Below are 56,446 nucleotides of genomic sequence, written 5' to 3'. Positions count from 1 at the left end.
CTCCAGCACCCAGGCGTCGCCGCCGAACAGCGCGGTGATCTGGACCGCGACGAACGCCGCGAACAGCAGGTTCACCGAGATGAGCGGCACCAGCCAGACGGTCCTGCTCACGCTGACCTTGACCTCGGGGCCGACCGGGTCGGCGACGGGCCGCAGCGCGACCAGCACCACGGCGGCCAGCAGCGCCGCGAACAAGACGAACAGGAAGATCCGCAGGGGCGCGGAGTCGGCCCAGTCGGGCGTGGCGGTCAGGCGCTCCACGTAGGTGGCGAACACCGCGTCCGCCGAGGCGAACAGCAGCCCGAACACCAGCAGTAGCACCGCCGTGATGCCCAGCGCCGCCAGCGTGGGAAGGATGTTCTTCCTGGCCCGCAGACCCCTGAGCGGCTTGGCCAGCAGCCAGGGCACAGGCCCGAGCGCGAGCAGCACCGAGGCGCCGCCCCTGATCACACCCAGCCATCCGAGCCCGGCCCCCGACACGGCCAGCGCGCCGAGCCCCGCCCCCGCGAGGAGCAGGATCGCCACCAGCCAGTCGGCGTCCCTGATGGCGGCCATCGAGATCAGCCAGTACGCCACCAGCCCGAACGTCACCGTCCACGGCGTCATCCGGCGGATCACCGCGGGCAGCGCCGCCGCTCCCAGCACCATCGCCACCAGTCCGATCCCCAGCCCGGCCTGCGCGTCGGGCAGCGCGACCGCCGCGAACACGCCGGCGCCCACCGCCGCCGGCAGCAGCCACCGCGGCGTCTCGGGCAGCTCCGGCCGGGGGAACAGCGGCGGCGGCACGTACGCGGGAGGCGGGGGTTGCGCCCCGCGCGCCTGCCCCTGCACTGCCCCCACCTGCTGGTCGGGCTGGTAGGGCTGGTACGGCGCACTCGCCTGATGGATCTCGCCGGTGCCGCGGCGGCCGGCCTGGAGGACCGCCCCGATGGCGCCGCAGATCACGGTGCAGAGCCCGAGCGTGACGAGTCCGAACCCGTCCCCCGCCAGGAAGACGGTCAATACGGCGCCGAACATCCCGATCACGAAGCCGGCCAGCGATCCGATGATCACCCCCGCGGCCATCCTGGCCAGCCGCTCACCGGGCGTCATGCCCGGCCCTGCTACCCGAGCCGCGACGCCCACCGGCGCCACCCGGGGGTCGACGGCCGTGCTGCGGCGCGGCGGGTCAGCGCGTGCGGCCAACTCCTTGAGCGCTCCGGCCGCGTCGTCCGCGTCGGATGCGGTCAGCTCGGTGGCAGGGCCCGGCCCCACGCCGGCGGGCGCCGTCGCGGCGACCCCGCCTGTTGCCCCGGACCGGTCTGCCACGACCTCGGCCGAGCCCTCCGCGCCTCCGGCGCGACCGCCTGCGGCGGGCATCATCGCCTGTGGGAGCCAGGCGGGGAACGCCTCCCGTTTGCGTGACTCCGTCCCCACCGGCTCCGCCTTCCGCGGCGTATCCGCCATGGTGGTCCTCCCTGGTAAGTCGATGATCATTCGGCACCCCGCGCAGTCGTCGATGCGGACCGAACCGCCGTGGAGTTCGACGATCTCCTTCACGATGGCCAGCCCGAGCCCGGCGCCCCCGGCGTCCGCCGCCCGGCCGGCGTCGAGCCTGGAGAAGCGCTCGAAGACCCGGCCTCTGGCCGACTCCGGGATGCCCGGCCCCTGGTCGGCGACCACGAGACGGATCCCGGCGCCGTCGCGGGCGGCGGTCACGGTGACCGCGCCTTCGGCCGGGCTGTGCCGTACGGCGTTGTCGAGCAGGTTGGCCAGGACCTGCGCCAGCAGGTCGGGGTCGGCGCGCACGGCGAGCCCGCCGGCGACCTCGGGCACGAGCCGGACGTCCTCACGCGACAGGGACGCCTCGCGCACCGCCTGTTCCACCAGCGGCCCGAGCTCGACCGCCTCCGGCTCGATCAGCCGCGTGCCCGAGTCCAGCCGCGACAGGTCGAGGAGCTGGGCCACCAGCCGGCCGAGCCGTTCGGTCTGGGCGAGCGCGGTGCGCATGGTGACGGGATCGGGCGCGGAGACGCCGTCGACGACGTTCTCCAGCACGGCGCGCAGGCCGGTTATCGGCGTGCGGAGCTCGTGGCTGACGTTGGCGACGAGCTCGCGCCGCTGCCTGTCGACCGCGCCCAGGTCGTCGGCCATCGCGTTGAACGCCCTGGCCAGCTCGCCGACCTCGTCGCGCGAGGTGGCCCGCACGCGCAGCGTGTAGCGGCCCTTGGCGATGGTCTGCGCGGCTCTGGCCATCTCGCGCAGCGGTTTTGTCATGCCGGTGGCGAGCAGCTGCACCATGATCAGGGCGAGCGCCACGGCCACGGCGATGCGGATCTCGCGCGAGAGCCCGGCGTTGATGCCGACCTCGTTGACGACGAACGCGGTCGCCACGGCCAGCACGATGACGATGCCGAGCTTGACCTTGATCCGGCCCAGGAAGTCCAGGGGCCTCATCGGCGCACCAGCGCGTAGCCGACGCCGTGCACGGTCCGCACCACGTCGGAGCCCAGTTTGCGGCGCAGCGCCCGCACGTGGCTGTCGACGGTCCTGGTGGCGGCGGCCTCGGAGAAGCCCCACACGTCCGACAGCAGCCGCTCGCGCTCGAACACCTGGCCGGGCCGCTCGGCCAGGCGGCGCAGCAGGTCGAACTCGGTCCTGGTGAGCTGCGCCTCGACGCCGCGCACGAACACCCTCCGGGCGGCGGTGTCGATCTCCACCTCGCCCACCCTGATCACGGTGACCTCGGCGGCGAGCTGGACGGCCCGCTCGACCCGGCGCAGCAGCGCGTGGATCCTGGCCACCAGCTCCCGCATGCTGAACGGCTTGGCGAGGTAGTCGTCGGCGCCCACACCGAGCCCGACCAGCACGTCGGTCTCCTCGCCCAGCGCGGTCAGCATCAGCACGGGCACCGGCCGGGCCGCCTGCATCCTGCGGCACACCTCCAGCCCGTCGAGCCCGGGCAGCAACCGGTCCAGGATGACCAGGTCGGGCTCCGCCTTGCCGTACTCGACCAGGGCGGAGTGCCCGTCGGCGGCCACCTGGACGCCGAACCCCTCCGCGGCCAGCCTGTCGCGGACGGCCAGCGCGATGGTGGCGTCGTCCTCGACCACGAGGATGCGTCGCTGCTCTGTCACGCTCGAAGCCTAGAAGCGGCCTGTGCAGACGGCACTCCCCAATTCGTGCACATCCGGTGCAGACTTGGGCGGTGAACACCGCCGGCTACCTCCGCCGTCTCGGCGTCGAGCAGGCTCCCCCCACCGCGGCCAACCTGCGGGCGCTGCACGTCGCGCACGTAGAGCGCGTTCCCTACGAGGCACTGGAGATCTGGCTGGACCGGCCCACGACCGTCGACCCGATGGAGTCGGCGGCCCGCATCATCGGCGGCCGAGGCGGCTACTGCTACCACCTGAACGGCGCGTTCTCCCAGCTCGCCCTGGCCCTCGGTTACCAGGTGACCAGGCACGTGGGCGGCGTGCACAAGCGGGGCGGCGAGTCCGGCATCAGCGGCGACCACCTGGTGCTCACCGTGCGCGGCCTGCCCGACGAGACCAATCCAGGCGGCGAGTGGCTGGTCGACCCCGGACTCGGCGACGCCCTGCACGAGCCGCTCCCGCTGGTGGCGGGCACCTACAGGCAGGGCCCTTTCGAGTACGGCCTGCGCCCGTCACAGGTCGCGCCCGGCGGCTGGCGGTTCGACCACGATCCAAGCGGATCGTTCGTCGGCATGGACTTCGGGCTCGCCGCCACGGACATGTCCGCCTTCGCCGCCATGCACCGGCATCTGACCACCTCGCCGGAGTCCGGTTTCGTGCGGTGGGCGACCGTGCACAGGAGGGACGCCAGGGGCGTGGACAGTCTGCGCGGGCCGGTGCTGTCGCGGATCGGCGCCGGTGCCGGCTCCATCACGCTGCCCACCTCCCGCGACTACTTCGCGGCGCTCGACGACGTCTTCCGGCTGCCGCTCGACGACGTCGGCCCCGAGGACAGGGACCGGCTGTGGCGCCGGGTCCAGGCGGCGCACGAGGCGTGGCTGACGAGTGCCTGAGACGGGTACATGGTCAGTGGTAACCGCTGGCCTTGAGCAAGCTGGCCATGTCCGGAGGCGTGAAGCTATCGTGCACCTCGCTATGGGAGAGACCGGGAAGCTGGCCGGACGCTACCGGCTGCTCAACCCCCTGGGTGGGGGCGAGCTCCTGCTGGCCTTCGACGAGCAGGATCACCGTGACGTCGTGGTCAGGCGGCTGCGCGTCCCCGCCGAACTGCGTGACCTCGCGGTGCTGGAGGCGCGCCGCGCCACAGGGCTGGCGCACGGCTGCGTCGTGCCGCTGCTCGACGTGCCGGTCGAGGGCGGCGAGCCGTGGCTGGTCATGGAGTTCGTCTCGGGCGCCTCGCTGGAGCAGAGCGTGCGCGCGCGCCGCCCGCTGCCGGTGCAGCAGGCGGCCCGCGTGGGCGTCCACGTGCTGTCCGCGCTGGAGGCCGCGCACGCCGCCGGGATCGTGCACGGCCGGGTCAACCCGGCCAACGTGCTGCTCACCAGCACCGGCCGGGCGCTGCTGACCGGGTTCGGGCTGCCGGCGCTGGGCATGCGGCCGTCGGCGGACCTGTGGTCGCTGGCCGCCACGCTGCACTTCGCCGTCGAGGGCCGTCCTCCGGGTCAGGCCCCGGTGGAGGGCACCGACCCGCTCCGATCGCTGATCAGGGCCATGCTGCGCCCTTCGGACATCCCGCCGGTGGCGACGGTGGCGTGGACGCTGCGCCGGCTGGCCGTGGACCGATCCCTCGACCAGGTCGTCGCGGCGGGCGGGCCGCTGTCGCCGGCCGAGGTGGCCGCGATCGGGGTGTCGGTCCTGGATCAGCTCGCGGAGCTGCACGGGCGCGGCGAGCACCACGGCGGCGTGCAGCCCGGCAGCGTCCTGGTCGACGAGTGGGGCCACGCGACGCTCGCTCCTCGCCTGGCGCCCTCCCAGCTCGCCGCGTTCACGGCGCCCGAGGGCACGGGGAGCCCGGAGGCGGATCTGTGGTCGCTCGGCGCCACGCTGTTCGCCGCCGTCCAGGGGCGGCCGCCCGCTCCGGGCGCGCCGCTGGGCAGGGCGGGGGCGCTGGCTCCGGTGCTGTTCGATCTGCTGTCGGGTGACCCCGGCCGGCGCCCCGCTCCCGACGTGCTGCGCCGCCGGCTCGTGGGGGTGCTGGAGCACAACGGTTGAGATACATCGCGACACGGAACCCAGACGGGGGCTCCACTCGTTGGACGGACGACGCACAATGTGGGAGAGGCGGGGCGCGCGCTCCGCGTTCGGAGGAAGTTGAGGATGTCGCCAGTCCAGAAGTACGCCATCGGCGCAGGCGCCGCAGTGTTGCTCTCGCTGATGATTTTTGGGGCCGGGTTCGTGACTCTGCTCGTCATCCTCGGTGTGGTCGCCGCTCCGGTGATCGGCTACCTGATGCTGGACCCGTCGCAGCGCGAGCGGCTCAAGCGATCCCGCAAGCGCGGCATCGGCCGTTGATCCGGCACGGCGGGGGCCCTCAGGCCTCCGCCGTGGTCTGGCTCCCCACACGCCCGGTCACCCGCACGGTCACCCGGCGCTCGACGTAGAACGACAGGAACGGCACGGTGCCGCCGAGCATCACGCCGAGCATGTACGGCCAGCTCCAGCGTGCCTTCATGCCCAGGTTCATCACCGCGACCAGATAGAGCATGTAGAGGCCGCCGTGTATCGGCGCGATCACCTTCGACAGGCCGGCGAGGCCGAAGCCGTAGCGCATCACCATGGCGACACAGAGCACGAGCAGCATCACGCCGACCACGTAGGCGAGCACTCGGAAGGGCTTGAGAGCCGATTCCACCGTTAACCTTCCAGAACCATCTCGGGGGACCTGCCACGGTCCCGATCCGTTCGCACGGCGTCGCGTACGAAGTGGAACCACATGAACACGGCGAATCCGGCGAAGATCCACCAGTTGGCGGCGTAAGCGAGGTTACGCCACGTCAGCTCGCCGCCCACGATCGGCGGCGCGACCCTGACCTGCGTCAGGGAGCCTGAGGGCGGCTGCGCGACGACGTAGCCGTTGCGCACCTTCTGCCCGGCCCACAGGTTGATCAGCTCTCCGGTCGACACCGTCTGCACCTGGCCGGCGGGCACTCCCTCCGGCCGGCGTTGCACGCTGTCGGTGCCCTGCGCGGGCCGCAACCGCCCCTGCACCGTGGCCCGGCCGGCGGGCACGACCGTGGCCGGGTCGTCGGCCCCGGCCACCCAGCCGCGCACGACCGGCATCAGCGTGCCGTCGTCGAGCTGGAGCGGGGTGAGCACCCAGTAGCCCTCGCCGCGCGAGACGTTGCCGCCCGGCGCGTCCACGTCGGGCGGCCGGTCGGCGACCAGGAGCTGGCGCCCGGCGTCGTAGACGCCTTCGGCCGTGACCCGGCGTCCCACTGCGGGAGCCTGCATGTGCGCGCCCACCTGGGCGAGGGTGGTGACGCTCACCGGCTCGGGGTCGGTCGTCGCCTGAGGCTTGCCGGAGTCCTGGAACACCCCGAGCTGCCAGCGCCCGAGGAAGATGAACGCGATCACGACCCCGATCGTGAGGATGTGCAGCCCCATGACACGTGGGGAGAACAGGGTCCTGAGCATGCGTCCAAGCTATCCGCCCACTGGACCGGTCCCCTAATCAGCCCACCCCATGGATCACGCAAAATAGTGCAAATGCGGCAGACGATCCCGCTAGGCTGCTGGGCATGTCTGACCAGCATATCGACCCCGCGGGCAACACCCAGCAGTTCCGCGCCTTCGCGCAGCGGTCCGAGCAGGAGTCCAAGCCCAAGAAGTCGCCGCTGCTGCCGATCATCGCGGTGGTCGTGGTGATCGCCGTCATCGGCGTGGCCGCGTTCCTCCTCCTGCGCTGACCGCCCCATAGCGACCGACCCCCACCCGCCGCGGACCCGTGGCGGGCTGTTGTCGTGGGCGGATTGCGGGGATTATGTTGGACCGTACGTCCAACAGCGTGCGGAGGGTTCCTGTGGGTGATCCGGGGATGGTGATCGTCGGCGCGGGGTTCTCCGGAATCGGGATGGCGATCAAGCTCAAGGAAGCCGGATACCACGACTTCGTCGTGCTGGAGAAGGGCGACGAGCTCGGCGGGACGTGGCGGGACAACACCTATCCGGGGTGCGCGTGCGACGTGCCCTCGCCCATGTACTCCTACTCCTACGAGCTCAACCCCGGCTGGTCGCGGATGTTCTCGCCGCAGGAGGAGATCTGGGCCTACCTGCGCCACTGCGTCGACAAGTACGGGATCGGGCCGCATCTGCGGCTGGGCACGCGGGTCGTCTCACTGGAGTACGACGACGCGGCGCACCGGTGGGAGGTGGCCGTGGAGGGCGGCCGGACCCTGCGGGCCAACGCGGTGGTCTCCGGAGTGGGGGCGCTGCACGTTCCGGCGTTCCCCGAGATCCCGGGGCGTGAGAGGTTCTCGGGCGCCTCGTTCCACTCCGCCGAGTGGGACCACTCGGTCGAGCTGGGCGGGAAGCGGGTGGCGGTGATCGGGACCGGGGCCTCGGCCGTGCAGTTCGTGCCGCGGATCGCGCCCGAGGCGGACCGGTTGACCGTGTTCCAGCGGACGCCTCCGTGGATCCATCCGAAGCCGGACTTCGCCTTCTCGCCGCGGGCCGGCCGGGTGCTGCGGCTGCCGGGGGCCGCCAGGGCGGTGCGCTACGGGATCTACTGGCTGCTGGAGAGCAGGGCGCTGGGCTTCACCGTCGACCCGCGGCTGATGAAGGTGCACGAGAGGCTGGCGATCAAGCACCTGGAGAGCCAGGTGAGCGATCCCGCCCTGCGGCGCGAACTCACGCCCGGCTACACGATCGGGTGCAAGCGGATGCTCGTCTCCAGCGACTACTATCCGGCGCTGACCAGGGACAACGTCTCCCTCGTCACCGGCGGGATCGCGGAGATCAGGGAGCGGTCGGTCGTCGACGCCGCCGGGGTCGAGCACGACACCGACGTGATCATCTACGGGACCGGGTTCAAGGTGACCGAGGCGCTGTCGGAGCAGCGGATCGTCGGCAGGGGCGGCGTGAAGATCCAGGACGCCTGGCGGGACGGGATCGAGACCTATTACGGGATCGCCACGGCCGGGTTTCCCAACCTGTTCTTCCTGCTCGGGCCGAACACGGGGCTCGGCCACAACTCGGTCGTGTTCATGATCGAGTCGCAGGTGCGTTACGTCGTGGAGTGCCTGCGACTGCTGTCCAGGACCGGGGCCAGGGCGCTCGACGTCAGGCCGGAGCGGCAGCGGGCGTTCAACAGACGGCTGCGCGAGCGGCTGGACCCGCTGGTGTGGAACGCGGGCGGCTGCACATCCTGGTATCTGGACGAGCACGGAGTGAACCGGACGATCTGGCCGGGCTTCACCTTCGAGTACTGGGCGCGTACCCGCAAGGTGAAGCCCGAGGCCTACGAGCTGATCTACTGAGTCGGATCCACGGGGCTACCTCCTGGAGGAGACCACCAGCGCGCTGCCTCCGCCGCGCCTGGTGGGCTCGGCGACCGCCTGGATCCGGCCGCGGCCGAGGAACTCCAGCGCGGTGGCCGCGCCGATCTCCGGGTTCAGCACCAGGTCGTGCCCTCTCGCCTCCAGCTCCTGCTCGTAGCGGCTGAGGAAGCCCGGCTCGGCCTGCGTCTGCGCGGTGTTGCGCTGCGTCGCCCGGGGAGCGGCCAGCGCCTCGGGCAGCGCCATGCCGAACTCGTAGCGGTTGACCAGGATCTGCAGGACCGTCGTGATGATCGTCGAGCCGCCGGGCGAGCCGAGCGCCAGCACCGGCTTGCCATGGTCGAACACCAGCGTCGGCGCCATCGAGGAGCGGGGACGCTTGCCCGGGGCGGGCAGGTTGGGGTCGCCGGGGGCGGGGCCGGGGGTGAAGTCGGTGAGCTCGTTGTTGAGCAGCACGCCGCGGCCCGGCACGACGATGCCGTTGCCGCCGGTGGACTCGATCGTCAGGTTGTAGGCGACCACGTTGCCCCAGCGGTCGGTCACGACCAGGTGTGTGGTCTCCGGCCCCTCGTCCGCCGTCGGGGTGGCGGTGCCCGTCGGCGCGGCGCAGGGCTCGTAGAAGCCGTCCGGGTTGCCGGGGGCGGCGGGGTGCTTGATCGCCCGGTCACCGACCAGGCAGGCACGCTCCTTGGCGAAGCCGTCCGACAGCAGCTCCTTCAGCGGCACGCCCGGCACGTCGCCCACGTAGGCGTTCCTGTCGGCGAAGGCCAGCCGGGACGCCTCGAGGTATTCGTGCACGCCCACCTCGGGCAGCGCGTCCAGGATGTTCAGCGCCTCGCCCACGGTCGAGCCGCCGGACGACGGCGGCGCCATGCCGTAGACCTTCAGCCCTCGGTAGTCGACGCGCGTCGGCTCGCGCATCAGCGCGCGGTAGTCGCGCAGGTCCCGCACCTCCATGAGGCCCGGCCGGACGTTGCGGGTGGCGCCGGGGGTGACCGGCGGCTGCTTGACCGTGGCCACGACCTCACTGCCGAGCTGCCCGCCGTACAGCCAGCCTGGACCGCGCCTGCCCAGCTCGCGGTAGGTGGCGGCGAGTTCGGGGTTTCTGAAGACCGAGCCGACGGCAGGCGGCGCGCCGCCCGGGAGGTAGAGCTTCGCCGTGGAGGTGAAGTCCTTGAAGCGGGCGGCGTTCTGGGCGGTCTGGTCGTAGAAGGTCTGGTCGACGACGAAGCCCTTGGCCGCCACCTCGATCGCCGGCTGCAGCGCCTGCTTCAGCGACAGCGTGCCGAACCTGCGCAGGGCGAGGTCCCACTGGGCGACGGTGCCGGGGACGCCGGCCGACAGGCCGCTGGTGACGGCCTCCTCGAACGGGATGCCCTCCAGGCTGGTCGCGGTCATGGCCCTGGGGGCGGTCTCGCGGCCGTCGATGGTGTGGACCTCGCGCCTCCTGGCGTCGTAGTAGACGATGAAGCCGCCGCCGGCCAGTCCGGCGGAGTAGGGCTCGGTCACGCCGAGCACCGCTCCGGCGGCGACCGCGGCGTCGATGGCGTTGCCGCCCTTCCTGAGCACGGCGATGGCCGCCTGGCTCGCGTCGAGGTCGACGGTGGCGACGGCGCCTCCGTAACCCTCGGCGACGGGGACTTTCTGCTCTGGCGTGGCCAGCGCCGGGACGGCGGTGGCCAGCGAGACGAGGACTGCTGCTGCAGGAACGATCACTCGGCGCATGGTGTCCACGATGGACCAGGTACGCCCGTCGCGGTAGGGCCCCCTGCCACTTCCGGTGGATGCGCTGGTCGAACAGTGGGCCTAGCGTGGGGCCGTGCGTAAGTCCGGTTTCGATCCATACCTGGCGTTGATCGTCGCGGTCGCCCAGGTGGTGCTGTCGCAGGGCGCGGCGTGGGGGCAGCGGGCGTTCAGGGAGCCGCTCGACGCGAAGGCCTACGTGCTGCTGCTCGTCGGGCCGGCGGCGATCCTGTTCCGACGGAAGTATCCGATCACGGCCGCGGTCGTCACGCTGCTGGCGACATACGTCTACACGTGGCTGGGGTATGCGTACGGGCCGGTCTACCTGGCTCCGATCATCATGCTCTTCGCCCTGGTCACGCAGGGGCTGCGGGTCGTCGCCTGGAGCATGGCGGGGATCACGCTGGCGGCCTTCCTCGCCTACGGCTACCTGCGGGCGGGCGCGGCCGCGGGGCTGTTCCACGACCTGGCGATCACCGCGTTCGTGCTGCTCGTCATGGTGGTCGCCGAGCTCACCAGGATCCTGCGCGAGCGCCGCGCCCAGCAGCAGCGGGCAGCCGAGGAGGAGACCCGGCGGCAGGCCAGCGAGGAGCGCCTGACCATGGCCCAGGAGCTGCACGACGTGCTCGCGCACAACATCTCGCTCATCCACGTCCAGGCCTCGACCGCGTTGCACCTCATGGACGACAACCCCGAGCAGGCCCGCACCGCGCTGTCCACGATCAAGACCGCCTCCAAGGAGGTGCTCGGCGAGATGCGCTCGGTGCTGAACGTGCTGCGCGAGGGCGCCCCCCGCTCCCCCACCGCCGGTCTCGACCGCCTGGACGAGCTGGCCGAGCGCTCCGGCCTCGACGTGACGCTCGAACGCGTCGGCTCGCGCCCGCTGCCGCCCCAGGTGGAGCGGGCCGCCTACCGCATCGTCCAGGAGTCGCTCACCAACGCCGCCCGCCACGCGCCGGGGGCCAAGGTCACGGTCCGGCTCGAATACGGCCCGGCCGAACTCGCCGTCCACATCGCCGACACCGGCGCGACGGCCCCCGCCGTGCTGTCCGGGGAGGGCAGCGGCAACGGCATCCCCGGCATGCGCGAGCGCGCCGCCGCCCTGGGCGGCACCCTGGCCGCCGGCCCGTCGGGCGCCGGCTTCCAGGTCTCGGCCCGGCTGCCCCTACCTGAGGAGAACGCATGATCAAGCTGCTGCTGGCCGACGACCAGGCCCTGGTGCGCGCCGGATTCAAGGCCCTGCTCGACGCCCAGCCCGACATGAGCGTGGTGGCCGAGGCCGCCGACGGCGCCGAGGCGGTGCGCCTGGCCCGCGAGCACCAGCCCGACGTGGTGCTGATGGACATCCGGATGCCCGGCACCGACGGCCTCACCGCCACCCGCCAGATGCCCGAGGGGCCGCGCATCGTCATCCTGACGACCTTCGAGCTGGACGAGTACGTCTTCGAGGCCCTGCGGGGCGGCGCGAGCGGCTTCCTGGTGAAGGACACCGAGCCGGCGGAGCTCATCCAGGCGGTCCGCGTGGTGGCGGCCGGCGAGGCCCTGCTCTCGCCGAGCGTGACCCGCCGCCTGATCGCCGAGTACGCCACCCGCGCCAAGGAGCCGCTCGCCGCCGACGGCCTGGACCAGCTCACCGACCGCGAGCGCGAGGTGCTGGCGCTGGTCGGCACCGGGATGACGAACGACGAGATCGCGGCGAAGCTGTTCATGTCACCGGCGACGGCCAAGACCCACGTGAGCAGGGCCATGATGAAGCTGCACGCCCGCGACCGGGCCCAGCTCGTGGTGATCGCCTACGAGTCGGGCCTGGTCAAGCCGGGCTGGCTCTGAAACCTGGCCGCCTTCAGGACGCCCACGCCGCGGCCGCCTCCCGCAGTCCGGCCGTCCCCGCCCAGGCCACCTGGCCGTCGGGGCGGATGAGCAGGGCGTCCGCGGGCGGGGCGTCACACCTGGCGTCGACCACGCGGATCCAGTCGCCGTCGACCGTCGCGCCGCCGCCCAGGTCCAGGAGCACCGGCCTGCCCTCGCGCATGAGCTCGGCCACCCGGGTCTCCCCCTCCGCCGTGGTCAGCCTGAGGTCGGGAGCCAGGCTGCCGACCATGTCCCCCGAGGACGCGCCGTACCCGGTGTCGGAGCCGTGCAGCAGGGTCGCCAGGTGGCGGGCGGGCTGCTCGAAGGCGAAGACCTCCGCCAGGAGGTCGCGCAGCGCCGCGCCGTCCTCGCCGGACAGCCGCTCCAGGGCTGCCTGGGCCCGGGTGTGGGCCAGCGTGCGCTCGCCGACCGGGCGGCGTTCGGCCTCGTAGGTGTCCAGCAGCCCGGCCGCGGTCCGGCCGGTCAGCACGGCGGCCAGCTTCCAGCCGAGGTTGACCGCGTCCATCAGCCCGACGTTCAGCGCCGAGCCGCCCGCCGGGAACAGGTGCGCCGCGTCCCCGGCCAGGAACACCCGGTCCGCCCGGTAGCGCTCGGCCAGCCGGGCCTGCGAGACCGTGCTGGACAGCCAGATCGGCTCGCCGAGCGGCAGGGCGGCGCCGATCACCCGGCGGAGCGCGGCCTGGAAGTCGGCCTCTGTCACCGGACCCGTGGCGCCCTTCTCGCGGACGCCCACGATGTGCACCCCGGGGCGCAGCGAGGTGAGCAGCAGGCGTCCGCGCGGCGTGTGGTTCCAGCCCGGCTCCAGGCCCATGGCCCGCGTCTCCTCGGCCAGGTCGGCGGCCTGGCCGGTCTTGAAGTGGCCCAGGCGCAGCACCTCGTCGTCGGTGGTGCCGGGGAAGGCGATCCCGGCCTGCTCCCGGATCAGGCTGTGGCCGCCGTCGCAGCCCACCGCGTAGCGGGCGCGCAGCCGCTGCCCCGCCAGTTCGAGTGTGACGCCGTCGTCGTCCTGGGTGAGCGCGAGCACCTCGGTCCCGCGCCTGATCTCCACGCCCAGCTCGGCGGCGCGCTCGGCCAGCAGCCGCTCTATGCGTGGCTGCTGGATCATCACCACCCGCAGCGGGATGCCGTCCAGCCCGGCGAGGCGTAAGGGCACCGAGCCGAACGGGAAGCCGGGCGGCTGCCCCGCGAACGTGCCGCCTTCGGTGAAGCGCTCCAGCAGCCCCCGGTAGTCGAGCATCCGCACGATCTGCCCGACGAGCCCGTTGGCCCTGGGCAGGTCGCCGGGTTCGGGTCTCTTGTCCAGCACGGTCGGGCGCACGCCGGCCAGGGCCAGCTCGCACGCCAGCATGAGCCCCACGGGGCCCGCTCCTACGATGATCACTTCGTCCATACCTGTCAGGCTAGATTGACAGAATTCGCGCTGTCAAGCTATCCTGACGACGTGGACATGGGAGAACTGTCTGAGCGCATCAAGTCCAACGACCCCGCCGTCGGGCTGCGCGCGGTGGGCGCACTGCACCGGCTGGCCGAGCAGGTCGAGGCCGTCTCGGTCTCCCTCGCCCGCGAGCAGGGCTGGACGTGGGAGCAGATCGGCGACGCGCTCGGCATGTCGCGGCAGTCGGTGCACGCCAAGTACGGGAAGTGAGGCTCGTCATGTTCGGGATGGACAAGAGCCCGTTCGCGGTCGCCATCAAGGCGGCCATGGACGAGGCGAGGCAGCGCGGCGATCGGCGCATGGGCACCGAGCACCTGCTGCTCGGGCTGCTGCGCGACCCGTCCGGGCCGCCGGCCCGCGCCCTCGGGGTCGACGCGCGCACCGCGCGGGCCGCCCTGGAGGCGCTCGACCAGGCCGCGCTGCGGGCGATCGGCCTCGACGTCGGCGACACGCCCCTGGGCGGGCCGCGCAAGCACCCGCCGATCCCCGGCACGGCGCTGACGTCGAGCGCGCGTGCGGTCATCAACCAGGCGGTCAGGGCCACCAGCCGCAAGAGCAGGGACCACACCGGGCCGGGCCAGGTGCTGCTGGAGCTGCTGGAGCAGCGGCACCCCGACCCGGTGGCCGCGCTCATCGACAGGCTCGGCGTCGACCGCGCCGCCGTCCGCGCCCGCCTGGAGACGTGAAAAACCGGGTGCGGCGGGCGCGCGCGAGATGGTCCACTGCCCGCAATACGCTCACGAGCGAGGGATGAGATGGCCAGATTCCACGACGTCGTGTTCGACTGCGCCCACCCCGCCTCCCTGGCCAGGTTCTGGGCCGCCGCCGTCGACGGCTACGCGGTGGCCCCCTACGACGAGGCCGAGCTCGCCCGGCTGCGCGCGAACGGCGTCGACGACCCGGAGGACGACCCCACGGTCCTGGTGGAGGGTGGCGGGCCCCGGCTGTGGTTCCAGCGCGTCCCCGAGCCCAAGGCGGTGAAGAACCGCGTCCACCTCGACCTGCTCGCCGACGACCTCGACGCCGAGGTGGCGCGGCTGCTCGCCCTGGGCGCCACGGTGGTGAGCAGGCACGAGGACCGGACCGTGCTGGCCGACCCGGAGGGCAACGAGTTCTGCCTGGCCTGAGGCGCTACCTCCCACGACGTACGGCGGGCGGGCGCGGGCACTCCCCGGGGCGGATCCCAGGACGCGCCCTGCGCCCGATTCGCCATGCCGCTCCCGCGACGACCCTGGAGGTACGTCAAGGAGGAGACATGAACACATTCGCACACACGGGTTTCTGGCCCGCCGTCCCGCTCGTCTGGGGCCTGTTCTGGGTCGGGCTCATCGCGCTGGCCGTCTGGATCCGGCGCAGGGCGGGCTCCGAGGCGGGGGCTCGTAAACGGCACGCAGGGTGAAACAACTGTTACTGGTCGCGTTCGGCACGGGCCGTTACGTTCCTTACAGGACCTTCATCAGAAGTGGGGACGAGGATGCGGTCAATCGCCAGGTTCTGCGGCCAGTGCAGTTGTGGCTGCCCCGAACTGTTCGTCGACCATGAGGCGCCCGAGGAGCGCCAGGTCGTCATCACCGACGACTTCGGGCAGCGGGTCGAGATGAGCCTCGACCAGTTCAGCTCGATCGTCGAGGCGGCGAAGGCAGGCTCCCTGGACGACCTGGCACTCGTCCACTGAGCATGCAGGCGACGGCCCTGCTCGCCAGCGGCCTCGCGGCCGGACTGGTGGCGGGGACCGCGTCGTGCACGGCCGTTCAGGGCGGCCTGCTCGTGGGGCTGGTCCGCCGGGCGGAGGGCCGCGAGCGTGATCCGGCCGTGCTGTCCTGGTTCCTCGCGGGCAGGCTCGCCTCCTACTCCGCCGCAGGCGCCCTGCTGGGCCTGCTGGGTTCGGCCGTCAAGCCGCCGCCCGCGCTCCGGGCGCTGCTCCTGGTGGCGGCGGGTGTCACGGTGATCGCCTTCGCGATCGGGATGCTGCGCCGCGAGGGGTGCGCCGCCCCCGGGCGCGAGCCGCCGCGCCTGGCCGCCCCGCTGCTGGGAGCGGCCACGATCCTGGTGCCGTGCGGGGTGACGATCGGCATGGAGCTGATCGCGATCTCCAGCGGTTCGCCCCTGGCGGGAGCGGCCGTGATGGCCGGGTTCGTGCTCGGCACCACCCCCGCCTTCGCGCTGCTCGGTTACCTGCTGCGGCACGTCTCGCGTACCCGATTGTCAAAGGTGGCGGCCGTGGCCGCCATCGCGGCCGGGTTGTGGACCATCGGGTCGGGGATCAGCCTGGGCGGCTGGATGCCCGCCACCGCCACGACGGAGGCGAGCGGCCCGCCGAGCCCCACCGTCACGATCTGGGCCACCGACGACGGCTACCGGCCCGCGGCCGTGGAGGCGCCCGCGGGGGTGCCGATCGAGGTGGTGTTCAAGGTCGTGGACCGGGGGTGCACGGACACGGTCGCGATCGCCGGGCGGGACGTCGCCCTGCCGGCCACCGTGCGGCTGCCCCCGCAGCCCCCCGGGTCGCTGCGTTACGCCTGCGGGATGGGCATGTTCACCGGGTTCATCAAGTTCTCCTGACCGGCTCGGCGATTACGGTTCGCGACCGGGTGATTACATGCCACCCTGTGGCCATGGCCTGGTGGAAAGGTGAGATGGCGATGCCGGCCGTTCCGGCGCCACGCGTGGGAGACGAGGCCGAGCTGCTGATGTCGGCGCAGGCCGGCGACGCGCAGGCCGCGCACCGGCTCGGCAGGCTCTACGCCCAGCGCGGCGACCGTGCGGCCGCCAGACACTGGTGGGAGCGGGCCGCGGCCGGCGGCAACATCGACAGCGCCTTCAACCTGGGCGTCTGGCACGAGAAGCACGGCAGCCTGGACGAGGCCGTCACCTGGTACGAGCTCGCCGCGGGCACCGGCGACGCCGAGGCGGCGGTCAACCTCGGCACCCTCCTGCTGGAGCAGCGCGGAGACCTGGCGCAGGCCAGGGGCTGGTACGAGATCGCCGCCCACGCGGGTTCGCGGGCCGGAGCGCGCAGGCTCGCGCTGATGTGCGAGGACGCCGGGGAGATCACGGCCGCGCGGGAGTGGCACCGCAAGTCGGCCGTCGCCGGTGACGCCGCCTCCGCGCACGACGCGGGCTTCCTGGCCTACTGCTCCGGCGACGAGGAGGAGACCGTCCGCTGGTGGGAGTGCGCCGCCCAGGCGAGCCACGCCGACTCGGCCTACTGCCTGGGCCTGTTCCTGCAGGCCAGCCGCGACCCCGAGGGCGCGGAGGCCTACTACCGGCTGGCCGCCAAGAGCGAGCATCCGGGCGCGGCGTCCCAGCTCGGCGGCATCGCGCTGTCCCGCCGCGACCTGCGCACCGCGCGCGGCTGGTACGAGCAGGCCGCCAACGCGGGGCGGCTGGACGACCAGCGGATGGCCGGGTTCGTCTGCGTGGAACTGGGCGACCCCAAGGGCGCGAGCCACTGGTTCGGCAGGGGCGCGGCCAGCGGCGACGCCGAGTCGGCGTTCAACTTCGGGCTGCTGCTCATCGCCGAGTTCGGCGATCTGGCGGGCGGCCAGCACTGGTTCCGCCAGGCGGCGCTGGCGGGGCACCACAGGGCCGCCGTGGAGCTGGGCGGACTGCTGTCGGCGGCCGGCCGGCGCGGCGAGGCGGAGGAGTGGCTGACAGATCCGCCGCCGCCCGTCTGGGACCGGCCCGCGGAGCCGGAGCTGGCCGCGCGGGCCGAGCTGGCCTCGGTCGCGACCGGCCGCCGGGGCGGCGTCCCGCTGGCCGTGCCGGAGCTGACCGAGATCCTCGGCACCTGGGACCTGGTGACCAGACCCCTGCACGACCACGCCGACGTCATCGACTGGCTGGTCGAGCGGAGCCGGCTGCACGCCAGCGCGGTCGAGCATCTCGCCTCGGTGCGCGGCACCCTGCTGCGGCCCGGCAGCGGGCCGTGGCCGAGCTCCGGCGAGGTCGAGCACGTGCTGGCCACGGCCCGCGAGCTGCGCCGCCGCCTCGGACTGTCCGGCGCGGGCCGGGGCGTCCCGTCTCCGGCGCAGGCGCGCGGCGTCAGACCGCCAGGAGGTCGGCCACCGGCGTGAACGGAAGCTGGAGCGCCTGCGCGACCGGCTCGTTGGTGAGCGCGCCGTCGTGGGTGTTGAGGCCGCCGGCGAGGCCGGCGTCACCCTTGAGCGCCTCCCGCCAGCCCAGGTTGGCCAGCTTGAGCACGTACGGCAGGGTCGCGTTCGTCAGCGCGTAGGTGGAGGTGTTGGGCACCGAGCCGGGCATGTTCGCCACGCAGTAGAAGACCGACTCGTGCACCCGGTAGGTGGGCTGGGCGTGCGTGGTGGGGCGCGAGTCCTCGAAGCAGCCGCCCTGGTCGATGGCGATGTCGACGAGCACGGAGCCCGGCTTCATCCGCGCGACCAGATCGTTGCTGACCAGCGTCGGGGCCTTGGCGCCGGGGATCAGCACCGCGCCGATCACCAGGTCCGCCTGCAGCACCTCCTGCTCGATCGCGTACGCGGTGGACACCAGCGTCTTGAGGCGGCCCTGATAGATGGCGTCGATGAAGCGCAGCCGGTCGACGTTGGTGTCGAGCACGGTGACCTGGGCGCCCATGCCGACCGCGATCTGCGCCGCGTTCAGGCCCGAGACGCCGCCGCCGATCACGACCACCCTGGCCGGGGCGACGCCGGGGACGCCGCCGGGCAGCACGCCGCGGCCGCCGTTGAAGCGCATCAGGTTGTAGGCGCCGACCTGCGGAGCCAGCCGGCCCGCCACCTCCGACATCGGAGCGAGCAGCGGCAGCGAGCCGCCCACCTGCACGGTCTCGTAGGCGATGCCGGTGGTCCGCGCGGCGAGCAGGGCGTCGGTGCACGGGCGGGAGGCGGCCAGGTGGAGGTAGGTGAAGAGCACCAGCCCCTCGCGCAGCCGGTGGTACTCCTCGGCGATCGGCTCCTTGACCTTGAGCACGAGGTCGGCCTCGGCCCAGACGGCGTCGGCGCTGTCGCGGATCTTCGCTCCGGCCGCGAGATACTCCTCGTCGGTGATGTGCGAGCCGAGGCCGGCCCCTCGCTGGACGGTGACGTCGTGGCCACGGCTGACCAGCTCGTGCACGCCCGCCGGGGTGGCCGCGACGCGGTATTCGTGGTTCTTGACCTCGGCAGGCACGCCGATCTTCATTGCGGTGGTCCTTTCGGCGAAAAAATATCCGGTACGGCGTGCCGTACCGGATAGGTGTTCAGAGGCGTGCCCAGGCTTCGGTGAGCACGTTGCGGAGGATCGACCCGATCTCGTCGAACTCCTTCGGTCCGGCGATCAGCGGGGGCGCGAGCTGGATGACGGGGTCGCCGCGGTCGTCGGCACGGCAGTAGAGGCCGGCTTCGTACAGCGCCTGCGACAGGAAGCCGCGCAGCAGCCGCTCGGACTCCTCCGCGTCGAACGTCTCCTTGGTGGCCTTGTCCTTGACCAGCTCGATGCCCCAGAAGTAGCCGGAGCCGCGGACGTCGCCGACGATCGGCAGGTCCTTCAGGCCGTCGAGGGTGGCCTGGAAGATCGGCTCGTTCTTGGTGACGTGGCCGAGCAGGTCCTCGCGGTCGAAGATGTCGAGGTTGGCCAGCGCCACGGCGGCGGAGACCGGGTGGCCGCCGAAGGTGTAGCCGTGGGCGAACATCTCGTCGCCGTTCTTGAACGGCTCGAACAGCCGCTCGTGCGCGATCATCGCCCCGATCGGGGAGTAGCCGCTGGTCATGCCCTTGGCGCAGGTGATGATGTCCGGCACGTAGTCGAACTTCTCGCCGCCGAACATGGTGCCGAGACGGCCGAAGGCGCAGATGACCTCGTCGGAGACGAGCAGCACGTCGTAGGTGTCGCAGATCTCGCGCAGCCGCTGCCAGTAGCCGGGAGGCGGCGGGAAGCAGCCGCCCGCGTTCTGCACCGGCTCGGCGAAGACGGCGGCCACCGTGTCGGGGCCCTCCATCTCGATGGCGCGGGCCACCCGGTCCGCCGCCCAGATGCCGTACTGCTCGGGCGTCATGCCGGGGACGCCGGTGATCTCGTCGGCGCGGTAGTGGTTGGTGTTGGGCACCCGGACCGAGCCGGGGACGAGCGGCTCGAACATCTGCTTGAACGCCGGGATGCCGGTGATCGACAGGGCGCCCTGCGGGGTGCCGTGGTAGGCGATCTGGCGGCTGATGACCTTGTGCTTGAGCGGCTTGCCGATCAGCTTGTAGTACTGCTTGGCCAGCTTCCAGGCGGACTCGACCGCCTCGCCGCCGCCGGTGGTGAAGAACACGCGGTTGAGGTCGCCGGGCGCCAGGTTCGCCAGCCGCTGCGCCAGCTCGGCGGCCTTGGGGTGGGCGTAGGACCACAAGGGGAAGAAGGCCAGCTCCTGCGCCTGCTTGGCGGCGGCCTCGGCCAGCTCGGCGCGCCCGTGACCGACCTGGACCACGAAGAGCCCGGCCAGGCCGTCGAGATAGCGCTTGCCGTGGATGTCGTAGATGTAGGCGCCCTCGCCCCGGACGATGGTCGGGATCTCGGACTGCTGATAGCCGCTATGCCTGGTGAAGTGCAACCACAGGTTGTCCTGAGCTGCCTTCAGGACGTCGTTTTCGGCCTGCGTCATATCTATCTTCCCTTGCGTCTGATCTGTTCACAGTCTGCATGTTCACCTGCGCTTTGCCAAGCGAAAGCGTCGTGACACTCTGCAAGAAAACCGAGATCCGCAGAACCCATATGTAACGGCTACGAAATCCGCAGGTAGATTAGCTTGCGGGTCATGCCGTTTCACGCGCTGTGAAGCCTTCTGTGATCCAATGAGACGTTAACTATCGAGAACAACCCCGGGGGACCTTCCCGTGACTCCTGACCAGATCGAGAGCGCCGTCGCGGCCGTGATGCCGCAGTCCGTGGAGGAGCTGAAGCGCCTGGCCGCCATCCCCTCCGTGGCCTTCCCCGGGCACCCCGAGGAGCCCGTTTACGCCGCCGCTGCGGCGACCGAGGAGTTGCTGCGCAGCACGGGTCTGACGCGTGTCCAGCAGATTCCCGTCGAGGGCAGCTTCCCGGCCGTCTACGGCGAGGCGCCGGCTCCGCCCGGCATGCCGACCGTCCTGTTGTACGCCCACTACGACGTGCAGCCCGCCGGCGATCCCGCCGCCTGGCGCACCCCGCCGTTCGAGCCCACGCTGATCGACGGCCGGCTCTACGGCCGCGGCGTGGCCGACGACAAGTCCGGCATCATCTCCCACGTGACCGCGCTGCGCGCCTTCCAGGGTCGGTTCCCCGTCGGCATCAAGGTCATCATCGAGGGCCAGGAGGAGTACGCGGGCGAGCGGCTCGAAGGCTTCGTCGAGCGCAACCCCGACCTGCTCCGGGCCGACGCCATCGTGGTGGCCGACACCGGCAACCCGCGCGTCGGCGATCCGGCCGTCACCACCTCCCTGCGCGGCATGGCGGGCTTCACCCTGGAGGTGCGCTCCCTGCGGGAGTCGCTGCACAGCGGCTCCTTCGGCGGTGCCGCCCCCGACGCGCTGTCCGCGCTGATGCGCATGGTGACCGCGCTGCACGACGACAACGGCGACATCCGCGTCCCCGGCCTGCCGCGCGGCAGCTTCCTCGGCCAGGGGCCGTCGGAGGAGGAGTTCCGCAAGACGGCGGGCGTCCTGGACGGCGTCTCGCTGGTCGGCTCCGGCTCGCTGGCCGACCGCCTCTGGGCCTCCTACGCGATCACCGTCACCGGGCTGGACGTGCCGTCGGTCTCCGGCGCTGTCAACGCCGTGCAGCCGGTGGCCCGCGCCCGCGTCACGGTCCGGGTGCCTCCCGCCGGCGACCCCAAGACCACGGTCAACGCGGTGGTGGAGTTCCTGCGCCAGGTCGCGCCCTGGGGCGTGCAGGTGTCGTTCGGCGATTTCACGGTCGGCTCCGGCTTCCAGGCCGACTCCGGCGGCAAGGCCCGCGCCGCGCTCAACCGCGCCATGGAGCGCGCCTTCGGCCGCCCGCCGAGGGACGTCGGCGCGGGCGGCTCGATCCCGCTGGTCAACACGCTGCTCAAGCAGTTCCCCGCGGCGGAGATTCTACTGTTCGGCGCGGAGGACGAGGACGCCTCCATCCACGCCCCCAACGAGCGGGTGGACCTGGAGGAGCTGCGCCGGGTCGCCACCACCGAGGCGCTGTTCCTGCGCGAGCTCAGCCTGCCCTCGGCACTGGGAGTCTGACCCTTCAGAGGTGGGCGGCTTTCGCAGCGGTCAGAAATGCCAGCGGGTCTGGCTGTATCGGCCCTTGCGAAAGCCGAACACCCTGTCCGGGGCCACCTCGAACACCAGCGCCTGGCCGCCCTCCCTGTTGTGGAAGGCCTCGTCGCGCACCTCGAACCGCCACTCCAAGCCGTACTTGGCCTCGTAGGCGTCGGCGAGGGCGGTGAGCCTGCCATGGTCGGTGACCTGCTGGGCGGTGCCCTCGACCACCAGGTCCAGGCCCTCGTGCAGGGAGTTGACGCCGGTCGTGAGCGTGCAGCTCCGGTTGGACTCCAGGTTTCTGGCCTTCTGCTCCTCTGGGCCGGTGCAGAAGTAGATCGCGTCGTCCCGCCAGACGGCGAGCAGTGGCGTGACGTGCGGGCGGCCGTCCGGGCGGACGGTGGACAGCCAGAACGTCTCCGCCCGGTCCAGCTGGGTGCGGGCCTCGGCCCACGTGGTCGCGGTCGCTCCCTCTGCGCTGAAGCGCGGGTCCAGCTCCGTGACGGGTTCCATGGTCGTTCCTTTCCGATGGTCTGCTATTGAGTAGACCGGGCCGCGGTCAGGAACTCATCGCGGGGCAGGGGAAGAGTGTCACGAATCGCTCCACCAGCCGCCGCCATGGTCCCGGTGCACGGGGAGCCTCCGGCGGACTGGTGGGACAACACCGGCTTCGGGATGAAGGACATCGACGACGCGGTGGCGCTGTTTATGCACGACGTGCCGGCCGCGCTGGCGGCCGAGGAGTCGCGGCGGGGACGCGAGCACACCGAGAAGGCCCTGGTGGAGCCGTGACCGCTGGACAGGTGGCCGGACGTGCCGACCAGGTTCCTGCTCTGCCGCGACGACCGCTGGTTCCCCGCCGGTTTCATGCGCGAGATGGTGCGCGAGCGGCTGGGCGTCGAGCCGGACGAGATCGACGGCAGCCACTCCGTGATGCTCTCCCGGGCTCGAGAGCTGGCCGATCGGCTGGAGAGCTATCTGCTGTGAGCGCCGCCTGCCCCTAGCGGGAGGGGCGCACGGGCAGGTCGTACACGCGGCGGACGCTGCTGCCGAGCCTGCGCAGGTCGGCGCCGTAGACGTGCACCGAGACCCCGGTCTCCGCGCTGGTGTTGCGCACCTTGTGGATGTCGCCGGGCGGCGCGAACCCGCTGACCTCGCCCGGCCGGTTGTCCGCCCGCCCGATCTCCACGAGGTGGTCGCCCCGGTCGCGGTAGAGCGTCTCGTGCTCGATGCCGCTGAGGATGCCGAACGTGCACCACGACACGTGGTCGTGGATCACGGTGTCCTGGCCGGGGCGCCAGACGACCGCGGCGATCGAGAAGTCGTCCTGCGCGTGCAGCCCGTGGGAGACGTAACCGTCGGGCGAGCCCGCGCGCTCCTCCTCCGTGAGGATGTCCCGCGAAGGGAGCCGCTCGCGCAGCAGGTCCGCAACGGCGAACGCGGCTTCCTGGAGGCCTGGGCGCCGGGCCGTGATCTCGGCGATGCCCGATACGAGCTCGTCGAGGCCGGGCCTCAAAGTAGAAGCGACCATATTCATGGTATTCCTCCAGGGAATGCAGCAAAACGTCTCTTCCCCTTCCACGGTGCTCCTTTCTCATCGATAGGTCCAACAGAAGTTGTTTTGCTCATCGATAGATATGCTTGATGAGTGCTCGATGTCGTACGGCTCCGCGTCCTGCTCGCCGTCGCCCGCAGGGGCTCGCTCACCGCCGCCGCCCGGGAGCTGCACTACTCCCAGCCGTCGGTCAGCCACCACCTCGCCCGCCTGGAGGCGGAGACCGGCGCCAAGCTGATCCAGCGCGCCGGTCGCGGCATCCGGCTGACCGAGGCGGGCAAGCTGCTAGCCGAGCGGGCGGCGGACATCGTCGGCCGGCTCGACGCCGCCGCCGACGAGCTCGCCTCTCACGTCGGCCTCCGCTCGGGACGGGTACGGCTCGCGGCCTTCCCCTCGGCGCTGGGCACGTTCATCCCCAAGGCGGTCATGCGGCTCGACCAGGCGCATCCCGGCCTGCGGCTGCACCTCACGGAGACCGAGCCGCCCGAGGCGCTCAAGCTGCTGCGGGCCGGGCGGGTGGACGTGGCCGTCATGTTCCGCTACGACGACACGGCGCCGGAGGACAGCGGGATCCAGATGATCCATCTCCTCGACGACCCCAGCTACCTGCTCTCCCCCCGGCCGGGCGGCACGGCGGGCGAGCCGGACGAGCATGCGGAGCTGGCACCGCACGCGGAGGCCGCCTGGATCGCCGGCTGCGACCGGTGCCGCAGCCACCTGCTCGACATCTGCGCCAAGGCCGGATTCCAGCCGCGGATCACCTTCACCAGCGACGACATCGTGGCCGTGCAGGCGCTGGTCGCGGCCGGGATGGGGATCACCGTGCTACCGGGGCTGGCGCTCCGCGCGCACCGCCACCCGGACGTGGCGGCGGCGCCGATCCCCGGTTCCACCAGGCACGTGCACGCCGCCGTCTACGGCGAACCGCCCCACCCGCCGGCCACCCAGGCGCTGCTGACGGCATTGCGGGAGAGCCTCAAAAGCCTTTGACACCGTTCCTACGATGGCCCCATGCCGGATCTCGCGACACTCGCCCTCTTCTGCGTGGCCACCCTCACCCTGCTCCTCGTGCCGGGGCCCGCGGTGCTCTTCATCGTCACCCGCAGCGTCGCCCAGGGCAGGTCGGCGGGGCTGATCTCGGTGCTCGGGGTGCACGCGGGATCGCTGGTCCACGTGGCCGCCGCGACGCTCGGCATCAGCGCCCTGCTCGCGGCGTCGGCGACGGCGTTCACCGTTGTCAAGTACGCGGGCGTCGCCTACCTGGTCTGGCTCGGCGTGCGCAAGCTGGTGCGGCGGGGCGGCGGTGACGAGGAGGCCGTCGAGGTGCCCGTGCACTCCCGGCGGCGCATGTTCTGGGAGGGGTTCGTGGTCAACGTGCTCAACCCCAAGACGGCGATCTTCTTCCTGGCGTTCCTGCCGCAGTTCGCCGACGCCGGGGCCGGGCCCATCGGCCCGCAGATGCTGGTGCTCGGCCTGCTCTGGCTCGTGCTCGGCATGGCCAGCGACGGCACGTACGCGATGCTCGCCTCGGCGCTGGCCGGGCGCGTCCGCCACTCCGCCCGGGCCCGGCGGCGGCTCGACGTCGGGAGCGGCCTGATCTATCTCGGCCTGGCCGCCTGGCTCACTGGGGAGAAGGCCTAACAAGCCGGGAAATTTCACGGCCGGAGTGCAATAGTGAGCGGGTGGCGGAAATCTTCCTGGCTCACGCCATTTCCACACCGCATGCCGCACTGCGACCGGTCCGCACCGAAGGCCGGTCACCCACGCGCACACCGAAGCCGCACCTCCGGTTGGGTGACTCGCCCGCCGGGGACGAAACACCGGGACGCGGCACATAGGCGGACCGCATGGACACCGCATCGCACCGCCCCGGCCTCGATCGGGTCGTCGAGGTCTACTCCGGTCATGACGAGCTCGTCGGGACGACCGGCTCCGGATACGTGATCGGCTCCGACCTGGTGCTGACCACCGGGCAGGTGATCGATCCCGAGGCCCCGCGCCGCGTCCGCTCGCCGGCGAGCTCCGGCTGGGCCGAGGCCGAGCAGGTGTGGCGCGGGCGTGGCACGGTCAACGCGGCGCTGCTGCGCGTCACCGACCCGCCGTGGCCGGACGCCCCCGACCTGGCACACGTCCGCTGGGCCCGCTTGGCGGGAGACCACCTGCGTTGCGTGGCCGGCGGCTTCCCGCAGGCGCGCTCGCGGCGCGAGCCGGACGAGCCGTCCGGCGTGGAACCACGCGCGCGGCGCGAGGTGGAGACGGTGTCCGGCGTGGTCGACGCCCCCGTGGGCGCGGCGTCCGGAACCCTGGCCGTCAACGTGCTCGGCTCCGAGCCGGACTCCATCTCCCTGCCGCTGTGGCTCGGCCTGTCGGGCGCGGCCCTGCTGGCCCGGCCCGGCGGCCAGATCCTCGGCGTGATCGACGCCGCCCGGCCCGGCTTCGCCGAGGGCCGCCTGGACGTGGTGCCGGTCGGGGCGCTGCTGTCGGACGAACGGTTCCGCGAGCTGACAGGTGTACGGCCCCGCCAGGTGGAGACGGTGACCGGCGACGACCGCGTCCTTCTGCTGCCCGACCTGCTCATGCCGGCCCGCGAGGAACCGCCGGCCGGCGGCGCCGACTGGTCGCTGCTGCTGCCGAGGCATGCCGTGGTGCCCTTCCTCGGGCGCGGCGGCGAGCTCGCGGACCTGCGCGCCTGGGCCGCCGGGCCCGAGCGGCTGTCGGTCGCGGCGGTCACCGGCCAGGGCGGGGCGGGCAAGACCAGGCTGGCCGTCGAGTTGTGCGAGGAGCTGTCCACTGCCGGCTGGGACGCCGGATTCCTCCAGCTCGGCTCCATCAGCGGGCCACTCGGCGACGGCCACACCCGCTTCGACGCGCTGCGCCCCACGCTCCTCGTCGCCGACTGCCCCGAGCCGTCGGCCGCCCTGCTGACCGAGCTGGTCAGGCGGCTGGCCGGGCACCGGCACAACCCCCGGCTGCGCATCCTGCTGCTGGCCCGCACGCACAGCGAGGCCGAGTGGTGGCGGCATCTCGGCGGCCGGCTCCAACAGCTGAACCGTGTGGCCATCCGCCTCGACGACCACCGCCTCGGCCTCACCGAGCGCGCCGAACACGCGGCTGCCGCCATGCGAGCGTTCTCCTCCCGGCGTGCCGCGCCGGCCATCGAGGCCGTCTCCGATACCGGCCCGCCCACCCTCGACGACCCCGAATACGGCCAGCCGCTGCATGTGCACGTGGCGGCCCTGACGCGGCTACGGGGTGACGGGGCCGCCGCGGAGCCGGCCGGGCGGTTTCTGGCACACGAGCAGGAGGAGTGGGCCAGGACGTGGCCCGGCGGGCAGGTGCCGGGTGAAGAGGTGACAGTGCGGCAGGCGGTGGCGGTGCTCACGTTGACGGCGCCCGACCCGGCCGAGCTGCGGGCGTTGCTGTCGGCGGTGCCCGGACTGGACGAGCCCGACCGGCGGGTGGCCGTGGCCGACTGGCTGGCGACGGCCTTCCCCGGAAGGGAGCGCCCGTCGCCGCTGGGGCCGGACCTCCTCGCGGAGCGGCTGCTGGGCGAGACGGAAGAGCTCGACACGCTGGTGCTGGCCGTACACGATCATGCGGGGCGGACGGCGGCGCACCTGTCGCGCATGCTCGACATCCTGCGGCGGTCGAGCGGACAGGATCAGGTCAGGTCCGCGCTGCGGTCCCTGGTCGTGAACCGGCTGGACCGGATGCTGTGCGAGGCGGCGACCGGGCCGGCCGAGCAGCTCGGCGACCTGCTCGACGCCGCACTCCGGCTCCTGCGCGACGAGCCCGAGCCTGCCGGGACGGTCGCGGCGCTGCCACCGTGGCAGGGCGGGCGCCTGGGGTCGCGCGCACTGAAGGTCACGCTGGACGAGATCCTGGTCGGGCACCTGCGTGGCGGAAAGGGACGGGCGGACCTGGCCACCGCGCTGACCGGGCTGTCGGCACGGCTGGCGGCTGTCGGCAGGCTGGACGAGGCCGCGGCCGCTGCCGGGGAGGCGGTCGAGATCTTCGCCGCGGCCCCGCCGTACGAGGCGGCGGAGGGACAGGCCGAGGCGCTGTTCGCCCAGGCCGCGTGCCTGCTGCTCGCCGCGTTCAGCGGCGACGCGCGGCTCCCTCTCGCGGCGAGCGCGGGCAGGCCCGCCCAGGAGTCGGCGGCCCGGTTCCGCATCCTCGCCGAGGACGACCCGCGCTACGCGGCGCACGCGGAGCGGGCGCACTACAACCTGGCGTGCGCGCTGATCGCGACCGGGCGCCCGCACGAGGCTGTGGCGGCGTTCGTGGCGGCGGGCGGCGACGCGGAGCTCGCCCGGAACGTGCGAGACGTGCTCGCCGTCCTCCCCGAGCCGGGCACTCCGGTCACCTGGGCCTCCCTCCCCAGTGACGCCCGCAGCTCGGCCGGGTCGGGCGCCGTCAACGTGAGCACTGCCGGGCCGGCCTGGGTCTTCGGTCCGTTGGCGCCGCTCGACGAGCTGGAGGAGGAGGGGCTGCTGGCGCTCGGAGCCGGGCTCGCGGTGGCCGCCACCGAGGCTGTGGGCGGTGTGGCCGGACACGATCAGGAGGTGTGCCACCACCTGCACCGGCTGGCGGTGCGACTGGATCGGCGAGGCCGGGGGGACGAGGCCGTCGTTCCGGCGGCCGAGGCGGTGGCACGGCTGCGGGGGCTGGCCCGGGAGGAGCCTTCGCTGCGTTCGGCGCTGGCCGCCGCCGCGGGGGTGCTCGCCCGGCCGCACGCTGATCGCGGCGAGGTCGGCGACGCCGTGCGATCCGCGGCCGAGGCGGCGGGCGATCTGCGTGCGCTCGTCGTGCTGGAGCCGGGCGAGCATCGCCACGAGCTCGTCCGGCAACTTCTCGACCTGGGCGAGTTCCTGCTGATCGGCGGCCGGGCGGCCGACGCACTGGATCCGCTGGAGCAGTCGGCGAGCCTCGCGGCGGAGCTCGGCGACGGTGACGAGCGCGCCCGCGCCAGGAGCCGGCACCTGCTGGGGCTCTGCTCGCTGGAGCTCGGACGACCGGCCGACAGCCTGGCGCACCTGGAGGCGGCGGCCGGGCTGTACCAGGAGCTCGGCGAGCACGACGAGCACGTCCGGCGGCTGTGCCTGGAGGTGCTGGCGAGGGTCGGCCGGCTTCGGGCAGCCGGCCCGGAGGCGTCGCGAACGCACGCGCGCGGGGCCGGGACGGCGGCTCTGATCAGCCTGGTGCCCCCCGTGCGCCCGGAGGAGGACGTGGCCACGGCCGAGCAGGCGCCGGCCCTGCGCCGGGGAGAGGCCGGAAAGCCGGCGGCCGAGGACCCGCGCGGCCACGTCTCGGCGCTGGCCCGGCTCGCCTGGGTGCTGGCCGCGGCGGGACGCGCCGCCGACGGTGTGGTACTCGCGACGCGGGCCGCCGAGCTGCTCCAGGATCATGCCGCCGACGATCCGCGCCATGGGCCGCTGGCCGGCGAGGTGGCTGCCGCGATGGGACGGTCGCTGGTGGCGGTGGGCCGATGCGAGGAGGCGGTGGCTCATCTGACGGCGAGCGTGGATGCCTCTGAGGGGCACGTCGACGCGGTGCCTGCGGTCCGGATCGACCTGGTGGAGCGGCTGGTGCTGCTCGCCGTGGCGCTGGCGAGGACCGGACGGCTCGAGGAGGCGGCCGGGGCGGCCGACCGGGTGGTCGAGCTGCACGGAGAGCTCCGGCGTCCCTCACCGCTCGCACTCGCCGGCGCGCTGCGCCTGCAGGGCGGCGTCCGCCTCGCCAGGGGGGATCGGAAGGGGGCGCTGGAATCGGCCGGTCAGGCCCTCGCCCTGCTGCCGCCCGAGCCGACGCCCTACCGCCGGCTCCTGTCCGGGACGTGCCTGCAGCTCAGCGGGCTGTGCCGGGACGGAGACGGCGAGCTCGCGGCCGTGGAGCTGGTGCGGGGCACCACGCAGCTCGCAGGGCTGCGCGACGAGCACGGCCCGCTGCCTCCCGACGCCGACGCCACCCACCTGCTCGCGCTGCTGCGCCTGGGCAGGTTGCAGATGGAGCGGGGAGAGACGGCCGGGGCCGCGACGTTCTACGCCAAGGCGCTGGAGATCGCGCCCGCCGGGCCCGTCGGGCCGCTGCTCGACGAGCTGTCCGCCTACCTGGCCGGGGCGTCCGCCGCCTTGCGGGACGGATCCGGCAGGCGCCCGCCCGCCGCCTCCCGGGACGAGCCCGGCGAACGTCCGCCCGCCCCCTCCGAAGGCAGGCTCCGCGGCCGGGCGCGGCTGGCCGAGGCGGTGGCCGAGCTGCTCCCGCCGCTGGCGGACTTCACCGACGCGCTGGCCCGCGAGGTGCCTGTGAGCGGCGGTACGGGGACGTACGAGCCGCTCGGTGAGTGTCTCGGCGCGTACGCGGCCGTCGCGGGAGCCGCCGGGGACGACGAGAGCGCGGCCGCGGGGGCGGAGCTGGCCGTGCGGGTGTTCCAGGGGCTGGCCGCGGCCGACCCCGGCCGTCACCGGACGCGCCTCGGCGTGGCGCTGAGCACCCTCGGCCAGATCCACCACGACCTGGCCCGGCCGGACCTGGCCGTCCTGGAGCGGGCCGCCGACCTGCTGGGCGAGCCCGCCGGCAAGCCGACCAGGGCCATGCTGGCCCGGACCCTGTCGGTGTACGGGGACGCACTGCTCGGCGCCGACCGCCCGGTGGAGGCGCTGATCCACCTGGAGCGGGCCGGTGACCTGTGCGACGAGCTGGACGCGCCGGACGTCGCGGCGATGGCGTACGCCGGCCTCGCCTCCGCGCTGGCCGCGCTGGACCGGCCGCAGGCGGCGCTGGAGGCGGTCAACTGGTCGCTGGCCGAGCAGGAACGGGTGCCGCCCGAGCTGGCGGCCGCGATGCTGCCGCTGCGCGCCAAGGCCTGCCACGTGCGCGGGATGGTGCTGCGTGTCTCCGGCAGGAAGCCGGAGGCGCTGGCCCACCTCGTGCAGGCGGTGAACCTCTTCGGCCGGCCGCCGCGCACCGCCGCCCAGCGGCTCGCGCAGGCCGAGATCGCGGTCGTGGTCGTGGACGACCTGCTGGCCGAGGGCCGCGCGGAGGAGGCCATCGGCTACGCGGAGACCGCCGTGGCCGGCTTCGCGGAGTCGGCACACCTCAAGCAGACGCTGGCCAAGCAGCGGCTGGTCAGGTGCCACCTGATGGCAGGCGAGCTGGGCGAGGCCAACCCGCTGGTGGAGGAGCTCATCGTGGTGGCCCGGCGGTCGGGCGTTCTGACGTACAAGGCGGTGCTCGCCGACTCGCTCGCGCAGAGCGCCGAGCTGCTGACCATGCTGCATCTGGACGACGGGCCTGAGGCGGAGGCCAGGGCCAGGGAGGCCATCGCACTGTACGACGAGCTGGTCGCCGCGGGTGTGGACGCGGCGGGCGTGCGCACCGGGCGGGCCGGCGCCCACCTGTCGCTCGCCGCCGCCCTGGCCGCCCAGGGGCGGGCCGCGGACGAGGTCGGCCCGCTGCGCGAGGCGGTGGCGGCGCTGGAGCTGCACGCGCCGGGCGATCCGCTGCTGACCGGGTACCTGGCCAGGGCGATGCTCATGCTGGGCGACGCGCTCGTGGCCGCGGGCAGGGCGCTGGAGGCGAGCGCCGTGCTGCACCGGGGCACGCAGGTGATCGAGGACGGCTATCTGAGTGCCGTGGCCCACGCGCAGCTCGGCCTCTGCCAGCGGGAGCTGGGCCGCGACGACGCGGCCGAGGCCGCGCTGCGGGTGTCGGACCGGCTGCTGCGCGACCTGCTCGCCGAGGAGGACGACGACGAGGAGCTGGTCGAGATGCTCCGTGACGTGCTGCGCAGCAGGCTGGCGCTGCTGGAGAAGGGGGGCCAGGCCGATGAGGTCGCGCTGCTGGAGCACGACCTCAACAACCTGCGCTGGTTCACCCCTCGCGAGAGATGACCGTCTCCCTGGCCCACCGGTAGTCGGCCTTGCCCGCCGGGGAGCGGACCATCTCGGTCACGAAGGCGTACGTGCGCGGCACCTTGTAGCCGGACAGCAGCTGCCTGCAGTGCGCGTCGAGCTCGGCCTCGGTGACGTCGGTGCCGGGCCGCGCCTCGACCACGGCCGCCACCCTGCTCCCCCACCGCTCGTCCGGCACGCCGGTCACCACGGCGTCGAAGACGGCGGGATGGCCCTTGAGCACCGCCTCCACCTCCTCGGGGAAGACCTTCTCGCCGCCGGTGTTGATGCACTGGGAGCCCCTGCCGAACACGGTGACGGTGCCGTCCTCCTCGACGGTCGCGAGGTCGCCGGTGAGCAGCCAGCGGGTGCCGTCGTCGGTGGTGACGAAGGTGCGGGCGGTCTTGTCCGGGTCGTTGTAGTAGCCCAACGCGATCCGCCCCGCCTTCGCCACCGTCCCCAGCTCGCCGGAGCCGGGCGTGACGGGCCGTAGCTTCTCGTCGAGCACGGCCAGGTTGGCCGTGGCGTTCGGCTGGTAGCGCAGGCCCTTCTCCGGCGTGGAGCCGGCCACGCCGGAGGCGGTGTAGCCGGACTCGGTGGAGCCGAAGCTGTCCAGGATCATCACGTTGGGCAGCAGCTCCTGCAGCCGGTCGCGGACCGCGCCGGACAGGATGGCGCCGGTCGAGCTGACCACGAACAGCGAGGAGACGTCGTAGGAGCCCTTCGCCAGGGCCTCGGCCAGGGGCCTGGCCATGGCGTCGCCGGTGATGTTCAGGGTGAAGACCCGTTCGCGCTCGACGGTCCGCCACACCTCGTCGGCCTCGAACTTGCGTACGTAGACCATGGTCGAGCCCATGCACCAGGCGATGAACGTGGCCATCTGCGCGGCGCCGTGCATCAACGGCGGGGCGGCCATCATCACCATCGGCCCGGCCTTGACCGCCTCGTCGATCACCTCCTGCGGGGTGGCGCGCGGCTCGCCGTACGGGTTGCCGCCGCCGAAGGCCATGAACAGGTCCTCGACGTGCCACATGGCGCCCTTGGGCATGCCGGTGGTGCCGCCGGTGTAGATGATGTAGATGTCCTGGCCCGACCGCGGCCCGAAGCCGCGCTCCGCGCTCCCGGCCTCCAGCGCCCGCTCGTACGGCGTCGCGGCGGGGATGGCCGAGCTGCCGCCCACCGAGATGAGGTGTTCGAGGGTGGGAGCCTCCTTCACGACGGCGGACACCCGGGCGTCGAACTCCACGTCGTAGAGCAGGGCCCGGATGCCGGCGTCGCGGTAGAGGTAGAGCAGCTCGGCCTCCACGTAGCGGTAGTTGACGTTGATCGGCACCGCCCGGATCTTCAGCGCGGCCAGCAGCCCGGTGACGTACTCGATGCCGTTGTAGAGGTGGATGCCCACGTGGTCGCCGGGCCGGATGCCCCGGTCCAGCAGGTAGTGGGCGAGCCGGTTGGACTCGGCGTCCAGCTCGGCGTAGGTGCGGCGCTCGGGACCGCAGACCACGGCCACGCGCTCCCCGATCGCGTCCGCGAGCCCTTCGAACAGGTCAGCGTGGTTGAACTCCATGAAGACCCTTCCATTGTTCGGGGTGAGCGGGGTGACCCCGCAGGTCAGGGTTTGTCCCGCCCGACGATCCACATCGCGAAGAACTGGGCTCCCCCGCCGTACGCGTGGCCGAGCGCGAGTCGCGCGCCGTCCACCTGGTGCTCCCCCGCCATCCCACGCACCTGGAGCGCGGCCTCGGCGAACCTGATCAGTCCCGACGCGCCGATCGGGTTGCTCGACAGCACCCCGCCCGAGGCGTTCCACGGAGTGTCGCCGTCGAGCGCGGTGGCTCCCGACTCGGTGAGCTTCCACCCCTCGCCTTCGGCGGCGAATCCCAGGTTCTCCAGCCACATCGGCTCATACCAGGAGAAGGGCACGTACACCTCGGCCACGTCGATCTGCCGCCGCGGGTCGGTGACGCCCGCCTGCCGGTAGACGTCGGCCGCGCAGTCCTTGCCCGCCTGCGGGTTCACCGTGTCGCGCCCGGCCCGGAAGATCGGCTCGGACCGCATGGCGGTGCCGTGCAACCAGGCGGGGGTGCCGGTGACGGCCCGCTCGGAGGACAGGACCATCGCGCAGGCGCCGTCGCTGGACGGGCAGGTCTCCAGATAGCGGATCGGCTCCCAGAGCATGGGGGTCGACTCGACCATCTTCCGGTCGATGCCGGGGATCCTCAGGTGGGCGTAGGGGTTCTTCAGCGCGTTGAGCCGGTCCTTGACCGCCACCAGCGTGCCGACGTGCTCGGGCGCGCCCGTCCTGCGCATGTACTCCCTGATGTGCGGCGCGAAGTAGCCGCCCGCGCCCACGACCAGCGACGAGCTGAACGGCAGGTGTGTCGACAGGGCCCAGGTGGCGTTGGACTCCGACTGCTTCTCGAACGCCACCACCAGCACCCGATCGTGCACGCCGCCCTGGATGAGCCCGGCGCCGACCAGGGCGGTGGATCCGCCGACGCTGCCGGCGGTGTGCACCCGCATCATCGGCTTGCCGGCCGCGCCGAGCGCGTCGGCCAGGTAGGACTCGGGCATCATGACGCCCTCGAACAGGTCGGGGGCCTTGCCGATGACGACCGCGTCGATGTCCTTGAAGGTGAGCCCGGCGTCGTCGAGCGCGCGCTGGGCGGCCTCGCGGACGAGCCCGGCGATCGAGACGTCCCTGCGCTTGGTCGTGTAGTGGGTCTGCCCGACCCCGATCACGGCGCAGCGGTCAGCCATCATGCCTCCAGTACGGTGACGAGGTTGTGCTGCAGGCAGGGGCCGCTGCTGGCGTGGCCGACGGTGCGCCGGGCCGTGCCGTCGTGGATGTGGCGGGCAGCCTCGCCGATGCGGATGAGGCCGGTGGCCATCACCGGGTTGGCCGCCAGCGGGCCGCCCGAGGGGTTGATCACCGTGTCGCCCGGCAGCTCCATGGCCTGGCGCAGGATCACCTCCTCGTGGGCGAACTGGGCGTGCAGCTCGGCGACCTCGACGGGCCCCTTGCCGACCCCGGCGGCCCGCGCGGCGTCGGCCGTGGACGCCGACCGGGCCAGGTCCCGCATGCCCAGGTAGTGGGGTTCGATGCGGTGGGCGATGCCGGCGATGTAGGCGGGGTTGGCGCACAGCTCCCTGGCCCGGTCTCCGGCCGCGAGCACGACCGCCGCCGCGCCGTCGGTGATCGGGGCGACGTCCGACGCCTTGAGCGGCTCGACGGCGAACCCGTCCGGGATCTCGTCGGGCAGGTCGAGCGCGTGCGGGTTGCGCCTGCCGTCGGCCCGGCTGCGCCGGACGATCTCGTCCAGCTCCGCGCGGTCCGCCCCGGCGGCCGAGGCCTGCAGGGCGGCGAAGGAGAGCTGGTCGAGGCCGAGCGGCGCCAGGTAGTACGGGTCGAGCTGGAGCGTCATGATCGCGCGCAGGTCGCCGAGCGTCGACTTGCCGAAGCCGTACACCAGGGCGGTGTCCACGTCGCCATGTTGCAGCCGCACCCAGGCCTCGTACAGGGCCCAGGCGCCGTCCATCTCCACGTGGCTCTCCGAGATCGGCGGCCAGGCGCCGAGCGCGTCGAGCGCGGAGACGAACGAGAACGGCGCGCCGGCCAGGTAGTCGCAGCTCCCCGAGCAGGTGAAGCCGAACCTTTTCAGCCCGGTGCGCTCCTTGACCTCGGTGATCACCGGCAGGATCAGCTCGACCTCGCCGACGCCGGTGTCGTGGCCGGTGTGCTCGGTCTGGGCGAAGGCGACGATCGCCACCTGTCTCATCACAGCTCCACGTCAGGCTCGCCGGTGGGTGCGAACCACCGGATGTTCGCCATGGACAGCGTCCGCTCGCTCTCGGGCACCCATTCCGCCTTCACCCGCATGCCCTGCCGTACCTCGTGCGCCGGCATGCCGCCCACCAGGGTGATCATCGGCACATCGGCGCCGTCGAGCAGGATGTAGCCGGAGACGAAGGGCACTTCGGGGGCACGCGGGTCGGGCAGGTTGTTGATCGCGAAGGTGGTGATGGTGCCCGTGTCGGGCAGCTCGACCTGCTCGCCGATGGGGATGCCGCATTCGGGGCAGGAGAGCCGGTAGGGCACGTACACCTTGCCGCAGCGACCGCAGCGGCCTCCCACGAAGACGCCGCGCCTGACGCCTTCGAGGAAGACCTGCAGCGCCCCGCCCGCCTGCAGCCGGTACGTGGTCCGCACGGGCGACACGATCTTGGTGACCTCAGGAGCGAAATAGGAAATATCCGTTATGTGGCCTGTGCGCTGCCCCCGCCACACCGGCCACACCCGCGTCCCCGCGGCCAGCGCCTTGGCGTTGCCCGCGTCCACCGCGTGCACCAGCGCCGTGTCGGCCCCGTCCAGCTCGATCAGCGCCCAGGCGAAGGGGCGGTCCAGCGGATGCGTCTCCCGCGGCTCGGCCACCCAGGCCCAGGCCTTCACCGTCCCGGCCGGCCCGACCTCGACGTACTCCCCGGTCACCGGCTCGCCGGTCGCGGGATCGTACTCCAGCGGCGGGACCAGCACCCTGCCCTCGGCCGTGCGCACCCCGACGATGCGGCCGGCCCGCAGCTCGGTCAGGAACCTGCCGATCACCGGCCCGGTCGTGCGCGTGTAGCCGCCGGGGAACTCCAGCACATGCTCCGCGGTCAGCCCTCCTTCAGATGGCACGGTCACGACCTTCCCAGTAGGGGGCGCGGAGCTTGCGTTTGAGCAGCTTGCCGTTGGGCTCGCGGGGCATCTCCGCGATGAAGTCGATCGTCCGCGGCCACTTCATCCTCGACAGCCGTCCCTCCAGCGAGGCGAGGATCTCCGCGGCGAGCTCCGGCCCCGGCTCGGAGCCGGCGGCGGGCTCCACGACCGCCTTGATCTGCTCGCCCCACTCCTCGTCCGGGATGCCGAACACCGCCACGTCCGCGACCTTGGGGTGGATCATGATCTCGTTCTCGATCTCGGCCGGGTAGATGTTCGCGCCGCCCGAGATGATCATGTCGGCCTTGCGGTCGCAGAGGAACAGGAACCCGTCCTCGTCCAGATAGCCGATGTCGCCGACGGTGAAGAAGTCCTTGAGCCGGTTCGCCTCGGTCTTGGCCGGGTCCCCCTTGTACTCGAACCGGGCGCCCATCATCTTCATGTAGATCGTCCCGGGGGTGCGGACCGGCACGGGCTCGCCCGCGTCGTCCACGATGAGCAGCTCGCTGATCGGCCAGGCCTCGCCGACCGTGCCCGGATGCGACTTCCACCCGTCGGGCGTGGCCAGGGTGCCGCCGCCCTCGGTGGCCGCGTAGTACTCGTACACGCAGTCGCCCCACCACTCGAACATGGCCCACTTGACCGGCACCGGACAGGGCGCCGCGGCGTGGATCATCCACCTGAGCGAGGACAGGTCGTACCTGCCCCGGGTCTCCTCCGGCAGCGACAGCAGGCGCTTGAAGTGGGTCGGGACCATGTGCGAGTTGGTGATCCGGTGGCGCTCGCAGAGCCGGAGCATGTCCTCGGCGTCCCACCTGTCCATATAGACGAGGGTGTGTCCCATGTGCAGGGCCGTGCCGCCGAACTGCGTCACCGCCGTGTGGTAACTCGGCGAGGTGACCAGGTGGGCGTTCGGCCGGCCAGGCGTGATGCCGAACAGGCCGGGCAGGAACGCCATCAGCTCGGCCGAGTCGTCCGGGTCCAGTCCGCTCAGCGGGCGCCTGACACCCTTGGGCTTGCCGGTCGTGCCGGAGGTGTAGTGCATGGCCGCCCCCGCCGTGCGGTCCGCGGGGGTGGTGTCCGGCTGCCCGTCGGTGAGCTCGCGCAGCGGCCTGAACCCCGGGAGATCACCGTCCGGTACGGCGAAGCGCCGGTCCGGGGCGATGGCCTCGGCGCCCCTGACCCCCTCGACCGCGTACCGCGGATGCACGAAGAAGGCCTTGGCCTCGCTGTCGGCGACGATGTAGGCGATCTCCGGGCCGGTCAGGTGCCAGTTGATCGGCGTGTAGTACCAGCCGGCCTGGAGCGCGGCCAGATAGAGCACCAGCCCGTCGGCGCCGTTCGGCGCCAGGCCGCAGATGCCGTCACCCGGTTTCAGCCCCAGCTCGCGCAGGCCGTGCACGAGACGGTTGGCGCGGGCGAGTAACTCGCCTGCCCGGTGCTCCGTGCCGTCCGGATCCACGGCCGCGATCCACTCGGGATCCGCTTGCGCCAGTCTCCAGAAGCCGAGCGTGCCCATCGGAACTCCTCACCAGGTGTTCGGGCCCCGAGTCGCCGAAGTGAATCATGCGCGTCCCCCGCGACACAAGGCTCCCGGCGGCGACAAATGAGAACCTGTTCTCGTTTGTCTTCGGCAGCGTAACCCGGCGACAGGTGGCGAGCAAGCGCTTGGCTGTAGCCAGGTGCGGCACGCTAGGATCATGATGTTGAACAAGCGCTTGGCCTGGAGGTCGTCCATGGAGATCCTGCCGATCAGCACCCCCCACTGCCGGGTCGAGCGCGACGGCCACGTCGTGATCGTCACCATGAACCGCCCCGAGGCACGCAACGCCCTGTCATCGGACATGCTGATCGGCCTGGCCAGCGCCTGGGCGTACGTCTCACAGGAGCCGGAGGTCCGGGTCGCCGTCCTTACGGGCGCCGACGGCACCTTCTGCGCCGGCGCCGACCTCAAGGCCATGGGCCAGCCGTCGGCCGACCCCGAGGTACAGGCCCGCGCCGCCCAGATCGTCGACTTCCACTGGAAGGGCCTGCTGCGCGAGGACCTCCCCACCAAGCCGATCATCAGCGCGGTGGAGGGCTACGCGGTGGCCGGCGGCACCGAGCTCCTGGTCGGCACCGACCTGCGCGTCGTGGCCGAGTCGGCCACGCTCGGCCTGTTCGAGGCCAAGCGCGCCCTGTTCCCGATGGGCGGCAGCGCCGTGCGGCTGCCCCGCCAGATCCCGTACTGCCACGCCATGGACCTGCTGCTGACCGGCCGGGCCGTCACCGCCGCCGAGGCCCTGTCGATGGGCCTGGTCAACCGCGTCGTCCCCGACGGCCAGGCCCTGGCGGCGGCCCGGGAGCTGGCCGACGACGTGGCCGCCTCCGGCCCCCTCGCCGTCCAGGCCATCCTGCGCACCTACCGCGACACGCTGGGCATGCCGGAGCCGGCGGCCCTGAAGGTGTCGGACGAGCTCGGCTGGCCGGTCATCGGCTCCGAGGACGCCAAGGAGGGCACCCGCGCCTTCCGCGAGAAGCGCCCGCCCACCTACGAAGGACGATGATCCCGTAGCACCCTGAGCTACACAGAGCTACACTTGAGGCATGATGAAAATCATCACGCAGCGAGAGTTTCGCAACAACTCCGCTGCCGTCATGGATCAGGTCGAGGCGGGTGAGATCTTCCACATCACCCGCAATGGCATCGAGGTGGCAGAGCTCCGGCCGCTTCCACGCAAGCGCCGTCTGAGCGCCCAGGAACTCGTCGAACGTCACCGCCGTCTCCCTCAGGTCGACTATGACGAGATGCGCCGGGAAGCCGACGAATTCTTCGGCACCGAAGATCGTATCGACGACGATCCCTGGGAGAAGCGCCATGGGTGAACGTCACGCCGCAGGCGTTATCGACACTTGCGTCTATATCGACCTCAACAAGGTCGACCCCGACTCCCTGCCGGAAGTTCCCGACATCACGGCGATCACACTCGCCGAGCTGCACCAAGGTGTGGCGATGGCCAAGAACGAGGCCGACCGAGCTGCCCGCATGGAGAAACTGGGTGCGGCGGCGGTCGACTTCGAGCCGCTTCCCTTCGACGCCGACGCAGCGGCTCGCTATGGCAGCCTGGTCGCGCTGACACTTGCCGCGAAGCGTGATCCCCGGCCACGGCGGATGGATCTGATGATCGCCGCTGTCGCCAGCAGCCGGGGACTGCCGCTCTACACGCGCAACACCGGCGATTTCGTCGGCCTCGAAGGCATGGTCACCATCGTCCCCGTCTGAGCGTCAGTCCTCGGTGATGCGGTCCAGGCGTTCCAGGGCCTGGGCGTACTCCTCGATCATCGCGTAGATCACGTCCTTGGTGGAGCGCACCTGGTTGGTGATGCCGATGATCTGCCCCGCCGGGAAGGTGGCCAGCTCCGAGACGTCCGAGCGGCCGATGCGGCGCAGGGCGTCGGAGACCAGCATGAACTGCATGGGCATCGGGAGCGTGCCGGGCGACTCCTGCGACTCCCAGGCGTCCGTCCACTCGTTCTTGAGCAACCTGGCGGGCTTGCCGGTCCAGCTGCGGGAGCGGACCGTGTCGCGGGAGGTGGCCTCCAGGATGCGCCGCTTGGCCATGGCGGGGGTGTCGGCCTCCTCGACGGTCAGCCAGAGGGAGCCGGTCCACACGCCCTCGGCGCCCAGGGCCATGCCGGCGGCCATCTGCCGGCCGTTGCCGATGCCGCCGGCCGCCAGCACCGGGACGTCGACCGCGTCCACGACCTGGGGGATGAGGACCATGGTGGAGATCTCGCCGGTGTGGCCGCCCGCCTCGGTGCCCTGCGCGACCACGAGGTCCACGCCGACCTCCACCTGCTTGAGCGCGTGGCGCGGGGTGGAGGCGAGGGCGGCCACCTTGACGCCGCGCGCGTGCGCCAGGTCGACGACGTCGGCGGGGGGCGGGCCGAGGGCGTTGGCCAGCAGCGCGATCGGGTGCCTGAGCGCGACCTCGACCTGCGGGCGGGCGGTGGCGTCCGTCCAGCCGAGCAGCACCCGGCCGGCGTCGGCGTCCTGCGACAGGGGCGGGACGCCGTGGGAGGCCAGCAGGTCCTCGACGAACTGCCGGTGCCCTTCGGGGATCATCCCCTGCAGGCGGCCGACGAGCTCCTCGGGAGCGAAGTCGGCGCCCTCGTAGGAGGCGGGCATGACGACGTCGACGCCGTAGGGCTTGCCGTCGACGTGGTCGTCGATCCACTTGAGCTCCAGTTCGAGCTCTTCCGGGGTGAAGTAGAGGGCGCCCAGGACGCCCATCCCGCCGGCCCGGCTGACCGCGGCGACCACGTCGCGGCAGTGGCTGAAGGCGAAGATCGGGAGCTCGATACCGAACATGTCAGTGACACGGGTCCGCATGGCCCGACGATAAGCCGCGGAACCGGCAAACTGCAACGCGTTCTACTCTAGAACCTTTGGTCGGTACGGCTCATGGAACATGTTCTAACGCGGCAGCCTGCGCCAGAGGGCGCGCGGCAGCAGCCTCATCACGCCGAACACCGGTCCGAGCGCGCGCGGCACCCACACGCTCGCCGAGCCGTCGCGCAGCGCCCGAACCGTGGCCAGCGCGACCTGCCGGGGCGTCGAGGGCAGCGGCGCGGGCGTGAGCCCCTCGGTCATCCGCCCGATCACGAAGCCCGGCCGCACGATCAGCACCCTCGCGCCGGAACCGTGCAGGGCGTCGCCGAGCCCCTGCGCGAACCCGTCGAGCCCCGCCTTGGCGGAGCCGTACACGAAGTTGGCCTTGCGCACCCGCGCGCCCGCGACGGAGGAGAGCACCACGAGCGTGCCGTGTCCCTGCTTGCGCAGCACACCTGCCGCGTGCAGGCCGACGGACACGTGAGCGCCGTAGTTGACCGCCACGTCCGCCACGGCCGTCGCCGGATCGGCGTCGTAGGCGGCCTGGGCGCCGAGCACGCCGAACGCCGAGATCACCACGTCGAGATCGCCGACCAGCTCCACGGCCCTGGTGAAGGCCGCCTCGTGCGAGGCGGGGTCCAGCGCGTCGAACGGCACGACGTGCACCTCGGCGCCGAGCTCCGGCGGCGGGTCGAGCTCGCCGCGCACGGCCAGCACCACCCGGCTCGCGCCCAGCCGCACCAGCAGCCGGACGATCTCCATGCCGATCTCGCTACGGCCGCCGAGCAGCAGCACGGTGTCGACCGCGCCCAGAGAGTTCTTCACAGTCCTAGTCTCCTGGCCAGGTCGGAGCGGAACAGGCCGGTGGGGTCGGCCTCGTCCCTGATCCGCCGCCATCGCCGAAGCCGGGGATACATCGCCGCCATCATGTCGGATCGCATCCGGGAGTCCTTGGCGAGGTAGACCCGCCCGCCGACCTCCGCGACCCGCTCGTCGAAGGCGCGCAGCAGGCCGCTCAGCCCGCGCTGGCCGGTGGGGATGTCCAGGGCCAGGGTCCAGCCCGGCATGGGGAACGACAGCAGCCCGCCGGCCTCGGGGCCGAACCTCTTGAGCACGGTCAGGAACGACACCGTGCCCCGGGCCGACAGCGTCCCGACGATCTGGCGCAGCGTCTCCTCCGCCCCGAAGGGCACCACGAACTGGTACTGCACGAAGCCTCGCGAGCCGTACACGCGGTTCCAGCCCTCGACGGCGTCGAGCGGATGGAAGAACGGCGCGATGCCCTGCACGACGGTCGCGCGCCGCGGCGCCCGCCGGTACCAGGCCTCGTTGAACGCCCGCACGCTCAGCCCGTTGAGCAGCCCGCCCGGCACCCAGGCGGGGGCCCGGACCAGCGAGCGGGGCGCGAAGGCGAGCGGTTCCTTCTCCCCCTCCCGGGTCGCGTGATCGCCTCTGGTGAGCACGCTGCGGCCCATCCGGCGGCCCCGGGCGAGCAGGTCGATCCAGGCGACGCTGTAGCGGTAGCGGTCGTCGCCGCCCGCCATGGCCGCCATCGTCTCGTCCAGATCGCCGGTCCGCTCCACGTCCACCCGCATCCGGGAGGTCTCGACGGGCACGCAGCCGAAGGTCGCCTCGGCGATCACCCCGGTCAGCCCCATCCCGCCCACGGTGGCCTGGAAGAGCGGGTCCTCGGGGCGCAGCGTGCGCGCGGTCCCTCCGGCGGTCACCAGCGTCAGCGAGCGGACGTGCGCGCCGAAGGAGGAGTCCCGGTGGTGGTTCTTGCCGTGGACGTCGGCCGCGATGGCGCCGCCGACGGTGACGTGCCTGGTGCCGGGGCTGACCGGGACGAACCAGCCTCGGGGCACCAGGCACGTCATCAGATCGTGCAGGCTCACCCCGCCGGAGGCGGTCACCTCGGCGCTGTCCTCGTCGAAGGTCCACGTGTCCAGGCCGGTGCAGTCGAGGACGAGGCCGCCGGAGTTCTGCGCGGCGTCGCCGTACGCCCTGCCGAGTCCACGGGCGACGACGCCGCGGCCCGGCGCGGCGGCGACCAACTCCGACAGCTCGGCGGTGTCGCGGGGTCGCGCGAGCACGGCCGGCGTGGGCGCGGTGCGCCCCCAGCCGGTCAGGAACGTCGTCATAGGTAGATTCCCAGAGCCACGAGCACGACCAGGATGGCGAGGAAGAGGAGCGTCGGCCGGTCACGCACCGCGAGCTCTTCCGGCTCCTCCCCGATCCCGCGTTCGACGAGCAGGTTGTGCCTGAGCACGAGCAGCAGGAACGGCACGATGCTGAGCGCGTAGAACAGGCTGTTGTGCGCGTTGAGCGCCCACAGACAGTACGTCACGATCATCGCGCCTGAGCACATGACCCTCACCTGGGCCAGGTAGGCGGGGGTGTAGGCGGCCAGCGTGGCACGCGTGCCGCCGGCGCCCTGGGCGCGCAGTTCGGCCTCGCGCTTGCCCGCCACCAGCTGCAGCGCGGCCAGCGACACCACCACCAGGAACCAGCCGGTCACCGGCACGTCCACGGCCACGGCGCCGGCATAGGCCCTGATCACGTGGCATCCGGCGACCGCGATCAGGTCCACGACCTCCTGATGCTTGAGCCACAGCGTGTACGACAGCGTCAGGACCAGGTAGCCGGCGACGACGGCGGGCGACTTCCAGTCACCGGTGAGCGCGGCGACGCCGGGCGCCAGGAGCATCAGCAGGACGCCTGTCACCCGGGCCAGCCGTACGGAGACCGCGCCGGAGGCGACCGCGCGCGCCCGCTTGCGCGGGTGCAGCCGGTCGGCCTCCACGTCGGCGGCGTCGTTGAGCAGGTACGTCCCGCTCGCGGCCAGGCAGAACGCGGCGAAGACGAGCAGTGCGGCCAGCAGGCTGCGCGGCTCGCCCAGCACCCCGGCGGCCAGGGGCGCGGCCAGGACCAGCACGTTCTTCAGCCACTGGCGTGGCCGGGCCGCCCTGACCAGACCCAGGACGGGCGTGGCCGGAACCGGCCGCGCCATGGTCCCGCCCTGGCTCATGCGACCTTGCGGCGCCGGAACATCCAGATGCCCACGACGATCAGGACGATGCCGACGATCAGCAGCACCAGCGGGATGGTGGTCTTGATCAGGGTGATCTGGCTCTTGCCCGACACGGCGCTGTCGACCAGTTCCTTGATGGTCTCGTCGGTCATCTTGGCGGTGGCGACGAAGGCCTTGGAGCGCTCGATGCCGTCCTGGCTCTTCAGCACCTCGTTGCGCTGCTGCTCCTGGCGGACCGGCGCGCCGGTGGCCGGCTCGATCCAGTAGGTGTTCGTGCCGGAGTACATGCGGTCGAGCTGCACGTCGCCCGACTCACCCATGCCGAACAGCACGGCGGGAACGTTGCGGGTCTCGGTCTTGGTCTCGGGCACGACCTGCACGAACTTGTAGGTGTCGATCCCGTTGACCTTCTCCTCGCCGACGAACTTGGCGTCGAACGCCTTGCCGACCGTGGAGTTGAAGACCGGGTACGTCCGCTTCTCGACGTCGAAGGGGAACTTGTAGATCTGTCCCTGGAGCTCGACCGGCTCCTTGTCGATGCTGACGCCGCAGCAGTTGAGGCCGACCCCGGAGCGCTTGTCGAAGGCGCTGCGCCGCTCGCTGAAGTCGATGCCCGGCTTGCCGTTGGTGACGTCGTTCACCGCGGTGAACTCGTCCCACACGACCCGGTCGCCCACGGCCTCCTTGACGTCGCCGCGGGTGGTGACGGTGATGTCGAGGTCGCCCGTCAGCACCTTGCCGTCCGGGATGCTGAAGTACTGTGCGCCGGTGGCCTGGAGCTTGCTGATCCCGTACTGGTCCGCCTTGGCGGCGATCAGGGCCGGCGCGACTTGGAAGCGCGTCAAGGGTGCCAGCACGATGAGAAAGGCCCCGACGGCGATGAGAACGCTTCCAACGACCCGGTTCATGGACCCTCCATGTGCAGGTGCACGGATGCCTTTTGGGTGATTAAGTACTGAAACAGAGTTCTACTCGCCGGTATGTTATTGCGGCCAGTGACCGACGTCACCAGGGATGCGGAAACGTGACCGAAACAGGTTCTACATTGTCGGGCAGGCCGGTCGTATCCGGCCACCAGACCTCCCTCGACGGCGTGCGCGCCATCGCCGCCTTCGCCGTGCTCGCCTTCCACGTGGCGATGGAGGCGGGGACCGCGCTGGAGCCCGGATTCCTGGGCGCCCTGCTCTCCAGGGGCGAGATCGGCGTGCCCATCTTCTTCACGCTGTCCGGATTGCTGCTCTACCGCCCCTGGGCGGCGGCCCTGCTGACCGGCTCCGCGCCTCCGGACACGCGCCGCTACCTGTGGAAGCGGTTCTTCCGCATCATCCCCGCCTACTGGCTGGTGGTCGCCGTGGCGCTGCTGCTGTGGGGCGGCGCGCACCGGGACGACCTGTGGACGTGGGCGCAGATGCTGTTCCTCGTGCACACCTACGACGTGAGCCCGTGGTGGTTCGGCCTCGGCCCGAAGGGGCTCGGCCAGATGTGGAGCCTGGCGGTCGAGCTGACGTTCTACCTCACGCTGCCGCTGATGGCGGCCGCGCTGCGCGCCTTCGCGCTGCGCGCCGGACCGGACATCGGGGCCAGGGCCAAGCGCTTGCTGATCGGCCTGGCCGTCTTCGGCGCCCTCTCGTACGTGTACACGATCTTCGAGTACTTCCCTGAGTACCGGCCGTGGATGAACGTGTGGCTGCCGCGCTCGTGGACGTTCTTCGTGCCGGGAATGGCGCTGGCGGTCCTGACGGTCTGGGCCAGGGCCGAGGAGGGCCGCGCGCGCCGCCTGAGCGCCGCTCTCGCGTCCTCCTGGGGGGCGCTGTGGCTGATCGCCGCGCTGGCCTACGCGATCGCCGCCACCCCGGTCACGGGGCCGCGGTTCGTCGGCCTGGGCGGCATCTGGACCGCGCTGTACGAGCAACTGCTCTACACCGTGATCGCCTTCTGCCTCGTCGCGCCCGCCGCCCTGGAGCCGGAGCGGCCGACCCAGGTCCGCCGGTTGCTCGGCGGGCGCGTCATGAGCTATCTGGGCCAGATCTCCTACGGCGTCTTCCTCTGGCAGTTCGTGGTCCTCTACCTCTGGTACGACTTCACCGGTCAGAAACCGTGGACCGGCAACCTGGTCCTCAACCTGGTCGCGGTCACGGCCATCACCGTGCTTCTGGCTCATTTCACCTACCGCCATCTGGAAGAGCCCGCGAGAAGGCTGATCCGCCTCATCCCTCAGAACGCCGGAGGGACCGGCCCCGGCTCGCCGAAGGCCACGGCCCTCAGGCAGAACCCCTGACCCTGGTCGCCGGCCGCGGTGATCCGCATCCCCTTGCCCTGTCCGTCGTGCGGCACGTAGTAAAGCGCCCCCATGACGGACGTCGCGGGCAGGGTCGCCGCCCGCTGCGTCCCGCCCAGGTCCACCACGACCCGCACCGGCCGCGGGCTGACGTAGGCCATGGCCACCACCATGCTCGGGTCGCCGAAGGACTCGACCGGGAACACCTTGGTCGCCGGGTAGCACTTCTTGCCCTCCATCCCGTCGAAGAAGGGGACCACCCGCCCGACGGGCACCAGCTTGCCCGTGTCGTCGAAGACGTACGGCTTGGCCGACGGCCGCGGGTTGCGCATCCGGTGCCTGATCTCCTGGCCCGCCAGGGGCGCCAGCACGTAGGCGCTCAGCCGGCGCGAGCCGTTCCAGGGCAGCACGATGTGCGGCGGCACGGGACGCGAGTAGATGTCGACGTCGGGAGCCGCCCTGGCCAGCGAGTCCCGCGCGGCCTCCATGTAGGTCCTGATCCGCTCGCCGCTGAGCGTGTCGCCGAAGGAGTTGATCGAGACCAGCGAGGCGACCAGGAAGGCGGCGGTCAGGGCGCCACCGGCCAGCGACAGCGTGCCGGGCACCGGCCTGCGCTCCGTGTCGGTCTCCCCCTGGACCGTCATCACCGCGAGCGCCAGGCAGAGGGCGAAGACGACCGCGGCGTCGGCGACATAGCGGGTCTCGGCGCCGATCAGGTCCCACTGGGTCGCCCGCGCGATCACGGTCGGCACCGTGTCCGCCACGATGACGTAGGCCGCCAGGATCGCCCACGCCCGCCAGGCCCGCCTGCGGTAGAGGCAGGTGAGCACGACCAGCGCCGCGATCACCAGCCAGGAGACGATCACCGTGAGCGTCTCCGGATCGGCGAGCCCGCCGGTGGGGGTGACGCCGCCCCAGCGTAACGGCCCGCCGACGGCCCCGGTGGGGAAGGTCTCCCCCAGCAGCCTCCTGACCAGGCCGGGAACCACGTCGGCCTTCGGCCCGGTCAACGCGTCGTCGCCGGCGCTGTCGCGCCGCAGCAGGTAGAGCACCGCGTATCCGGCCAGGAGCAGGCCGTGCGCCCACCAGACGGGCCGGCGCAGCTCGGCCAGTGTCGACCTGAGCCAGGATCCCCTGCCCAGATACGCACTGGTGACGCCGAGGACCACGAAGGGGATGAACACCCCCTTGGTGGAGAAGGCCATACCGACGGCGGCCCAGATCAGGGCGTGCCAGCGGCCCTTCCCCGTCTGGACGTACCTGACGTGCGCCGCGAGCGCGCCGACGAGCGCGAGCTGGAGCGGCACCGCGTTGAGCGCGGCCGACCACCAGCTCATCGCGGGCACGGTGAGCGGCGCGAAGGCGTAGACCGCCAGCACGGCCAGCACCCCGAAGCGGTCGCCGAACAGGCGCCGCAGGAGCAGCAGGAACATGATCGAGGCCGCCGCCTGCAGCGCGATCGTCACGGCCGCGACCAGCGCCCAGCTGTAGGGCGCGAACGACGTGATCAGCCACACCAGGGCGAGCGCCCCGGGCATGAGGTGGCCCTTGTGCACCCTGGTCAGGTAGTCCCAGGTGAGGCCGCTGTCTCCGGCCGCCGCCACGAACAGGAAGTCGTCCTCGACGAAGTAGGCCTTGCTGAGGACGCTCGCCTTGAAGGCCAGCGAGACCAGGATGAGCAGCAGGCCGACACCGGTGACCTGCCCTTTCCCGAACGCGGGCAGCGTGATCTGGAAGGTCTCCGTACGCTTGCCGTCTTCAGCCATCGACGTCTCCTTCACCTGCAGTAAGCTCCGCGCCGTGGACACTCCTGAACCGTTCCGAGCGGATCTGCGTAGGTCCGTTCGGTTGCTGCGCGCCTTCCGCCTGGAGCAGACCGACCCCGACTTCTTCTACGGAACCCTGGCCGGGGACACGGTGTCCCAGCTGGCCACCTACACCGACCTGGCGGGCGCCACCGTCGTCGACGTCGGCGGCGGCCCGGGCTACTTCGCCGACGCGCTGCGGGAGGCCGGGGCGCGGACCGTCTGCGTGGACTGCGACGCCGGGGAGATGCGCCTGCGCGACGGCGAGGCGCCCCGGGACGCGGTGCTGGGCAGCGCGCTGGACCTCCCGCTCGCCACGGGCTCGGTCGACGTGTGCTTCTCGTCCAATGTGCTGGAGCATGTGCCGGATCCGCTCCGGATGGCGGACGAGATGGTCCGGGTCACCCGGCCCGGCGGGATCGTCTACCTGTCGTACACGATCTGGTTGTCTCCGTGGGGAGGCCATGAGACCTCTCCGTGGCACTACCTCGGCGGCCGTCGCGCCGCCCTGCGCTACGAGCGCAGGCACGGCAAGCCGCCCAAGAACGTCTACGGCGAGAGCATGTACGCCGTCGGGGTCGCCAGGCCGCTGGCCTGGGCGCGGGCCCGTCGCGATGTGGAGATCCTGGACTCGATTCCCCGCTACCATCCTCGCTGGGCCCGGCATGTCGTCCACCTACCTGGCATCCGCGAGCTGGTGACCTGGAACCTGCTCCTGGTCCTGCGCCGCAGGTGAGCGGCGCCGCGCGAGCCAGAGGGCGGCCACCAGGCAGCCGCCGCCGAGCAGCCCGCCGCCCACCGGCACCACCCTGTCCACCAGCAGGAACCAGCGCCGGTAGAAGGCCGCGGTCTCCAGTGCGGCGATGACGTCGCCCTCCGAGGTGCGGAAGACGGCGTCGAGGCCGGTCAGGCGGGCGCTCCCGTCGGCCGTGGTCAGCGTCTCCGTCACCCGGTCCTCGGTCCTGATGGGCTGACCGCTGACCGGTTCGACCCAGAACGTCCGCCGGATCTCGGCGTGCCGGGCCACGCCGACGTCGCCGCCGCCCGGCAGTCCGAGCAGGCTGCGCGGCAACGGCGCGGCCTCGCCCGGGACCAGCTGCCGGGGCGTGCGCTGGACGTAGCGGTAGATCTCCACCCCGCGCACCTGCTCCACCCCGTCGAACGACGCCGTCACGGGCCTGCGCAGCCGCAGGTCGAACAGCTGGTAGTCGCGGCGCCCCGCCTGGAAGGGCCAGCGGAAGGCCTGTCCGGACTGCTTGATCCTGGTGTCCTCGTCCAGATACTCGCCGCAGCAGTTGACGATGGCGCCCGTGTGGCGGTCGAAGGCCAGGCGCCGCTCGTGATAGTCCAGCCGCTGGTCGTCCGCCGTGGCCACGGAGACGGACTCGCCCCACACCGCGTGCCCGGCGCCGCCCGCCAGCACGTCCCCGATCAGCCACCGGGTCTGGGACAGGGATCCCACCTTGACCTCCATGGTGGCCGGATCCAGGTAGGTGGCGGACTCCGCGACCGAGGTGGTCATGCTCTGCTGTTCCAGCGGCGCCTTGAGCACCTGGTCGTACACGTGCAGGCGCATCAGCGGGATGAGGGTCAGCAGGAAGGCTCCGGCACCGGCCAGGACCATGGCCAGGCTCCTGCGGCTGATGTTCACGGCTGTGGCACCGCCTGTCCGGGGGTCACGGCGCCGACGCACACGCCCGCGGGCACGTCGGGCACGACGATGCGGTCGGCGCCGGGCACGGCGAGCATGAAGATCTGTCCCATGCCCGCCCGGAGTTCCACGTCGACGGGCCGATCGGCCATCCACAGGGTGACCTTGACGTCCGATCGCGCGGCGTACCCCAGGCGGACCAGCGTCCCCTCCACGCGCTCGACCGAGTTGGCCAGCGGCACCGTCACGGTCCCGCCGGTCACCGGCCAGCACCCGTCCTGCGTCCGCGGCTGGAGCGGCACCCCGGCCACCTCCACCGGCCGCAGGCGACCCCGGTCGTCGAAGACCATGCCGGCCAGGGCCGCGGGCGGCGCCTGCATCCTGGCCCTGAGCTCCGGGGTGGCCATGGCCCCCAGCACCCTGGAGGTCAGGCTGTAGTCCTGGTAGCCGCCGGGCACCACGTCGGGCGGCGCGACCCTGTCGTAGATCACGGTGCCGGCGGCGACCTTCGCCAGCTCCGCGCGCGCCGTCTCGATGTAGCCGTGCCGCCGGTCCGAGCCCAGATAGCTGCCGAAGATCGTCACCGAGACCAGCGACGCGCCCACGAACACGCCGAACACCACGCCGCAGGCCCCCGTCACGCGCTCGGTGGCGGGCAGGGCTCTCCGGTACGGCTCCGCCTCGCCGGGAAGCGGCAGCAGCACGAGCCCGACGACCAGGGCGATCACCGGGGCCGCGTCGGCGACGTACCGCGTGTCCGTGCCGGCGAACGAGCCGAGCAGGTGGACCCGGCCCCATAGGACGGGCAGCGCGTCGGCGACGACGACGTAGCCGAGCAGCAGCGTCCAGGCGAGCACGGCACGCCTGCGGTAGCGGCCGGTCACCGCCACCAGGACCACGATGGCCACGAGCGAGAGGATCACCGCCGCAGGCGGCGGCGAGGCGACCCCCCAGTCGCCGCCCGCGAACCACTTCCACGGCCCGCCGAGCACCGTGGTGGCGAAGGTCCTGCCGAGCAGCTCCCACAGGAAGCCCGCGGCCTGCTCGAAGACGGGCAGGCCGCCGGTGTTGGGCGCCGAGAGCGACCGCTGCACGTAGAGCGCGCCGAAGGCGGCCAGCACGCCCAGGTACATCAGCCAGGCCGTCCGATAGCGCCGCAGGGCGGTCCTGAGCCCGCCGAAGTAGACCGCCGTCAGGGCGAACAGCACCAGCGGCACCGCGAACCCCTTGATGAACCCGAGCAGCCCGAACAGCACCCACAGCGCCGCGGCCACGGCGTGCCGCAGCCTGCCCGTGCGCAGGTGGTGCCAGTGCGAGGCCACGGCCATCGGCAGGGCGATCTGCAGCAGGACCGTGTTGAGCGCCGCCGCCCACCAGGCGAGGGCCGGCACGGTGATCGGCGCGAGCAGGAAGACCACGAGCGGAGCGAGGATCGCCGCCCGGTTGCCGAAGACGACGCGCAGCATGCGGTAGACCGCCAGGGCGGCGAGCGCGTGCAGGATCAGCACGCCGCCTGCCGCGACCCCCCACCCGTACGGCTCCAGCCTGGACGAGAACCAGGCCAGCAGGAAGCCGCCGGGCATGAACTGGCCGAAGTGGAGCCGGGTCAGATAGTCGAAGGACAGCTCGTGCTCCATGGCCCTGGCCACGAACTCGAAGTCGTCCTCCTTGAAGTAGGCGTGCTGGACGATCGCCGCCTTCCACGCCATGGCCGCCCCGATGAACGCCAGGGCGGCCAGCAGGACGCCGTGGCGCCGCACCCCGCGCCGCAGCGCGCCGGCGACCTTCGCCATCGGCGCCGGGATGTCGATCACGATCCCGCCGCGGGCCTGCCTGCTCGTCTGGGTCATCGGACACTCGTCATGGTCGGGCCGCCCGCGGCGACGGGGACGGATGGCCTGAGCTGTTCCACAGGCCGCCGCCGTGCTGCCACCTCGACGGACAGCTGCGCCAGGAGGGGCAGGCAGAGGACCTGCGACCCCAGGCCGCCCGTGCCCACCGCCAGCCACGCCGCGGCGATCAGGTAGAGGCAGATGCCGGTGTACGGCCCGGACAGCAGGCGCAGCAGGCGCCCGCGCGTCCCGGAGCGCAGGTGCTCGGCGTCACGCAGCGGGCGGAGCCAGGCTCCCAGCAGGAAGGTGGCGCCGACCACGGCCGCGCCGACCACCCCGCCGACCCAGAAGCCCAGCACGGCGGTGAAGGGCATGACGAAGCCCGCGCGCAGCCTGGCGGGCTCGCACCGCGCCAGGCGCAGCGCCGATCGGCGATCCCGCACCAGCGCCAGCAGGACGACGAGCAGCGCGAGCGCGCCGCCGGCCGCCAGTCCGGCGCGGTAGGGCTCGTCGGGCACGTAGGTGAGGGTCACGGTGCCCGCGGTGTACGCGGGCACGAACCAGGCCTGCCGCCAGCCGTCCAACCGGACCGGCTGGAGTTCGGCGACTCCCAGCGTGGCCCGCCAGCCCTCGTTGAAGTTCTCGTTGACGACCAGGTAGGAGTCGCCGGTGACGTTGACCTTGACCACGCGCTCGCCGGCTTCCCAGGAGTCCACGGAAACCTCGCGCATCCTGGCCGGCGCGGGCGCGGGCCCGTCTCCCCCGGCGCGTCGGACGAGCGCGGACTCGATGCGGTAGGAGTCCCCGGGCGGCACGGACAGCCGGCTCTGGCCCTCCGCCATGAGGAGCCGCTCGCAGGTCTCGAACGTCACCGGCCTGCCGGTGACCACGTCGTGCAGCGTGCCCTGGGTGACCTTCGTCCGCACGCTCCGGCCGTCGACGGTGAGGGTCGGGCCGAAGCCGCAGGGCAGCCTGAGCGGGAAGGCGGTCAGCGCGCCGAGCCGGCTCACTCCCGGGATGGCGATGTCGCTGATCTCGATGGGCCGCCCGCCCGACACCCCGAACTCCAGCTGGATCTTCCTGGCCGCCATGGCGGGGAAGTCGATGAGCCCGTCCTTGCCGACCCAGCTCTGCCTGACCCCGCCTTCGGCCCGGATCGTCACCCGGATGGGCGGAGCGCCGAGGTAGGAGTCGGGAGTGATCACCCGCAGCCTGGACAGCTTGATCCGGCGGGCGAGCTCCACGGTCAGCGTGGGGCGCGGATCCAGCGGATCGGCGAACCAGACGGTCTTCGGGACTCCGTCGAACGCCCACCGCCCGCCCGCCGCGCCGTGCGCGACCGCCGTCGACGACGCCGTGACGCTCAGCGGATCGCCGGGCAGCGCACTGAGTCTCTCGATGGCGGCGCGATCGGTGAGCACCGCACGGCCGGAGACGGTGTAGTCGCCGCCCTTCCTGGTGGTGAAGGTCCGGTCGAAGCCGTTGCCGTCGTCGCCGAGGACCTCGTGGCCCTTCGAGCAGCTCCACGTGAGCGAGCCGCGGACGCATCCGGCCACGTCGCCCGTCCTGGTGAGGGCGATGGGGGCGGGCTCCTCCGGCGGGCCGGCGGGGTCGGGCACGATGATCGAGCGGCCGGGGTCGACGCCGGGCACGGTCAGCTCGTTGATCCCGACGCGGCTGCCGAGCTCGCTCTTGTAGGCCGTCCCGGTGACCTTCACCCGCAGCCGGGTGGTGGCGCCCTTCGGCAGCGTGAGCTCCTGCGGCTCGGCGCTCGGGCGCACGCTCTGGCGGAGGGCGCCGGCGTCGGTCCGCACCTCCACCTCGGTGGGCGGCGGGCCGATGGGCGCGGTCTCGAAGGACACCTTGACCGTGGCCGGCTGGACGGGCTCGGTGAAGGCGACCTCCAGCCATTCGCCCATGGCGCCGTTCCAACCGGTGGAGCGCCAGCTGGTGCGCAGGTCGCCGTCGAGTGCGGCGAAGGGCTGGTGGCCCTGCTCCCTGGCGGTGGACGAGGCGGTGACGTCCGCCTCGGAGGAGGATGCCGTGACTCCCTCGATCCCGGTGTAGCCGGCCGTGGCGAGATATCTCTCCCAGCCGGCGTCGAGCAGGTCGTTCGACGGCGAGTTGCCTCGGAACGGCTCGTCCGCGGTGAGCGTGGCGCTGGCTCCGCGCCGCAGGTCGGAGAAGGCGACCTCCCGGCGGCGCAGGGTGTCGGTCAGCACCGTGTCATCGGCGGACACCTCCACCGCGCCGTCGTCGTCGTTGAGCAGGACCGGCCGGTCGTCGTCCAGGAGGCCCTGTTCGGCCAGGTCGAGCACGGCCTCCGGGGCGCCGCCCACGCGCAGCGGCCGGTCGGCCTCGACGGTGCCGACGAGCGGCGCTGCTCCCGACACCCTGAAGATCTCGATCGCGGGGTACGGCTGGTCCACCCAGGCGGCGGCCCTGCCGTGCTGGCCGATCCCCACGCCGGGCCCGAACCGGGTCACCAGCGAGATGCCGGGCGAGTCCTCCAGCGCCTGGTGCACGCGGGCCGGCCAGGCGGTGCCGAGGGTCGCCCGGTCCAGGTCGTTACGGACCACCAGGTACGTCACCCCGATGCGGCGCAGCGTGACAGCGAGTCCCGCCGAGCCCTCGCCGGAGGACAGGCGCTCGTCGATGGCCGCCATCAGCCGCGAGCCGCCGGCCGATCCCCAGGGCACGATGGTGTGGGTGGCCCAGCGGGCCTGCGAGAGCGGCTGCAGCGGCTCGTCGAGCGGGCGGCCCCACAGATACTCCCCGCGCTTGGCGCCGGGTACGGCCAGCACCATCCCGTCTCCGGCGTTGCGCCCGAGCCAGGTGATGGCCTGCTTCCAGTAGTCCGGGATCGCGGTGAACCCGCCGGCCGGCGCCAGTCCCGCGTACAGGATGGGCAGGCTCGACAGCGTCACCAGCCCGGCCGCGGCGACGGTCAGGTGCTGTCGCCAGCCGAGCCGTACCAGGTGGAGCAGACCGGCGACGCCGAGCGCCACGGGCAGCCGGATCAGCGCGTCGAACTTGTGCAGGTTGCGGAAGGCCGCGAGAGGGCCGTCCAGCAGGTCGGTCATGAACTGCGCGTGCGGCGTCCCGGGGTGGCCGGTGGTGATGATGATGACGCCGCACAGCAGGCTGATCAGCAGGAACGACCGCTCGGGCATCCCACGGCGGGCCAGGCCCGCGCAGCCGAGCGCGGTGACGGCCGCGGTGACCACGATCAGCCAGGGCGCCGTCGACTGCTGGTGGGCGTCCGGGAGCCAGACCTGCCCGTCCACGGACAGGAAGCTGAGCCAGCTCGACGTGCCGCGCAGGGCGTTGACCAGCGAGGTGACGCCGGTCGTCGCGCTGGCCGTCTCGATGAAGGGCAGGAAGGAGAAGATGTAGCGGCCCAGCGTCAGCAGCGGGACGGCCCACCACAGCGACGCCACGACGATGAGCGGCAGCCACCACATGATCAGCCGGCGTTTGACCGGCCCGCCCCGCCTGGTCAGCAGATAGAGCATCGGGACGACGAGGACGGCGAGCTCCGCCACGGCGTTGACCCCGCCGCAGAAGAGGAAGGCGAGCGCGGACAGGGCGGCGGCCCGTCTCGGCGACAGCTCCCGGTTGGCGCCCTTGACCAGCGGTAGAACGATCCACGGCAGCACCGCGCTGGGCAGGAACTCCGAGGAGTTGATGCCGATCAGCGCCTGCGCGTGCGGCGCGAGCGCGTACACGAATCCGGCCAGGATCCGGGTGAGCGGGCTCCCGACGCCGAAGGCGCGGGCGAGCTGGACCACGCCGAGGAAGGCGGTGCACAGCACCAGCGCCATCCACAACCGCTGGACGGTCCAGGACTCCATGCCCAGGTTGAGGCCGATGGCGTAGAAGGGGCCCATCGGGAAGAGGTAGCCGTAGGCCTGGTTCTGCAGATGGCCGAAGTAGGCGCCGTCCCACAGGTGCAGCGCCCTGCCGAGGAAGCCGAGCGGATTGACCGCCATGTCGAGCTTGGTCTCGGGGATGATCTTCTCGGTCGAGGTGTTGAACGCTATGGCACCGAGCAGGAGGCAGGCCGCGATCAGTCGCAGTCTGTGCCTGATCCGTGTCTCGTAGCTCTCAGCCTTGGACTCCGCGAACTCTCCCCTGAGCCCAGGCGAGGCATCGGTCACTTATAGGCTCCGCCGCCGTCTTGGAGTTTCGTCACGATAAGTTCGGTTATGTTAGCCCCAGTTCGGGCCCAGGTAAATTCGCGGGCCCACGCCCGGCACGCCTCGGCCACCTCCGCCCGGCGGCGCGGCGACTCCAGCTCGGCCAGCGCGCGTTCGACGACGTCGGCCAGCTTCTCTCCGTCTCGCACCAGCCACCCGGTGACGCCGTCACGGACCGAGTCACGCAGCCCCGCCACGTCGTAGGCCACCGTCGGCACCCCGAGCGCGGCCGCCTCCAGCACGGTCAGCCCCCAGCCCTCGAACTCGGACGCCGTCACGTTCAGCCGTGCGGCGCCGAGCAGCGCGACCTTGCGCGCCTCGGGGACGAATCCGTGCAGCCGGACGCGGCCGTCGAGCCCGCCGCGCGCGATCCGCCTGGCCAGCGACTCGCGCTCCGGCCCGCGCCCGATGATGTGCACCGCCAGCCGGGGCCAGGATCCGGCCAGCTCGCCGGCCAGGTCCACGACCCGGTCGATGCGCTTGTGCCCGACCAGCCGGCCGGTGTAGACGATCACCGGATCGCCCCGGACCTCCACCGGCGCCACCTTCGCGGGCACCACGCAGCCGTTGGGCACGATGGTGACCGGCCCGAGCCAGCGCAGCTTTCCGAGCAGCTCGGCCCGGGAGGACTCCGAGACGGTGATCGTCACGCAGCGGCGGTAGAGCAGGCGGGCGACGGACCCCTCGAGGAAGCAGCCCAACACGGCCAGCCAGCGCGGCAGGAAGGCGTCGAACTGCCGGTCGTGGACGTGGTGCACGAGGCAGAGCACCCGCGTGCGGCGGCTGACCACGAGCGGCGAGAAGAACGGGATGCCGTTCATCGTGTCGATCACGGCGTCGAAGCGGCGCCGGTGGAACAGCAGCCAGAGCGGCACCAGCAGGTAGACCAGGTAGGCGTTGCCCATCCTGCGCAGACCGATGCCCTCGCGGGTCTCCGCGTGGCGCTGCCCGCGCTGCCGGCCGGTCACGAACATGACCGAGGCCCCCTGGCTCAGCAGGAAGCGGCTGACCTGCCAGGCGTACTCCTCGGCGCCGCCCGCGGTCGTCTGCTGGGGTTCGCGGAAGTTGAGCATCGCGATCCGCACGCCGGCGAGCGGCTGGTCCCCGCCGGCGCCGGGGCGCCGCTCCGGCGCGACGGTCCGTGCTGTGTCCGCATGCTCACCGGCAAAGACCACCATCACTCCTCATCAGCGAGCATGCGGGCATGGCGAAGCCACGCCTCGTACTCAGCTGGCATGGCTTCGTCAGGCGGGAAGGGGTTACCTGGTGCCGTAGTTGTAGAGCGGCTGGTTCGCCGGGGTCGGCACGGGAGACGCGACGTTGACCACTGCTACGGAAGCTCCTACCGCCAGCAGAGCTCCGATGGCCAAGGCCGCGAGGATTCGCACCACAGAGCACTCCCTCACATC

51 protein-coding genes (1 of these 51 cut by a window edge) are annotated in these 56,446 nt (G+C 72.2%); 25 read left to right on the top strand and 26 right to left on the bottom strand.

Features of this window, described 5'->3' with window-relative positions; genetic code table 11:
• Both V5E28_RS17125 and V5E28_RS17120 read right to left on the bottom strand, forming a co-directional pair.
• Positions 1-2,436: the 5' portion of a DUF4153 domain-containing protein gene (locus V5E28_RS17125; RefSeq protein WP_336207903.1), read on the bottom strand. 681 nt of this gene lie to the left of the window's left edge; only the first 2,436 of its 3,117 coding nucleotides appear in the window; it begins with the start codon at positions 2,434-2,436; its stop codon lies off the left edge, out of view.
• Positions 2,433-3,116 (bottom strand): response regulator transcription factor, encoded by a 684-nt coding sequence (locus V5E28_RS17120; protein WP_336207902.1) that lies wholly within the window; start codon positions 3,114-3,116, stop codon positions 2,433-2,435. Before V5E28_RS17120 ends, V5E28_RS17125 begins: the two co-directional genes overlap by 4 nt.
• Positions 3,117-3,187: 71 nt before the next feature.
• Between V5E28_RS17120 and V5E28_RS17115 the strand changes: the two genes are divergently transcribed.
• The 3 genes from V5E28_RS17115 (at position 3,188) to V5E28_RS17105 (ending at position 5,486) form a co-directional block, all read left to right on the top strand.
• Complete coding sequence (locus tag V5E28_RS17115) at positions 3,188-4,027, top strand: arylamine N-acetyltransferase family protein (RefSeq protein ID WP_336207901.1); 840 nt, start codon at positions 3,188-3,190, stop codon at positions 4,025-4,027.
• An 82-nt stretch (positions 4,028-4,109) separates the two neighbouring features.
• Positions 4,110-5,186, top strand: a complete 1,077-nt coding sequence (locus V5E28_RS17110) for a protein kinase domain-containing protein (protein ID WP_336207900.1) — start codon at positions 4,110-4,112, stop codon at positions 5,184-5,186.
• A 105-nt stretch (positions 5,187-5,291) separates the two neighbouring features.
• Positions 5,292-5,486 (top strand): hypothetical protein, encoded by a 195-nt coding sequence (locus tag V5E28_RS17105; RefSeq protein WP_336207899.1) that lies wholly within the window; start codon positions 5,292-5,294, stop codon positions 5,484-5,486.
• A 19-nt stretch (positions 5,487-5,505) separates the two neighbouring features.
• Here V5E28_RS17105 and V5E28_RS17100 read toward each other — a convergent pair whose 3' ends face one another.
• A complete protein-coding gene (locus tag V5E28_RS17100; RefSeq protein WP_336207898.1) occupies positions 5,506-5,826 on the bottom strand; it encodes a DUF3817 domain-containing protein in 321 nt (106 codons plus the stop codon).
• 2 nt (positions 5,827-5,828) lie between these two features.
• On the bottom strand, positions 5,829-6,608 hold the full coding sequence (locus V5E28_RS17095; protein ID WP_336207897.1) for an SURF1 family protein: 780 nt from the start codon (positions 6,606-6,608) through the stop codon (positions 5,829-5,831).
• Between the two features lie 104 nt (positions 6,609-6,712).
• Between V5E28_RS17095 and V5E28_RS17090 the strand changes: the two genes are divergently transcribed.
• Positions 6,713-6,880, top strand: a complete 168-nt coding sequence (locus V5E28_RS17090; protein ID WP_336207896.1) for a hypothetical protein — start codon at positions 6,713-6,715, stop codon at positions 6,878-6,880.
• A gap of 74 nt (positions 6,881-6,954) precedes the next feature.
• Positions 6,955-8,448 (top strand): flavin-containing monooxygenase, encoded by a 1,494-nt coding sequence (locus V5E28_RS17085; RefSeq protein ID WP_442945823.1) that lies wholly within the window; start codon positions 6,955-6,957, stop codon positions 8,446-8,448.
• Positions 8,449-8,463: 15 nt separating this feature from the next.
• Here the strand turns inward: V5E28_RS17085 and ggt are convergent, their stop codons facing one another.
• Positions 8,464-10,191, bottom strand: a complete 1,728-nt coding sequence (ggt, locus tag V5E28_RS17080; protein ID WP_336207894.1) for a gamma-glutamyltransferase — start codon at positions 10,189-10,191, stop codon at positions 8,464-8,466.
• A 94-nt stretch (positions 10,192-10,285) separates the two neighbouring features.
• On the opposite strand from ggt, the gene V5E28_RS17075 reads away from it, so the two are divergent.
• Both V5E28_RS17075 and V5E28_RS17070 read left to right on the top strand, forming a co-directional pair.
• Positions 10,286-11,395: a sensor histidine kinase gene (locus V5E28_RS17075; protein WP_336207893.1), complete on the top strand. Its 1,110-nt coding sequence runs from the start codon at positions 10,286-10,288 to the stop codon at positions 11,393-11,395.
• Positions 11,392-12,039 (top strand): response regulator transcription factor, encoded by a 648-nt coding sequence (locus V5E28_RS17070; RefSeq protein ID WP_336207892.1) that lies wholly within the window; start codon positions 11,392-11,394, stop codon positions 12,037-12,039. The genes V5E28_RS17075 and V5E28_RS17070 overlap by 4 nt, the downstream gene beginning before the upstream one ends.
• Positions 12,040-12,052: 13 nt before the next feature.
• Here V5E28_RS17070 and V5E28_RS17065 read toward each other — a convergent pair whose 3' ends face one another.
• On the bottom strand, positions 12,053-13,471 hold the full coding sequence (locus tag V5E28_RS17065) for an FAD-dependent monooxygenase (protein ID WP_336207891.1): 1,419 nt from the start codon (positions 13,469-13,471) through the stop codon (positions 12,053-12,055).
• A 57-nt stretch (positions 13,472-13,528) separates the two neighbouring features.
• Here V5E28_RS17065 and V5E28_RS17060 point away from each other — a divergent pair, with 57 nt between their 5' ends.
• The 7 genes from V5E28_RS17060 (at position 13,529) to V5E28_RS17030 (ending at position 17,592) form a co-directional block, all read left to right on the top strand.
• Positions 13,529-13,726, top strand: a complete 198-nt coding sequence (locus tag V5E28_RS17060; protein ID WP_336207922.1) for a hypothetical protein — start codon at positions 13,529-13,531, stop codon at positions 13,724-13,726.
• Positions 13,723-14,202, top strand: a complete 480-nt coding sequence (locus V5E28_RS17055; protein WP_336207890.1) for a Clp protease N-terminal domain-containing protein — start codon at positions 13,723-13,725, stop codon at positions 14,200-14,202. The genes V5E28_RS17060 and V5E28_RS17055 overlap by 4 nt, the downstream gene beginning before the upstream one ends.
• A 69-nt stretch (positions 14,203-14,271) precedes the next feature.
• Positions 14,272-14,643 carry a VOC family protein gene (locus V5E28_RS17050; RefSeq protein ID WP_336207889.1) on the top strand — a complete coding sequence of 124 codons (372 nt, stop codon included), beginning with the start codon at positions 14,272-14,274 and terminating at the stop codon, positions 14,641-14,643.
• A 128-nt stretch (positions 14,644-14,771) separates the two neighbouring features.
• Entirely contained in the window at positions 14,772-14,915 is a 144-nt protein-coding gene (locus tag V5E28_RS17045) for a hypothetical protein (protein WP_336207888.1), read from the top strand.
• 75 nt (positions 14,916-14,990) lie between these two features.
• Positions 14,991-15,191 (top strand): hypothetical protein, encoded by a 201-nt coding sequence (locus V5E28_RS17040; RefSeq protein ID WP_336207887.1) that lies wholly within the window; start codon positions 14,991-14,993, stop codon positions 15,189-15,191.
• A 2-nt stretch (positions 15,192-15,193) separates the two neighbouring features.
• Positions 15,194-16,078: an urease accessory protein UreH domain-containing protein gene (locus V5E28_RS17035; RefSeq protein WP_336207886.1), complete on the top strand. Its 885-nt coding sequence runs from the start codon at positions 15,194-15,196 to the stop codon at positions 16,076-16,078.
• 80 nt (positions 16,079-16,158) lie between these two features.
• Positions 16,159-17,592 carry a tetratricopeptide repeat protein gene (locus tag V5E28_RS17030; RefSeq protein ID WP_336207885.1) on the top strand — a complete coding sequence of 478 codons (1,434 nt, stop codon included), beginning with the start codon at positions 16,159-16,161 and terminating at the stop codon, positions 17,590-17,592.
• Here the strand turns inward: V5E28_RS17030 and ald are convergent.
• Both ald and V5E28_RS17020 read right to left on the bottom strand, forming a co-directional pair.
• Entirely contained in the window at positions 17,561-18,676 is a 1,116-nt protein-coding gene (ald, locus tag V5E28_RS17025; RefSeq protein WP_336207884.1) for an alanine dehydrogenase, read from the bottom strand. The two genes, V5E28_RS17030 and ald, sit on opposite strands and share 32 nt — an antisense overlap.
• Positions 18,677-18,734: 58 nt before the next feature.
• Complete coding sequence (locus V5E28_RS17020) at positions 18,735-20,117, bottom strand: aspartate aminotransferase family protein (protein WP_336207883.1); 1,383 nt, start codon at positions 20,115-20,117, stop codon at positions 18,735-18,737.
• 232 nt (positions 20,118-20,349) lie between these two features.
• Between V5E28_RS17020 and V5E28_RS17015 the strand changes: the two genes are divergently transcribed.
• Positions 20,350-21,705: a dipeptidase gene (locus tag V5E28_RS17015; protein ID WP_336207882.1), complete on the top strand. Its 1,356-nt coding sequence runs from the start codon at positions 20,350-20,352 to the stop codon at positions 21,703-21,705.
• Between the two features lie 30 nt (positions 21,706-21,735).
• Here V5E28_RS17015 and V5E28_RS17010 read toward each other — a convergent pair whose 3' ends face one another.
• Positions 21,736-22,236 carry a pyridoxamine 5'-phosphate oxidase family protein gene (locus tag V5E28_RS17010; RefSeq protein WP_336207881.1) on the bottom strand — a complete coding sequence of 167 codons (501 nt, stop codon included), beginning with the start codon at positions 22,234-22,236 and terminating at the stop codon, positions 21,736-21,738.
• 75 nt (positions 22,237-22,311) lie between these two features.
• On the opposite strand from V5E28_RS17010, the gene V5E28_RS17005 reads away from it, so the two are divergent.
• Complete coding sequence (locus tag V5E28_RS17005) at positions 22,312-22,515, top strand: hypothetical protein (protein ID WP_336207880.1); 204 nt, start codon at positions 22,312-22,314, stop codon at positions 22,513-22,515.
• 21 nt (positions 22,516-22,536) lie between these two features.
• On the top strand, positions 22,537-22,710 hold the full coding sequence (locus tag V5E28_RS17000; RefSeq protein ID WP_336207879.1) for an alpha/beta fold hydrolase: 174 nt from the start codon (positions 22,537-22,539) through the stop codon (positions 22,708-22,710).
• A gap of 13 nt (positions 22,711-22,723) precedes the next feature.
• Here the strand turns inward: V5E28_RS17000 and V5E28_RS16995 are convergent, their stop codons facing one another.
• Positions 22,724-23,239 (bottom strand): cysteine dioxygenase family protein, encoded by a 516-nt coding sequence (locus V5E28_RS16995; RefSeq protein WP_336207878.1) that lies wholly within the window; start codon positions 23,237-23,239, stop codon positions 22,724-22,726.
• 132 nt (positions 23,240-23,371) lie between these two features.
• Here V5E28_RS16995 and V5E28_RS16990 point away from each other — a divergent pair, with 132 nt between their 5' ends.
• From V5E28_RS16990 to V5E28_RS16980, 3 genes are all read left to right on the top strand, one after another.
• On the top strand, positions 23,372-24,268 hold the full coding sequence (locus V5E28_RS16990) for a LysR family transcriptional regulator (RefSeq protein ID WP_336207877.1): 897 nt from the start codon (positions 23,372-23,374) through the stop codon (positions 24,266-24,268).
• A gap of 21 nt (positions 24,269-24,289) precedes the next feature.
• Entirely contained in the window at positions 24,290-24,919 is a 630-nt protein-coding gene (locus V5E28_RS16985) for a LysE family translocator (protein WP_336207876.1), read from the top strand.
• 206 nt (positions 24,920-25,125) lie between these two features.
• A complete protein-coding gene (locus V5E28_RS16980) occupies positions 25,126-31,170 on the top strand; it encodes a tetratricopeptide repeat protein (RefSeq protein WP_336207875.1) in 6,045 nt (2,014 codons plus the stop codon).
• Here the strand turns inward: V5E28_RS16980 and V5E28_RS16975 are convergent.
• The 5 genes from V5E28_RS16975 to V5E28_RS16955 are packed head-to-tail and all read right to left on the bottom strand — an operon-like array spanning position 31,151 to position 37,388.
• Positions 31,151-32,737 (bottom strand): acyl-CoA synthetase, encoded by a 1,587-nt coding sequence (locus V5E28_RS16975; RefSeq protein ID WP_336207874.1) that lies wholly within the window; start codon positions 32,735-32,737, stop codon positions 31,151-31,153. The two genes, V5E28_RS16980 and V5E28_RS16975, sit on opposite strands and share 20 nt — an antisense overlap.
• 44 nt (positions 32,738-32,781) lie before the next feature.
• Positions 32,782-33,930 carry a thiolase domain-containing protein gene (locus V5E28_RS16970; RefSeq protein ID WP_336207921.1) on the bottom strand — a complete coding sequence of 383 codons (1,149 nt, stop codon included), beginning with the start codon at positions 33,928-33,930 and terminating at the stop codon, positions 32,782-32,784.
• Entirely contained in the window at positions 33,930-34,949 is a 1,020-nt protein-coding gene (locus tag V5E28_RS16965; RefSeq protein WP_336207873.1) for a lipid-transfer protein, read from the bottom strand. The genes V5E28_RS16970 and V5E28_RS16965 overlap by 1 nt, the downstream gene beginning before the upstream one ends.
• The gene (locus V5E28_RS16960; RefSeq protein WP_336207872.1) at positions 34,949-35,848 is read right to left on the bottom strand and encodes a Zn-ribbon domain-containing OB-fold protein; all 900 of its coding nucleotides are present in this window, start codon (positions 35,846-35,848) and stop codon (positions 34,949-34,951) included. The genes V5E28_RS16965 and V5E28_RS16960 overlap by 1 nt, the downstream gene beginning before the upstream one ends.
• On the bottom strand, positions 35,838-37,388 hold the full coding sequence (locus tag V5E28_RS16955; RefSeq protein ID WP_336207871.1) for an acyl-CoA synthetase: 1,551 nt from the start codon (positions 37,386-37,388) through the stop codon (positions 35,838-35,840). The genes V5E28_RS16960 and V5E28_RS16955 overlap by 11 nt, the downstream gene beginning before the upstream one ends.
• Positions 37,389-37,605: 217 nt before the next feature.
• Here V5E28_RS16955 and V5E28_RS16950 point away from each other — a divergent pair, with 217 nt between their 5' ends.
• The 3 genes from V5E28_RS16950 to V5E28_RS16940 are packed head-to-tail and all read left to right on the top strand — an operon-like array spanning position 37,606 to position 39,131.
• Positions 37,606-38,415 (top strand): crotonase/enoyl-CoA hydratase family protein, encoded by an 810-nt coding sequence (locus tag V5E28_RS16950; protein ID WP_336207870.1) that lies wholly within the window; start codon positions 37,606-37,608, stop codon positions 38,413-38,415.
• Positions 38,416-38,455: 40 nt separating this feature from the next.
• On the top strand, positions 38,456-38,734 hold the full coding sequence (locus tag V5E28_RS16945) for a type II toxin-antitoxin system Phd/YefM family antitoxin (RefSeq protein WP_336207869.1): 279 nt from the start codon (positions 38,456-38,458) through the stop codon (positions 38,732-38,734).
• The gene (locus V5E28_RS16940) at positions 38,727-39,131 is read left to right on the top strand and encodes a type II toxin-antitoxin system VapC family toxin (protein ID WP_336207868.1); all 405 of its coding nucleotides are present in this window, start codon (positions 38,727-38,729) and stop codon (positions 39,129-39,131) included. The genes V5E28_RS16945 and V5E28_RS16940 overlap by 8 nt, the downstream gene beginning before the upstream one ends.
• Before the next feature lie 3 nt (positions 39,132-39,134).
• Here V5E28_RS16940 and V5E28_RS16935 read toward each other — a convergent pair whose 3' ends face one another.
• The 5 genes from V5E28_RS16935 to V5E28_RS16915 form a co-directional block, all read right to left on the bottom strand.
• Positions 39,135-40,241 (bottom strand): NAD(P)H-dependent flavin oxidoreductase, encoded by a 1,107-nt coding sequence (locus V5E28_RS16935; RefSeq protein ID WP_336207867.1) that lies wholly within the window; start codon positions 40,239-40,241, stop codon positions 39,135-39,137.
• 84 nt (positions 40,242-40,325) lie between these two features.
• The gene (locus V5E28_RS16930; RefSeq protein ID WP_336207866.1) at positions 40,326-41,066 is read right to left on the bottom strand and encodes an SDR family NAD(P)-dependent oxidoreductase; all 741 of its coding nucleotides are present in this window, start codon (positions 41,064-41,066) and stop codon (positions 40,326-40,328) included.
• The gene (locus V5E28_RS16925) at positions 41,063-42,382 is read right to left on the bottom strand and encodes an FAD-binding oxidoreductase (protein WP_336207865.1); all 1,320 of its coding nucleotides are present in this window, start codon (positions 42,380-42,382) and stop codon (positions 41,063-41,065) included. Before V5E28_RS16925 ends, V5E28_RS16930 begins: the two co-directional genes overlap by 4 nt.
• A complete protein-coding gene (locus V5E28_RS16920) occupies positions 42,379-43,269 on the bottom strand; it encodes a decaprenyl-phosphate phosphoribosyltransferase (RefSeq protein WP_336207864.1) in 891 nt (296 codons plus the stop codon). Before V5E28_RS16920 ends, V5E28_RS16925 begins: the two co-directional genes overlap by 4 nt.
• Complete coding sequence (locus V5E28_RS16915; protein WP_336207863.1) at positions 43,266-44,180, bottom strand: DUF3068 domain-containing protein; 915 nt, start codon at positions 44,178-44,180, stop codon at positions 43,266-43,268. The genes V5E28_RS16920 and V5E28_RS16915 overlap by 4 nt, the downstream gene beginning before the upstream one ends.
• Before the next feature lie 116 nt (positions 44,181-44,296).
• Between V5E28_RS16915 and V5E28_RS16910 the strand changes: the two genes are divergently transcribed.
• A complete protein-coding gene (locus tag V5E28_RS16910) occupies positions 44,297-45,550 on the top strand; it encodes an acyltransferase family protein (RefSeq protein ID WP_336207862.1) in 1,254 nt (417 codons plus the stop codon).
• On the opposite strand, the gene V5E28_RS16905 is transcribed toward V5E28_RS16910, so the two are convergent.
• The gene (locus V5E28_RS16905; protein WP_336207861.1) at positions 45,487-47,316 is read right to left on the bottom strand and encodes an ArnT family glycosyltransferase; all 1,830 of its coding nucleotides are present in this window, start codon (positions 47,314-47,316) and stop codon (positions 45,487-45,489) included. The two genes, V5E28_RS16910 and V5E28_RS16905, sit on opposite strands and share 64 nt — an antisense overlap.
• A gap of 34 nt (positions 47,317-47,350) precedes the next feature.
• Between V5E28_RS16905 and V5E28_RS16900 the strand changes: the two genes are divergently transcribed.
• Positions 47,351-48,091 carry a class I SAM-dependent methyltransferase gene (locus V5E28_RS16900; protein ID WP_336207860.1) on the top strand — a complete coding sequence of 247 codons (741 nt, stop codon included), beginning with the start codon at positions 47,351-47,353 and terminating at the stop codon, positions 48,089-48,091.
• Here the strand turns inward: V5E28_RS16900 and V5E28_RS16895 are convergent.
• The 5 genes from V5E28_RS16895 to V5E28_RS16875 all read right to left on the bottom strand — a co-directional run bounded on the left by V5E28_RS16895 (position 48,032) and on the right by V5E28_RS16875 (position 56,428).
• Positions 48,032-49,006: a DUF3068 domain-containing protein gene (locus V5E28_RS16895; protein WP_336207859.1), complete on the bottom strand. Its 975-nt coding sequence runs from the start codon at positions 49,004-49,006 to the stop codon at positions 48,032-48,034. The two genes, V5E28_RS16900 and V5E28_RS16895, sit on opposite strands and share 60 nt — an antisense overlap.
• Positions 49,003-50,856 carry a hypothetical protein gene (locus V5E28_RS16890; RefSeq protein ID WP_336207858.1) on the bottom strand — a complete coding sequence of 618 codons (1,854 nt, stop codon included), beginning with the start codon at positions 50,854-50,856 and terminating at the stop codon, positions 49,003-49,005. The genes V5E28_RS16895 and V5E28_RS16890 overlap by 4 nt, the downstream gene beginning before the upstream one ends.
• Positions 50,853-54,998, bottom strand: coding sequence for an alpha-(1->3)-arabinofuranosyltransferase (locus tag V5E28_RS16885; protein ID WP_336207857.1), 4,146 nt, complete (start codon positions 54,996-54,998; stop codon positions 50,853-50,855). The genes V5E28_RS16890 and V5E28_RS16885 overlap by 4 nt, the downstream gene beginning before the upstream one ends.
• Positions 54,995-56,215 carry a glycosyltransferase family 4 protein gene (locus V5E28_RS16880; RefSeq protein WP_336207856.1) on the bottom strand — a complete coding sequence of 407 codons (1,221 nt, stop codon included), beginning with the start codon at positions 56,213-56,215 and terminating at the stop codon, positions 54,995-54,997. The genes V5E28_RS16885 and V5E28_RS16880 overlap by 4 nt, the downstream gene beginning before the upstream one ends.
• A gap of 81 nt (positions 56,216-56,296) precedes the next feature.
• Positions 56,297-56,428, bottom strand: coding sequence for a hypothetical protein (locus V5E28_RS16875; RefSeq protein WP_336207855.1), 132 nt, complete (start codon positions 56,426-56,428; stop codon positions 56,297-56,299).
• Between the last annotated feature and the right edge of the window lie 18 nt (positions 56,429-56,446).

It is taken from the genome of Nonomuraea sp. LPB2021202275-12-8, from assembly GCF_037044575.1.
GTDB lineage: Bacteria > Actinomycetota > Actinomycetes > Streptosporangiales > Streptosporangiaceae > Nonomuraea.
The sequence above is the reverse complement of the archived record's forward strand: the minus strand, read 5'-3'. Positions and strand labels throughout refer to the sequence as shown.

Excerpts from the sequence above, each read along its gene's own strand:
- V5E28_RS17095 (WP_336207897.1), bottom strand. The coding sequence starts at position 6,608 with ATGCTCAGGACCCTGTTCTCCCCACGTGTCATGGGGCTGCACATCCTC.
- V5E28_RS16950 (WP_336207870.1), top strand. The coding sequence starts at position 37,606 with ATGGAGATCCTGCCGATCAGCACCCCCCACTGCCGGGTCGAGCGCGAC.
- V5E28_RS16965 (WP_336207873.1), bottom strand. The coding sequence starts at position 34,949 with ATGAGACAGGTGGCGATCGTCGCCTTCGCCCAGACCGAGCACACCGGC.
- V5E28_RS16915 (WP_336207863.1), bottom strand. The coding sequence starts at position 44,180 with ATGAACCGGGTCGTTGGAAGCGTTCTCATCGCCGTCGGGGCCTTTCTC.
- V5E28_RS17035 (WP_336207886.1), top strand. The coding sequence starts at position 15,194 with ATGCAGGCGACGGCCCTGCTCGCCAGCGGCCTCGCGGCCGGACTGGTG.
- V5E28_RS16975 (WP_336207874.1), bottom strand. The coding sequence starts at position 32,737 with ATGGAGTTCAACCACGCTGACCTGTTCGAAGGGCTCGCGGACGCGATC.
- V5E28_RS16945 (WP_336207869.1), top strand. The coding sequence starts at position 38,456 with ATGATGAAAATCATCACGCAGCGAGAGTTTCGCAACAACTCCGCTGCC.
- ggt (WP_336207894.1), bottom strand. The coding sequence starts at position 10,191 with ATGCGCCGAGTGATCGTTCCTGCAGCAGCAGTCCTCGTCTCGCTGGCC.
- V5E28_RS16935 (WP_336207867.1), bottom strand. The coding sequence starts at position 40,241 with ATGCGGACCCGTGTCACTGACATGTTCGGTATCGAGCTCCCGATCTTC.
- V5E28_RS17060 (WP_336207922.1), top strand. The coding sequence starts at position 13,529 with ATGGGAGAACTGTCTGAGCGCATCAAGTCCAACGACCCCGCCGTCGGG.
- V5E28_RS16985 (WP_336207876.1), top strand. The coding sequence starts at position 24,290 with ATGCCGGATCTCGCGACACTCGCCCTCTTCTGCGTGGCCACCCTCACC.
- V5E28_RS17085 (WP_442945823.1), top strand. The coding sequence starts at position 6,955 with ATGTTGGACCGTACGTCCAACAGCGTGCGGAGGGTTCCTGTGGGTGAT.
- V5E28_RS17030 (WP_336207885.1), top strand. The coding sequence starts at position 16,159 with ATGCCGGCCGTTCCGGCGCCACGCGTGGGAGACGAGGCCGAGCTGCTG.
- V5E28_RS16940 (WP_336207868.1), top strand. The coding sequence starts at position 38,727 with ATGGGTGAACGTCACGCCGCAGGCGTTATCGACACTTGCGTCTATATC.
- V5E28_RS17070 (WP_336207892.1), top strand. The coding sequence starts at position 11,392 with ATGATCAAGCTGCTGCTGGCCGACGACCAGGCCCTGGTGCGCGCCGGA.
- V5E28_RS17090 (WP_336207896.1), top strand. The coding sequence starts at position 6,713 with ATGTCTGACCAGCATATCGACCCCGCGGGCAACACCCAGCAGTTCCGC.
- V5E28_RS16905 (WP_336207861.1), bottom strand. The coding sequence starts at position 47,316 with ATGGCTGAAGACGGCAAGCGTACGGAGACCTTCCAGATCACGCTGCCC.
- V5E28_RS16920 (WP_336207864.1), bottom strand. The coding sequence starts at position 43,269 with ATGAGCCAGGGCGGGACCATGGCGCGGCCGGTTCCGGCCACGCCCGTC.
- V5E28_RS16970 (WP_336207921.1), bottom strand. The coding sequence starts at position 33,930 with ATGGCTGACCGCTGCGCCGTGATCGGGGTCGGGCAGACCCACTACACG.
- V5E28_RS17110 (WP_336207900.1), top strand. The coding sequence starts at position 4,110 with ATGGGAGAGACCGGGAAGCTGGCCGGACGCTACCGGCTGCTCAACCCC.
- V5E28_RS17050 (WP_336207889.1), top strand. The coding sequence starts at position 14,272 with ATGGCCAGATTCCACGACGTCGTGTTCGACTGCGCCCACCCCGCCTCC.
- V5E28_RS16955 (WP_336207871.1), bottom strand. The coding sequence starts at position 37,388 with ATGGGCACGCTCGGCTTCTGGAGACTGGCGCAAGCGGATCCCGAGTGG.
- V5E28_RS17045 (WP_336207888.1), top strand. The coding sequence starts at position 14,772 with ATGAACACATTCGCACACACGGGTTTCTGGCCCGCCGTCCCGCTCGTC.
- V5E28_RS17010 (WP_336207881.1), bottom strand. The coding sequence starts at position 22,236 with ATGGAACCCGTCACGGAGCTGGACCCGCGCTTCAGCGCAGAGGGAGCG.
- V5E28_RS16925 (WP_336207865.1), bottom strand. The coding sequence starts at position 42,382 with ATGACGACGTTCCTGACCGGCTGGGGGCGCACCGCGCCCACGCCGGCC.
- ald (WP_336207884.1), bottom strand. The coding sequence starts at position 18,676 with ATGAAGATCGGCGTGCCTGCCGAGGTCAAGAACCACGAATACCGCGTC.
- V5E28_RS17040 (WP_336207887.1), top strand. The coding sequence starts at position 14,991 with ATGCGGTCAATCGCCAGGTTCTGCGGCCAGTGCAGTTGTGGCTGCCCC.
- V5E28_RS17020 (WP_336207883.1), bottom strand. The coding sequence starts at position 20,117 with ATGACGCAGGCCGAAAACGACGTCCTGAAGGCAGCTCAGGACAACCTG.
- V5E28_RS16890 (WP_336207858.1), bottom strand. The coding sequence starts at position 50,856 with ATGACCCAGACGAGCAGGCAGGCCCGCGGCGGGATCGTGATCGACATC.
- V5E28_RS17065 (WP_336207891.1), bottom strand. The coding sequence starts at position 13,471 with ATGGACGAAGTGATCATCGTAGGAGCGGGCCCCGTGGGGCTCATGCTG.
- V5E28_RS17105 (WP_336207899.1), top strand. The coding sequence starts at position 5,292 with ATGTCGCCAGTCCAGAAGTACGCCATCGGCGCAGGCGCCGCAGTGTTG.
- V5E28_RS16880 (WP_336207856.1), bottom strand. The coding sequence starts at position 56,215 with ATGGTGGTCTTTGCCGGTGAGCATGCGGACACAGCACGGACCGTCGCG.
- V5E28_RS16980 (WP_336207875.1), top strand. The coding sequence starts at position 25,126 with ATGGACACCGCATCGCACCGCCCCGGCCTCGATCGGGTCGTCGAGGTC.